The 54,250-nt window shown below is 67.4% G+C and carries 59 protein-coding genes (2 of these 59 only partly in view); 35 read left to right on the forward strand and 24 right to left on the reverse strand.

Annotated features, from left to right (window positions below; all coding sequences use genetic code 11):
* Window positions 1–399: the beginning of an MFS transporter gene (locus tag ACYVG2_RS06225; RefSeq protein ID WP_460780173.1), read on the reverse strand. 861 nt of this gene lie to the left of the window's left edge; 399 of the gene's 1,260 nt are visible here — the first part of the coding sequence; the start codon lies at window positions 397–399; the stop codon falls past the left edge of the window.
* Between the two features lie 162 nt (window positions 400–561).
* Between ACYVG2_RS06225 and ACYVG2_RS06230 the strand changes: the two genes are divergently transcribed.
* On the forward strand, window positions 562–1,485 hold the full coding sequence (locus tag ACYVG2_RS06230) for a LysR family transcriptional regulator (RefSeq protein ID WP_460780174.1): 924 nt from the start codon (window positions 562–564) through the stop codon (window positions 1,483–1,485).
* Here the strand turns inward: ACYVG2_RS06230 and ACYVG2_RS06235 are convergent.
* From ACYVG2_RS06235 to ACYVG2_RS06245, 3 genes are all read right to left on the reverse strand, one after another.
* Window positions 1,469–2,161, reverse strand: a complete 693-nt coding sequence (locus ACYVG2_RS06235; RefSeq protein WP_460780175.1) for a hypothetical protein — start codon at window positions 2,159–2,161, stop codon at window positions 1,469–1,471. The genes ACYVG2_RS06230 and ACYVG2_RS06235 overlap by 17 nt on opposite strands.
* A 31-nt stretch (window positions 2,162–2,192) precedes the next feature.
* Window positions 2,193–3,920, reverse strand: coding sequence for a dipeptide ABC transporter ATP-binding protein (locus tag ACYVG2_RS06240; protein ID WP_460780176.1), 1,728 nt, complete (start codon window positions 3,918–3,920; stop codon window positions 2,193–2,195).
* 103 nt (window positions 3,921–4,023) lie between these two features.
* Window positions 4,024–4,932: a LysR family transcriptional regulator gene (locus ACYVG2_RS06245; protein ID WP_460780177.1), complete on the reverse strand. Its 909-nt coding sequence runs from the start codon at window positions 4,930–4,932 to the stop codon at window positions 4,024–4,026.
* A 94-nt stretch (window positions 4,933–5,026) separates the two neighbouring features.
* On the opposite strand from ACYVG2_RS06245, the gene ACYVG2_RS06250 reads away from it, so the two are divergent.
* Both ACYVG2_RS06250 and ACYVG2_RS06255 read left to right on the forward strand, forming a co-directional pair.
* Window positions 5,027–6,340 carry a glucarate dehydratase family protein gene (locus ACYVG2_RS06250; RefSeq protein WP_460780178.1) on the forward strand — a complete coding sequence of 438 codons (1,314 nt, stop codon included), beginning with the start codon at window positions 5,027–5,029 and terminating at the stop codon, window positions 6,338–6,340.
* On the forward strand, window positions 6,337–7,317 hold the full coding sequence (locus ACYVG2_RS06255) for a 2-hydroxyacid dehydrogenase (protein WP_460780179.1): 981 nt from the start codon (window positions 6,337–6,339) through the stop codon (window positions 7,315–7,317). The genes ACYVG2_RS06250 and ACYVG2_RS06255 overlap by 4 nt, the downstream gene beginning before the upstream one ends.
* Window positions 7,318–7,336: 19 nt before the next feature.
* Here the strand turns inward: ACYVG2_RS06255 and ACYVG2_RS06260 are convergent, their stop codons facing one another.
* Genes ACYVG2_RS06260 through ACYVG2_RS06275 form a run of 4 tightly spaced genes read right to left on the reverse strand, consistent with a single transcriptional unit; the run spans window position 7,337 to window position 11,620 of the window.
* Window positions 7,337–8,062: a sulfite exporter TauE/SafE family protein gene (locus ACYVG2_RS06260; RefSeq protein ID WP_460780180.1), complete on the reverse strand. Its 726-nt coding sequence runs from the start codon at window positions 8,060–8,062 to the stop codon at window positions 7,337–7,339.
* Window positions 8,063–8,069: 7 nt separating this feature from the next.
* Window positions 8,070–9,038, reverse strand: coding sequence for an ABC transporter permease (locus tag ACYVG2_RS06265; RefSeq protein WP_460780181.1), 969 nt, complete (start codon window positions 9,036–9,038; stop codon window positions 8,070–8,072).
* Window positions 9,031–10,020 carry an ABC transporter permease gene (locus ACYVG2_RS06270; RefSeq protein WP_460780182.1) on the reverse strand — a complete coding sequence of 330 codons (990 nt, stop codon included), beginning with the start codon at window positions 10,018–10,020 and terminating at the stop codon, window positions 9,031–9,033. Before ACYVG2_RS06270 ends, ACYVG2_RS06265 begins: the two co-directional genes overlap by 8 nt.
* A gap of 31 nt (window positions 10,021–10,051) precedes the next feature.
* A complete protein-coding gene (locus tag ACYVG2_RS06275) occupies window positions 10,052–11,620 on the reverse strand; it encodes an ABC transporter substrate-binding protein (RefSeq protein ID WP_460780183.1) in 1,569 nt (522 codons plus the stop codon).
* Between the two features lie 259 nt (window positions 11,621–11,879).
* Between ACYVG2_RS06275 and ACYVG2_RS06280 the strand changes: the two genes are divergently transcribed.
* The 9 genes from ACYVG2_RS06280 (at window position 11,880) to ACYVG2_RS06320 (ending at window position 20,978) form a co-directional block, all read left to right on the forward strand.
* The gene (locus ACYVG2_RS06280; RefSeq protein WP_460780184.1) at window positions 11,880–12,857 is read left to right on the forward strand and encodes a 2-hydroxyacid dehydrogenase; all 978 of its coding nucleotides are present in this window, start codon (window positions 11,880–11,882) and stop codon (window positions 12,855–12,857) included.
* Between the two features lie 139 nt (window positions 12,858–12,996).
* Window positions 12,997–13,932, forward strand: coding sequence for a 5-dehydro-4-deoxyglucarate dehydratase (locus ACYVG2_RS06285; RefSeq protein WP_460780185.1), 936 nt, complete (start codon window positions 12,997–12,999; stop codon window positions 13,930–13,932).
* Between the two features lie 47 nt (window positions 13,933–13,979).
* Window positions 13,980–15,566, forward strand: a complete 1,587-nt coding sequence (locus ACYVG2_RS06290) for an aldehyde dehydrogenase (NADP(+)) (protein ID WP_460780186.1) — start codon at window positions 13,980–13,982, stop codon at window positions 15,564–15,566.
* A gap of 53 nt (window positions 15,567–15,619) precedes the next feature.
* Entirely contained in the window at window positions 15,620–16,888 is a 1,269-nt protein-coding gene (locus tag ACYVG2_RS06295) for an enolase C-terminal domain-like protein (RefSeq protein WP_460780750.1), read from the forward strand.
* 171 nt (window positions 16,889–17,059) lie between these two features.
* Entirely contained in the window at window positions 17,060–17,809 is a 750-nt protein-coding gene (locus ACYVG2_RS06300; protein WP_460780187.1) for a DUF2520 domain-containing protein, read from the forward strand.
* Complete coding sequence (gene panC / locus ACYVG2_RS06305; RefSeq protein ID WP_460780188.1) at window positions 17,806–18,657, forward strand: pantoate--beta-alanine ligase; 852 nt, start codon at window positions 17,806–17,808, stop codon at window positions 18,655–18,657. Before ACYVG2_RS06300 ends, panC begins: the two co-directional genes overlap by 4 nt.
* Window positions 18,657–19,067, forward strand: a complete 411-nt coding sequence (gene panD / locus ACYVG2_RS06310; protein WP_448966905.1) for an aspartate 1-decarboxylase — start codon at window positions 18,657–18,659, stop codon at window positions 19,065–19,067. Before panC ends, panD begins: the two co-directional genes overlap by 1 nt.
* On the forward strand, window positions 19,064–19,933 hold the full coding sequence (gene panB / locus ACYVG2_RS06315) for a 3-methyl-2-oxobutanoate hydroxymethyltransferase (protein WP_460780189.1): 870 nt from the start codon (window positions 19,064–19,066) through the stop codon (window positions 19,931–19,933). The genes panD and panB overlap by 4 nt, the downstream gene beginning before the upstream one ends.
* Window positions 19,934–19,970: 37 nt before the next feature.
* Window positions 19,971–20,978, forward strand: coding sequence for a PfkB family carbohydrate kinase (locus ACYVG2_RS06320; protein ID WP_460780190.1), 1,008 nt, complete (start codon window positions 19,971–19,973; stop codon window positions 20,976–20,978).
* 13 nt (window positions 20,979–20,991) lie between these two features.
* On the opposite strand, the gene ACYVG2_RS06325 is transcribed toward ACYVG2_RS06320, so the two are convergent.
* Entirely contained in the window at window positions 20,992–22,224 is a 1,233-nt protein-coding gene (locus ACYVG2_RS06325; protein WP_460780191.1) for an MFS transporter, read from the reverse strand.
* A 95-nt stretch (window positions 22,225–22,319) separates the two neighbouring features.
* On the opposite strand from ACYVG2_RS06325, the gene ACYVG2_RS06330 reads away from it, so the two are divergent.
* Window positions 22,320–22,625, forward strand: coding sequence for an ArsR/SmtB family transcription factor (locus tag ACYVG2_RS06330; RefSeq protein WP_448966901.1), 306 nt, complete (start codon window positions 22,320–22,322; stop codon window positions 22,623–22,625).
* A gap of 39 nt (window positions 22,626–22,664) precedes the next feature.
* Here ACYVG2_RS06330 and ACYVG2_RS06335 read toward each other — a convergent pair whose 3' ends face one another.
* Complete coding sequence (locus ACYVG2_RS06335; RefSeq protein WP_460780192.1) at window positions 22,665–23,423, reverse strand: SDR family NAD(P)-dependent oxidoreductase; 759 nt, start codon at window positions 23,421–23,423, stop codon at window positions 22,665–22,667.
* A gap of 140 nt (window positions 23,424–23,563) precedes the next feature.
* On the reverse strand, window positions 23,564–24,067 hold the full coding sequence (locus tag ACYVG2_RS06340; protein ID WP_460780193.1) for a MarR family winged helix-turn-helix transcriptional regulator: 504 nt from the start codon (window positions 24,065–24,067) through the stop codon (window positions 23,564–23,566).
* A gap of 94 nt (window positions 24,068–24,161) precedes the next feature.
* Here ACYVG2_RS06340 and ACYVG2_RS06345 point away from each other — a divergent pair, with 94 nt between their 5' ends.
* Window positions 24,162–25,091 (forward strand): NADP-dependent oxidoreductase, encoded by a 930-nt coding sequence (locus ACYVG2_RS06345; RefSeq protein ID WP_460780194.1) that lies wholly within the window; start codon window positions 24,162–24,164, stop codon window positions 25,089–25,091.
* Here ACYVG2_RS06345 and ACYVG2_RS06350 read toward each other — a convergent pair.
* The gene (locus ACYVG2_RS06350) at window positions 25,075–25,764 is read right to left on the reverse strand and encodes a hypothetical protein (RefSeq protein WP_460780195.1); all 690 of its coding nucleotides are present in this window, start codon (window positions 25,762–25,764) and stop codon (window positions 25,075–25,077) included. The two genes, ACYVG2_RS06345 and ACYVG2_RS06350, sit on opposite strands and share 17 nt — an antisense overlap.
* A gap of 195 nt (window positions 25,765–25,959) precedes the next feature.
* On the opposite strand from ACYVG2_RS06350, the gene ACYVG2_RS06355 reads away from it, so the two are divergent.
* Together ACYVG2_RS06355 and ACYVG2_RS06360 are read left to right on the forward strand one after the other, a co-directional pair.
* Window positions 25,960–26,568 (forward strand): hypothetical protein, encoded by a 609-nt coding sequence (locus ACYVG2_RS06355; RefSeq protein WP_460780196.1) that lies wholly within the window; start codon window positions 25,960–25,962, stop codon window positions 26,566–26,568.
* Window positions 26,568–27,158 (forward strand): RNA polymerase sigma factor, encoded by a 591-nt coding sequence (locus tag ACYVG2_RS06360; protein WP_460780197.1) that lies wholly within the window; start codon window positions 26,568–26,570, stop codon window positions 27,156–27,158. The genes ACYVG2_RS06355 and ACYVG2_RS06360 overlap by 1 nt, the downstream gene beginning before the upstream one ends.
* 36 nt (window positions 27,159–27,194) lie before the next feature.
* Here ACYVG2_RS06360 and ACYVG2_RS06365 read toward each other — a convergent pair whose 3' ends face one another.
* Window positions 27,195–27,776 (reverse strand): TetR/AcrR family transcriptional regulator, encoded by a 582-nt coding sequence (locus tag ACYVG2_RS06365; RefSeq protein ID WP_460780198.1) that lies wholly within the window; start codon window positions 27,774–27,776, stop codon window positions 27,195–27,197.
* A 37-nt stretch (window positions 27,777–27,813) separates the two neighbouring features.
* On the opposite strand from ACYVG2_RS06365, the gene ACYVG2_RS06370 reads away from it, so the two are divergent.
* On the forward strand, window positions 27,814–29,019 hold the full coding sequence (locus tag ACYVG2_RS06370) for an MFS transporter (protein ID WP_460780199.1): 1,206 nt from the start codon (window positions 27,814–27,816) through the stop codon (window positions 29,017–29,019).
* Window positions 29,020–29,151: 132 nt separating this feature from the next.
* Here ACYVG2_RS06370 and ACYVG2_RS06375 read toward each other — a convergent pair whose 3' ends face one another.
* The 3 genes from ACYVG2_RS06375 to ACYVG2_RS06385 all read right to left on the reverse strand — a co-directional run bounded on the left by ACYVG2_RS06375 (window position 29,152) and on the right by ACYVG2_RS06385 (window position 32,481).
* Window positions 29,152–30,483, reverse strand: a complete 1,332-nt coding sequence (locus ACYVG2_RS06375; protein WP_460780200.1) for an MFS transporter — start codon at window positions 30,481–30,483, stop codon at window positions 29,152–29,154.
* A complete protein-coding gene (locus ACYVG2_RS06380) occupies window positions 30,480–31,697 on the reverse strand; it encodes a M24 family metallopeptidase (protein WP_460780751.1) in 1,218 nt (405 codons plus the stop codon). Before ACYVG2_RS06380 ends, ACYVG2_RS06375 begins: the two co-directional genes overlap by 4 nt.
* 94 nt (window positions 31,698–31,791) lie before the next feature.
* A complete protein-coding gene (locus tag ACYVG2_RS06385) occupies window positions 31,792–32,481 on the reverse strand; it encodes a TetR/AcrR family transcriptional regulator (RefSeq protein WP_460780752.1) in 690 nt (229 codons plus the stop codon).
* Between the two features lie 158 nt (window positions 32,482–32,639).
* On the opposite strand from ACYVG2_RS06385, the gene ACYVG2_RS06390 reads away from it, so the two are divergent.
* From ACYVG2_RS06390 to ACYVG2_RS06415, 6 genes are all read left to right on the forward strand, one after another.
* Window positions 32,640–33,209, forward strand: a complete 570-nt coding sequence (locus ACYVG2_RS06390; RefSeq protein ID WP_460780201.1) for a DapH/DapD/GlmU-related protein — start codon at window positions 32,640–32,642, stop codon at window positions 33,207–33,209.
* Window positions 33,210–33,291: 82 nt separating this feature from the next.
* Window positions 33,292–34,323, forward strand: a complete 1,032-nt coding sequence (locus ACYVG2_RS06395; RefSeq protein WP_460780202.1) for an ABC transporter substrate-binding protein — start codon at window positions 33,292–33,294, stop codon at window positions 34,321–34,323.
* Window positions 34,323–35,108 (forward strand): class I SAM-dependent methyltransferase, encoded by a 786-nt coding sequence (locus ACYVG2_RS06400; protein ID WP_460780203.1) that lies wholly within the window; start codon window positions 34,323–34,325, stop codon window positions 35,106–35,108. The genes ACYVG2_RS06395 and ACYVG2_RS06400 overlap by 1 nt, the downstream gene beginning before the upstream one ends.
* Window positions 35,105–36,328 carry a FecCD family ABC transporter permease gene (locus ACYVG2_RS06405; RefSeq protein ID WP_460780204.1) on the forward strand — a complete coding sequence of 408 codons (1,224 nt, stop codon included), beginning with the start codon at window positions 35,105–35,107 and terminating at the stop codon, window positions 36,326–36,328. Before ACYVG2_RS06400 ends, ACYVG2_RS06405 begins: the two co-directional genes overlap by 4 nt.
* On the forward strand, window positions 36,325–37,131 hold the full coding sequence (locus ACYVG2_RS06410) for an ABC transporter ATP-binding protein (protein WP_460780205.1): 807 nt from the start codon (window positions 36,325–36,327) through the stop codon (window positions 37,129–37,131). Before ACYVG2_RS06405 ends, ACYVG2_RS06410 begins: the two co-directional genes overlap by 4 nt.
* A gap of 52 nt (window positions 37,132–37,183) precedes the next feature.
* A complete protein-coding gene (locus tag ACYVG2_RS06415; RefSeq protein WP_460780206.1) occupies window positions 37,184–38,554 on the forward strand; it encodes a DUF222 domain-containing protein in 1,371 nt (456 codons plus the stop codon).
* A gap of 15 nt (window positions 38,555–38,569) precedes the next feature.
* Here ACYVG2_RS06415 and ACYVG2_RS06420 read toward each other — a convergent pair whose 3' ends face one another.
* Both ACYVG2_RS06420 and ACYVG2_RS06425 read right to left on the reverse strand, forming a co-directional pair.
* Window positions 38,570–39,400 carry a helix-turn-helix domain-containing protein gene (locus ACYVG2_RS06420; protein ID WP_460780207.1) on the reverse strand — a complete coding sequence of 277 codons (831 nt, stop codon included), beginning with the start codon at window positions 39,398–39,400 and terminating at the stop codon, window positions 38,570–38,572.
* Window positions 39,401–39,419: 19 nt separating this feature from the next.
* Entirely contained in the window at window positions 39,420–39,773 is a 354-nt protein-coding gene (locus tag ACYVG2_RS06425; protein ID WP_460780208.1) for a nucleoside triphosphate pyrophosphohydrolase family protein, read from the reverse strand.
* A gap of 40 nt (window positions 39,774–39,813) precedes the next feature.
* Between ACYVG2_RS06425 and ACYVG2_RS06430 the strand changes: the two genes are divergently transcribed.
* Complete coding sequence (locus tag ACYVG2_RS06430; RefSeq protein ID WP_460780209.1) at window positions 39,814–40,290, forward strand: nuclear transport factor 2 family protein; 477 nt, start codon at window positions 39,814–39,816, stop codon at window positions 40,288–40,290.
* Window positions 40,291–40,323: 33 nt separating this feature from the next.
* On the opposite strand, the gene ACYVG2_RS06435 is transcribed toward ACYVG2_RS06430, so the two are convergent.
* On the reverse strand, window positions 40,324–40,617 hold the full coding sequence (locus ACYVG2_RS06435; RefSeq protein ID WP_460780753.1) for a helix-turn-helix domain-containing protein: 294 nt from the start codon (window positions 40,615–40,617) through the stop codon (window positions 40,324–40,326).
* Between the two features lie 49 nt (window positions 40,618–40,666).
* Between ACYVG2_RS06435 and map the strand changes: the two genes are divergently transcribed.
* The 5 genes from map to ACYVG2_RS06460 all read left to right on the forward strand — a co-directional run bounded on the left by map (window position 40,667) and on the right by ACYVG2_RS06460 (window position 44,486).
* Window positions 40,667–41,455, forward strand: coding sequence for a type I methionyl aminopeptidase (map, locus tag ACYVG2_RS06440; protein ID WP_460780210.1), 789 nt, complete (start codon window positions 40,667–40,669; stop codon window positions 41,453–41,455).
* 70 nt (window positions 41,456–41,525) lie between these two features.
* Entirely contained in the window at window positions 41,526–42,023 is a 498-nt protein-coding gene (locus tag ACYVG2_RS06445; RefSeq protein ID WP_460780211.1) for an SRPBCC domain-containing protein, read from the forward strand.
* The gene (locus ACYVG2_RS06450) at window positions 42,020–42,337 is read left to right on the forward strand and encodes an ArsR/SmtB family transcription factor (RefSeq protein ID WP_460780212.1); all 318 of its coding nucleotides are present in this window, start codon (window positions 42,020–42,022) and stop codon (window positions 42,335–42,337) included. Before ACYVG2_RS06445 ends, ACYVG2_RS06450 begins: the two co-directional genes overlap by 4 nt.
* 70 nt (window positions 42,338–42,407) lie before the next feature.
* Entirely contained in the window at window positions 42,408–42,974 is a 567-nt protein-coding gene (locus ACYVG2_RS06455; protein ID WP_460780213.1) for a TetR/AcrR family transcriptional regulator, read from the forward strand.
* A gap of 87 nt (window positions 42,975–43,061) precedes the next feature.
* Complete coding sequence (locus ACYVG2_RS06460; RefSeq protein ID WP_460780214.1) at window positions 43,062–44,486, forward strand: DHA2 family efflux MFS transporter permease subunit; 1,425 nt, start codon at window positions 43,062–43,064, stop codon at window positions 44,484–44,486.
* A 47-nt stretch (window positions 44,487–44,533) separates the two neighbouring features.
* Here the strand turns inward: ACYVG2_RS06460 and ACYVG2_RS06465 are convergent, their stop codons facing one another.
* Together ACYVG2_RS06465 and ACYVG2_RS06470 are read right to left on the reverse strand one after the other, a co-directional pair.
* Entirely contained in the window at window positions 44,534–44,830 is a 297-nt protein-coding gene (locus ACYVG2_RS06465; protein ID WP_460780215.1) for a DUF503 domain-containing protein, read from the reverse strand.
* Window positions 44,831–44,848: 18 nt separating this feature from the next.
* Window positions 44,849–45,601, reverse strand: a complete 753-nt coding sequence (locus tag ACYVG2_RS06470) for an SDR family NAD(P)-dependent oxidoreductase (protein ID WP_460780216.1) — start codon at window positions 45,599–45,601, stop codon at window positions 44,849–44,851.
* Window positions 45,602–45,863: 262 nt separating this feature from the next.
* On the opposite strand from ACYVG2_RS06470, the gene ACYVG2_RS06475 reads away from it, so the two are divergent.
* The 4 genes from ACYVG2_RS06475 to ACYVG2_RS06490 all read left to right on the forward strand — a co-directional run bounded on the left by ACYVG2_RS06475 (window position 45,864) and on the right by ACYVG2_RS06490 (window position 49,706).
* On the forward strand, window positions 45,864–47,171 hold the full coding sequence (locus ACYVG2_RS06475; protein ID WP_460780217.1) for an ABC transporter substrate-binding protein: 1,308 nt from the start codon (window positions 45,864–45,866) through the stop codon (window positions 47,169–47,171).
* Between the two features lie 72 nt (window positions 47,172–47,243).
* The gene (locus ACYVG2_RS06480) at window positions 47,244–48,116 is read left to right on the forward strand and encodes a carbohydrate ABC transporter permease (RefSeq protein WP_460780218.1); all 873 of its coding nucleotides are present in this window, start codon (window positions 47,244–47,246) and stop codon (window positions 48,114–48,116) included.
* Window positions 48,113–49,006 carry a carbohydrate ABC transporter permease gene (locus tag ACYVG2_RS06485; protein WP_460780219.1) on the forward strand — a complete coding sequence of 298 codons (894 nt, stop codon included), beginning with the start codon at window positions 48,113–48,115 and terminating at the stop codon, window positions 49,004–49,006. The genes ACYVG2_RS06480 and ACYVG2_RS06485 overlap by 4 nt, the downstream gene beginning before the upstream one ends.
* Before the next feature lies 1 nt (window position 49,007).
* Window positions 49,008–49,706, forward strand: a complete 699-nt coding sequence (locus tag ACYVG2_RS06490) for an alpha/beta fold hydrolase (RefSeq protein WP_460780220.1) — start codon at window positions 49,008–49,010, stop codon at window positions 49,704–49,706.
* A gap of 17 nt (window positions 49,707–49,723) precedes the next feature.
* Here the strand turns inward: ACYVG2_RS06490 and ACYVG2_RS06495 are convergent, their stop codons facing one another.
* From ACYVG2_RS06495 to hisD, 3 genes are read right to left on the reverse strand one after another with little or no spacing between them, the layout of a single operon-like run.
* Window positions 49,724–50,464: an HpcH/HpaI aldolase family protein gene (locus ACYVG2_RS06495; protein ID WP_460780754.1), complete on the reverse strand. Its 741-nt coding sequence runs from the start codon at window positions 50,462–50,464 to the stop codon at window positions 49,724–49,726.
* Window positions 50,464–51,222 carry an SDR family NAD(P)-dependent oxidoreductase gene (locus tag ACYVG2_RS06500; protein ID WP_460780221.1) on the reverse strand — a complete coding sequence of 253 codons (759 nt, stop codon included), beginning with the start codon at window positions 51,220–51,222 and terminating at the stop codon, window positions 50,464–50,466. The genes ACYVG2_RS06495 and ACYVG2_RS06500 overlap by 1 nt, the downstream gene beginning before the upstream one ends.
* Window positions 51,219–52,547 (reverse strand): histidinol dehydrogenase, encoded by a 1,329-nt coding sequence (hisD, locus tag ACYVG2_RS06505; protein ID WP_460780222.1) that lies wholly within the window; start codon window positions 52,545–52,547, stop codon window positions 51,219–51,221. Before hisD ends, ACYVG2_RS06500 begins: the two co-directional genes overlap by 4 nt.
* A 99-nt stretch (window positions 52,548–52,646) precedes the next feature.
* Here hisD and ACYVG2_RS06510 point away from each other — a divergent pair, with 99 nt between their 5' ends.
* Both ACYVG2_RS06510 and ACYVG2_RS06515 read left to right on the forward strand, forming a co-directional pair.
* A complete protein-coding gene (locus ACYVG2_RS06510) occupies window positions 52,647–53,648 on the forward strand; it encodes a LacI family DNA-binding transcriptional regulator (protein WP_460780223.1) in 1,002 nt (333 codons plus the stop codon).
* A 131-nt stretch (window positions 53,649–53,779) separates the two neighbouring features.
* Window positions 53,780–54,250, forward strand: the beginning of a protein-coding gene (locus tag ACYVG2_RS06515) for a nuclear transport factor 2 family protein (RefSeq protein WP_460780224.1). 510 nt of this gene lie beyond the right edge of the window; the window shows 471 of its 981 coding nt (coding positions 1–471); the start codon lies at window positions 53,780–53,782; its stop codon lies beyond the right edge, outside the window.

The raw sequence follows: 54,250 nt of genomic DNA on the forward strand, positions 1-54,250 counted from the left end.
CAGCCGGGCGTTCTCGGTGGAGAGCAGTACCGCGCCACCCCACTCGCCGCCGACGGCGAAGCCCTGCAGGCCGCGGAGCACGACGAGCAGGATCGGCGCCAGCATCCCGATCTGCGCGTACGTCGGCAGCAAGCCGATCAGGGTGGTCGCGGCGCCCATCATGATCAGCGTGATGACGAGCACGTTCTTGCGTCCGAGCTTGTCGCCGAAATGCCCGAAGACGAGCCCGCCGACGGGGCGCATGAGGAAGCCGACCCAGAAGGTCGCGAACGATGCCAGCAGCGCCGCGCCGGGGGCGACATCCGGGTAGAAGACGCGGCCGAACACGAGCGCGGCGGCCGTGCCGAAGATGTAGAAGTCGTACCACTCGATCGCGGTGCCGACGAAGGCGCCGACCATCGACCGTCGTTGACGAGCCGGGGAGATCTCAGTGTGCGAAGCGGCCATAAGCGGCCCTCTCTGTCGGGGAGGAAGTTGTCGGGAATCGGGTTCAGGCCATCTTGACGGCACTCCGTCATGCCCGTCCAATGAGAAAAACGGGTATGCCTATACGCTTTGTGCATGTACGGCGAACGAGAACTCGAAGCGTTCGTAGCGGTCATCGACAGTGGATCGGTGAGCCTGGCTGCCGAACGGCTCATCCGCACGCAGCCGACAGTGTCGCGGCAGATCGCCTCGCTCGAGCGGCAGGTGGGTGCCGCGCTGTTCCGCCGCATGCCGAACGGCATGATGACGACCTACGCCGGTGAGCGCCTCGAGCCCATGGCCCGCGACCTCGTGCGCCGTGGTCGTCGCGCGCGCGAGGTGATGACCGGCATCGTGCAGGAGCAGCGCTCGTTCGTCGTCGCCGCACCCGAGATGACCAGCGTGCTCGTGCTCGCGCCGTTCATCGCCGAGGGCGGTCCGATCTCCGACGTGATGATCGCGACACCCGCCGAGACCTACGACCGCTTGCGAACCGGAGCCGACCTCGCGGTGACGACCAGTCCGCCGGCCTCGAGGCTGCGCGGCACGCGGGTGACGACGCTGCCGCTGTTCTGCCAGCTGCCCGCGTCGCATCCGCTCGCCGACGGCGAGCAGATCGAGCTGAAAGACATGCTCGCAGGCCCTTTCCTCACGTCGGGGCGCGGATCGGCGGCCTGGGCGCAGATCCAGCAGGTCGCGGAGGGCGAGGGGTGGTCGCTGGAGATGGCGAGCCTCGGGGCGGATGCTCCGATCATCCAGGCGCGATCGGCCGCGGGGCACGGGCCGTGCGTGGTCGTCGAGCCGCCGCGGTTCGGCCTTGTGACCCGACGGCTGGTGCACCGAGGAGCGGCCATGCACGCTGCCCTTTATGCGGGGTGGGAGCGCACGCACTACGCGGGCGATGACATCCGTCGTCTGGTGAAGCAGCTCAGCGACTACGTGTCGACGCACGTTCCCGATCTGTACCCAGAGGGGGCGTACACGGCGGTCGAGGCGGCGCCGGTCAGCCGGCGCCGGTGACGTCGGGGTCGGCCTGACCTCGGCGATCCACCGCTGCCAGCCCCACACGCATGGCCTCACGCTCCGCCGCATCCCACGGGCCCGACACGGCCAGCGGGATCTCGGTCATGAAGCGGCGCTCGCTCTCCGGGATCCGCTCGGCCACCAGTTCAGGGTTCGCCGCCGCCGTCGCATACAGGTCGGGTCCGTCGGCGTAGAACAGGTCGCAGATCACGAGGCGGCCGTCGGATCCGTGCATCACGTTCGACGGGTTCTGATCGAGCGGTCCGCACCACGGCAGCTCGCGCAGCGCACGCTCGTGGACGCGACGGACGATGTCGACCAGCTCGGCGACCGACTCCTCGCGCTTCTCGATCGCCTGGTGGAACTGGACGGCGTCCTGCTCCTCCACGGCGTCGAGCCACTCCATCACCTGCAGATCGCCGCCGCCGACGAGGCGTCGATGGGCGAAGAGCTGCGGCACCTGCCGCGTGTGCGCCGCCTCGCGATAGAGCTCCGCGGTGTACGGACCGGTGGGGTCGAACGGGCTGATCCGCACGGCCATGGTCGTGTCGGGAGAGCGCAGCGCGATCGCCCAGTCGCCGGCGCCGCACGGCGTCCAGCCGGCCTCGGCGAACACGCGCTCGGCATCCGCGTGCGTGGCATCCGAGGGGAGAAGGTCGAGGATCTCGCTCATCTGTCCAGTCTGCGGCACCCGCCGCAGAGCGTCACGCGCTGAACGCCGGGACGGCCTCGATCAGCATCCGGGTGTACTCCTGCTGCGGATTCGTGAAGATCTGCGCGGCATCGCCGCACTCCACGAGTTCGCCGTGCTTGAGCACGGCGACGCGGTCGGCGGTCTCGGCGACGACGCCGAGGTCGTGGGTGATGAAGAGGTAGCTGAGCTCGCGTTCGCGCTGCAGCTCGTCCAGCAACTGCAGGATCTGCGCCTGCACCGACACGTCCAGCGCCGACACCGCCTCGTCGAGCACGATGAACTCGGGGTCGAGGGCGAGCGCGCGGGCGATCGCCACGCGCTGCCGCTGGCCGCCCGACAGCTCATCGGGGTAGCGGTCCAGCATCCCGTCGGGAAGCGCCACCTGCTCGGAGAGCTCGACGGCCCGCTTCGAGCGTGACGACCGATCCCCCTCGCCGAACGACAGCAGCGGCTCGGTGATGAGTTGCTCGATCGTCATCCGCGGGTTCAGCGAGTCGAACGGGCTCTGATAGACCATCTGGAACCGCCGCCGCAGCTGACGCAGCTTCTCGCCCTTGGTGTGCGTGATGTCCTCGCCGGCGAACGAGATGGCGCCCGAGGTCGGCTCGTCCAGGCGCAGCACGAGCCGCGCGAGCGTGCTCTTGCCCGACCCCGACTCGCCCACGACCGCGAGCGTCTCCCCGCGCCGCACGTCGAGCGACACGGCATCGACCGCGGTGAGCGAACGGCGTCCGCCCTCGCCCTTCGGCAGCGAGAAGACCTTGGTCAGCTCCGTCACGCGCACGATCGGCTCTCCGCCGAACTCGATGCGCGCCTGGGTGTCTGCCGTCCGACGCGCATGCGCGCTCAGCCGAGGAGCAGCGGCGATGAGCTTGCGGGTGTACTCGTGCGTCGGCGTGTTCATCACCTTCGCAGCTGGTCCGGCATCCACGATCTCGCCGTGCTTCATCACGACGACCCTGTCGGCGCGCTCGGCCGCCATTCCCAGGTCGTGCGTGATGAGCAGGATCGCCGTGCCGAGATCGCGGGTCAGGTGCCCGAGGTGGTCGAGGATCTGCTTCTGCACCGTCACGTCGAGAGCGCTCGTCGGCTCGTCGGCGATGATCAGGCTCGGCTGCGCCGCGAGTGCACCGGCGATCAGTGCGCGCTGCTTCATGCCGCCGGAGAACTGATGCGGGTACTGCTTCGCCCGCTCGGCCGGATAGGTCAGCCCCGCCATCTCGAGCAGCTCGACCGCGCGATCCGCGGCGTCGTGCTTCGACGCGAGCCCGTGCACGATCAGCGGCTCCGCGACCTGCACGCCGACACGGCGCACCGGGTTCAGCGAGAGCGCCGGATCCTGCGGGACCAGCCCCATCAGACGGCCGCGGATGCTGCGCCAGCGCCGTTCGCTCAGTGGAAGCAGGTCTTCGCCGTCGAACTCGATGCGCCCGCCGGTGACCTCGGCGTTCGGTGCGAGGAGGTTCATGATCGCCTGCGCGATCGTGCTCTTGCCCGATCCGGACTCGCCCACGATCGCGACGACCTCGCCGCGCTTCACGCTCAGGCTCACCCCGCGTACGGCGTCGACCTCGCGGTCGCCGATCCGGTACGCCACGCGCAGGTCGTCGACGCGCAGGATGTCGGCCTGCACAGGCGACGGATGCTGCGCGGCAGGCTCATCACGCTCGAGGGGGTCGCCCGACTCGGTGTGCCGAGCGGGCTCATCGACAGTCGCGGCGACGTCGTCCTGCAGCATGCGTCCTCCTCGTCGAGCACGGTCGTTTTCCTTCACGCTATGCGGGTCGATTCATCCGGATCAAGCACTACATGAGCATTGCGCAATGCACTCGCTGCATGGATCACTCCTCGTCGTCGACGTCCTCGACCAGGGCCAGCAACCGCTCGACCAGAGGATTGTGCGACTCGGAGTTCCACGCGATGTCGAGCTCGACGCTGTTCACGCGCGACGAGGGGTCGGCGTCGCTGATCGGCAGCAGCGTCACGGTGTCGGGAGCGATCCGTTCGGCGGACTCCGGCACCAGGCTGAACCCGAGGCCCGCGCTCACCATGGCGAGCAGCGCGGGCACCTGTCCCGCGTATTGCACGATGTGCGGATGCACCCCGCTCGCCACGAACATCGAGAGCAGCAGATCGTGGAAGTACCGCGCGACGCTCGGCGAGTACATGAGCAGCCGCTCGTCCTTGAGGTCGATGAGCTTCAACGGCTCCTCGCGCTGCGCCAGCTCCGAGTCGCTCGACACCGCCACGGCGAGCCGTTCGCGATACACCGGGCGGCTGCTGATCTGCGGCCGCGCGAGCAGCGGACGCATCAGCCCGATATCGACCGTGCCCTTCTCGAGCTCTTCCATCTGATCCAGCGAGACGAGCTCGCGCAGCAGCAGCGTGACCCCCGGCAGCTCGGCGGAGGCTCGGCGCAGCAGATCGGGCACGACGGCCTGTCCCGCCATCGCCGTGTAGGCGATCGTGATGGTGCCCGCCGCGCCCTGTCCGACGGAGCGCACATCGGACACCGCCTTCGCCGCGAGGTCGATCAGCCGTCGTGCGTTCGGGAGCAGAGCGCGCCCCGCCTGCGTCAGGGCGACCCGGCGGCTGGTCCGGTCGAACAGCCGCGTCGACAGCTCGCGCTCGAGCTGCTGGATCTGCCGGCTCAGCGGCGGCTGCGTCATCTTGAGTCGCGTCGCGGCGGCACCGAAATGCAGCTCCTCGGCGACCGCGATGAAGCACTCGAGTTGCACCAGTGAGATCATCGATCCACTCCTGACATCAGTCAGTGCGCAATTTGGTTTGTCTGCGCATCCGTCACCACCTTAGTGTCGGAGCAGTCCCACCAACGGAGGCGCGATGCCCGAAGAGATCCTGCTGTCTGTCCCCGCGTCCACCCGGCTGGCGGAGAACGCCGTGCGGTCGATCCGCATCACGCCGGTCGCCTTCCAGGATCCTCCGCTGCTCAACACCGTCGGCGTGCACGAGCCCCTCGCGCTCCGCGCGATCGTGCAGGTCACCACCGAATCCGGCGTGCGCGGACTCGGCGAGACCTACGGCGACAGCGCGCACCTGCAGCGTCTGCGTGCCGCCGCCGACGCCGTGCTCGGCTGCGACGTGTTCGCGACCAACGAGCTGCGGGCGCGGGTCGAGCGCGGCGTCGCCGGCGACGGCGTGCAGGGCGGGCACGGCATGTCGGGCATGGTCACGGGAACGAGCACCGGCGACCGGGTCCTGTCGCCGTTCGACGTGGCGGCGCTCGACATCCGCGGCAAGATTCTGGGCGTGCCGGTCAGCGAACTGCTGGGCGGGCGGGTGCGGGATGCCGTGCCCTTCAGCGGCTACCTCTTCTACAAGTGGGCTGGCCACCCCGACGCGGCATCAGACGAATGGGGAGAGGCGCTCACTCCTGACGGCATCGTCGCGCAGGCGCGGAACATCGTCGACGGATACGGCTTCACGGCGCTCAAGCTCAAGGGCGGCGTGCTCCCGCCCGACCAGGAGATCGCCGCCGTGCTCGCTCTGCGCGAGGCGTTCCCCGGTCACCCGCTGCGCATCGACCCGAACGGCGCATGGACCGTCGAGACCTCGCTGCGCGTCGCGGACGCCCTGAAGGACGTGCTCGAGTACCTCGAAGACCCCACCCCCGGGCTCGAGGGCATGGCCGAGGTGCGCAGCGGCACCGACCTGCCGCTGGCCACCAACATGTGCGTCGTCGCGTTCTCGCACATCGCGGATGCCGTGCGCCTGGGTTCGATCGATATCGTGCTGTCCGACCACCACTTCTGGGGAGGGCTCGAGCGTTCGCGCCTTCTCGCCGGCTTCGCCGAGACCCTCGGCTGGGGCCTGTCGATGCACTCCAACTCGCACCTCGGCATCAGCCTCGCGGCCATGACCCATCTCGCCGCCGCGACTCCCGGCCTCGACTACGCATGCGACACGCACTGGCCGTGGAAGCGCGAGGACGAGGACGTCATCGTGCCAGGCGCGCTGTCGTTCACCGACGGTGCGCTCTCGGTGCCGACCGTGCCAGGGCTCGGGGTCGAGATCGACACCGAGGCGCTCGAGCGCCTGCATCGTCAGTACATCGACGGCGGCATCCGCGAACGCGACGACACCGGCTACATGCAACGCGTCGATGCGGGGTTCGTCCTGGAAAGCCCGCGCTGGTGAGTGCCCCGCTGCGGATCGCCGTCACGGATCCGATCATCTCGGCGTTCGCCGACGAGCTGCGCCGCACGGAGCGTCCCCACGACTGGACCTTCGCGGATCCCGCTGTCGCCGGTTCTGCCCGAGCCGCCATCGACGGCGCCGACGTGATCGTGTGTTCGCAGCTCACGGGCGATGACGTGGCCGGAGGCGACCGCGTGCGGCTCGTGCATGCGACGGGCGCCGGCGTCGACCGGATCGATCTCGATCAGGTGCCGACGGCGGCCGTCTGCAACACCGGTCACCACGGCCCTGCGATCGCCGAGCATGTGCTGATGACCGCGCTCATGATGCGCCGCCGCGTGCTCGAGGTCGACGCGCAGATGCGGAGCGGGCAGTGGCGCACGGTCGCCACGGCACCGGGCACGCCGTATCACCGCGCGCTCGCCGGCAGCACCCTCGGGCTCATCGGCTACGGCGAGATCGGGCGATCCGTCGCCCACCTCGCGAAGGCCTTCGGGATGCGCGTGATCGCCATGCGACGGCATCCGGACGCCTCGGGCACCGGCACCGAACTGCTCGACCGCGTGTACGGCGAGGACCAGTTGCATCCGCTCCTCGCCGAGAGCGAAGTCGTGGTCGTCACCGCGCCGCTGACCGAGGCCACCAGGGGCCTGATCGATGCCGAAGCGCTCGACCAGCTGCATCCCGACGCCCTGATCATCAACGTCGCCCGGGGCGCGCTGATCGACGAGGACGCGCTTCACAACGCGCTCGCCGCCGGCCGCATCGGGGGCGCGGCGATCGACGTGTGGTGGGATGCACCGCAGGGCACCGAGGCTCCATCCGTCGTGCACCGTTTCGCATCGCTCGACCGTGTCGTGCTGACGCCGCACTTCTCCGGCCACGCACGTGAGGTGTTCACGGCGCGCGCCGCCGACATCGTGCGGAACATCGATCTGCTCGACGCGGGTCTTCCCCTGGAGCGGCAGGTGCGCTGAGCGGACAGCGGCGTCGGCGTCACCCCATGCCGAACAGGCGGGTGGCGATCAACGTCAGCGCGCCGAGCGCAGAGGCCCCGAGCGCGATCGCCCTGGTGCGGCGGCGGTTGAGGAAGCGGTTGACGAAGCGCGACAGCGCCACGCCGGCGATGGCGAACGGCATCATGCATGCCGCGGTGAGGACGGCGTGCGGCGGCACCGCACCCCAGAGGAACAGGGCGACCAGCGACAGCGACGATCCGACGAGGAAGAACGCCGACATCGTGCCGCGCAGCTTCGGCCCGTCCGAGCCCTGCCACACGATCGCCATCGGCGCGCCTCCCACCGAGGTGGTGGTGCCCATGACGCCCGACAGCGCGCCGGCCAGGGCCTGCGTCGACCGCGTCACCCTGGGATGCCAGCCGCGCAGCGACACGAGCACGCCCAGCAGCACCACCGCGGCAACCGCCCACGACAGCACGGCCGTCGACATGATCGTCAGCAGGCCCGCACCCACCACGCTGCCCGGCACGCGACCCGCGAGCGCCCAACCGGCACCGCGCAGGTCGAGTGAGGCGCGATCGAGCACGACGACGATCAGAGTCACGACCATGGCGAGCACGATCACGAGCACCGGCAGCAGCGTCGCGTCGATGAGCGCGATGAACGGCGCCGCCAGCATCCCCATGCCGAACCCGATCGAGCCCTGCAGACAGGCGGCGGCGAGGATGACCAGCGCCAGCAGTGCGAACTCGAGGGGCGTCACCGGATGCTCAGCGCTGGGGGACGACGGAACCGATCAGTCGGCGCCGCTTCTTCGTCTGCAGGCGCCAGCGCTGACCGGGATCGGTCGCGAGACGCAGCCAGGCGGCGAGGACGTTCGCTGCGACCGTGGTGATCACGATCGCGAGGCCGGGAAGAACCGATTGCCACCACGCCTCGGCGAGATACTGACGGCCCTGGGCGACCATCAGACCCCAGCTGACATCCGGCGGCTGGATGCCGATGCCGAGGAAGCTCAGCGACGATTCGGCCAGCATCACGTAGCAGAACTCGAGAGTCGCGAGCGTGACGAGCGTCGGCAGCACGTTCGGGACGATGTGCCGGAAGACGATCGCGCCCTGCTTGGCGCCGAAGTTCGTCGCGGCGTCAACGAACATGCGCGAACGCAGCTCGGCGGCCTCCGCGCGAGCGGTGCGCAGGTAGAGCGGGATGCGGGTGATCGCCAGCACGAGCACGATGTTCGCCGCGCTCGGGTTGAACACGTAGAGGATCACGACGGCCAGCAGCAGCGACGGGAAGCTCATGATGACATCGGCGATGCGCATCGAGACCGCTTCGCGCCATCCGCGGTGGAATCCGGCCCACATGCCCCAGATCGATCCGACGACGGCCGAGACGAGCACGGCCGCGCCGGCCACGCCGAGCGTCGTGCCGCCAGCGGCGATGATGCGGGCGAGCAGGCTGCGACCCAGCGAGTCGCTGCCGAGGATGTACTCCCAACCCAGATGCATGCTGAACGGCGGCATGTTGCGGGCGCCGAGATCCTGACGCTGCGCGAGATCGCCGAACAGCATCGGGCCGATGATCGCCGTGAGGATGATGAAGGCCAGCACGATCGCGGCGGCCGTGGCGACCTTGTCCTTCAGCAGCAGCTGCCAGAGATTCGCACGGCCCGTCCCGCGGGTCTTGCGCGCCTTCTGCGTGAGGACGGTGACGGTGGATGCGTTGTCGTCAGACATTCGTCAGTGCCTCTGCCTTCGTGTCGGAGATCGCCCCTGGCCCTCGACGGCGGGCACGGGTGCCGGCCGTCGGGCGCACGCGAGGATCGAGCAGTGCGTAGCCGAGGTCGATGATGATGTTCAGGGCGAAGATCGCCAGTGCGGTGATCAGCACGGCGGCCTGCAGGACGGCGAAGTCGCGCTGCAGGATCGAGTCGATCATGAGCTTGCCGATGCCGGGCCAACCGAAGATCGACTCGACGACGACCGCGCCGTTGACGAGGCCGACGGCGAGGTCACCGGCGACGGTGAGGGCGGGGGCCGCGGCATTGCGCAGCGCGTGCTTGGTGACGATGTGCATCTCGCCGGCACCACGACTGCGGGCGACCTTGATGTAGGGCTGTCCGAGCACCGTCACCATCGACCCGCGCACGACCTGGGCGAGCACGCCCACCGGTCGCAGCATGAGCGTCGCGATCGGCAGGATCCACACGAGCGGGCCGGAGGTGCCCGAGGTGGGGAGCCAGCCCAGCGTGATCGCGAAGATCCAGATGCCGAGGATCGCGATCCAGAAGTCCGGCACGCTAGCCGCCGTCATCGAGAAGAAGCTCACGATCCGGTCGGCGATGCCGTTGGGCTTCAGCGATGCCCAGCTGCCCAGCACCACGGCGACGATGATCGCCAGCACCATGGTCACCGCGGCGAGCTGGAGCGTGGCGGGGAAGGCACGCAGGGCCATCTCGGCGGCGGGCTCTCCGGTGCGCAGCGACTCACCGAAGTCGAGCCGCAGCACCCCGAGGAAGTAGTCGCCCATCTGCTCCCAGATCGGCTTGTCGAATCCGTTCCTGGCCGCGAAGTCTTCGCGCATCTGATCGGTCGCGTTCAGCGGCAGATACAGCTTCGACGGATCTCCGGTGAGGCGGGCGAGCACGAAGACACCCAGTACGACTGCGATCAGCGGCAATGCGCTCTGCAGGATCCGTCTTCTCAGGTAGGTCCACATGGTCGCCCGCCTTCCTCACTCTCGCTCGCGGTCAGCCCGCGAGCGAGACCTCCTTGATGCGCAGCTCGTCACCCGTGGACGAGTTGGGCTCGTACGTCACCCGGTCGGCGAGTCCGAGCATGACGGTCTGGTGGGCGATCGGTGCGAGGGCGACGACGTTCTCGCGCTCGAAGGCGAACGCCTCCTCGTACGCGGCCTGGCGCTCTTCGCCGGTCAGGGTGCGAGCCGTGTTGATGAGCTCGTCCAGACCCGGGTCTCCGAACTCGGCCTGCGCACCGCCCGTGAGCATGTACTGCTCGACCGTGAACTGCGCGTCACCCGCCTGGTTGCCGTGCTGCACGAGCATCGCGATCGGACCCTCGTTCGTCACGAACGGGCTCAGCTGGTACTGCAGGTGCTGCGTGGTGTCGACCATGCGCAGTTCGACGTTCAGGCCGATCGCGGCGAGCTGCTCGCGCAGCACTTCACCGAGTTCGCTGACCTTGGGGAACTGCGCGGTGCGCACCGGCATGATGATCTGCGTGTCGACGGGAACGCCGTCGGCCTTCGCCTCCTCGACGAGCGACTTCGCCTTCTCGACGTCGAACGGCCACGGCTCGAGGTCGGCGTTGAACCCGACGATGCCCTCGGGGATCAGCTGCGCCGCGACCTTGTCGCCGTCGGGATACAGCGACGACACGATGCCCTCGCGGTCGATGGCGTAGTTGATCGCCTGGCGGATGCGGATGTCGTCGAGCGGCGCGGTCTGGCCGGAGAAGCGCAGCGCGATCGTCTCGTTGTTCGGGTAGCTCACGCCGAGATCGCCGATGCCGTCCTCGGCGCTGAGGCCGAGGGCGATGTCGGCCTCGCCGCTGGTGATCATCGCCGCGCGGACAGTGCCCTCGGAGCGCCACTGGTACTCGACCGACGAGAACTCGGGAGCGTCGCCCCAGTAGTCGTCGTTGCGGTCGAGAGTCAGCTTGGTGCCGGCCTGCCACTCGCCGATCGCGTAGGGCCCGGTGCCGATCGGCTCGCGCACGAACTCGGTGTTGGAGGTCTCAGGCGAGACGATCTCGATGAACGAGAGCTTCAGCGGAAGGATCGGGTCGGGGTTCGGGGTGGTCACGGTGAGCGTGGTGGCGTCGGTGGCCTCGACCTCGAGGTCATCGTCACCGAAGATGTAGCCCTCGACGTTGCAGCCGAGGTCGCCGTTCACGGCGCGATCGATCGAGTAGGCGGCCGCCTCGGCGTCGAACGGCGTGCCGTCCTGGAAGGTCACGCCCTCGCGGATCGCGAAGGTCCATTCGTTGTCGCCCGTCTGCTCCCATTCGGTGGCGAGCAGCGGCTCGAGGTCACCGGTGGACGGGTTGCGCTCGACGAGCGGCTCGGTGACCGTGCTGCGCACGACCACACCCGTCGAGGTGAGGTTCGCGTCGCACGCCTCGAGCGTCGGCGGCTCCTGCGTGAGCACGACGCGGAGGGTCTCATCCGTGCCGCCCTCGCCGCCGCCTTGCGACTCCGAGTTCGCGACCGAGCAGGATGCGAGCAGTGCGATCGACGCGATTCCGGCGGCGACGGCCGACGCTCGGGAGGCTGTGCGTCGGGGGGAAGAAAGCTTCATCGGTTCCTCCAGGTAGGGGACGGCCGCGGCCCCGAATGGCTGACGGCTCGTTGTGAATGTCGCAGAGCGCTTCACGGGCGTCAACCGATGCGTCGGGTGCATCGGCCGGTGTCATCGGACCTCGGTGCCCGGCTGTCTGCGCCGAGCGCGACGCGACCCGCGTGATTCCGCCGTTCTTCCCCCATGAATACAGCACGCGCATCAATCCATGCAAGTTCGCTTTTGGACGCGCATCGTTCGCGAGTCGTAGTCTCACGCCATGACGAACCTTCCCTCACATGCTCCGTCGGTCGCACCCGGCACTGTCGCCCAGGCCGGTCCTCTGCTCGGATCCCTCGAGCAGACCATCCGCGACGAGTACGACGCGGTGCGTCTTCCCGACGACGTCGCGAGCCTCGATCCGGCGGATGCCGCGAGGGTGCGGGCCGTCGTCACCAGCGGCCGCTTCGGTGTTCCGGCCGAGCTCATGGCGGCGCTTCCCCACCTCGAGATCGTGACGAACTTCGGAGTGGGATACGACACCACCGATGTCGCGCAGGCGGCTGCCAGAGGCATCAGGGTGACCAACACACCGGACGTGCTCACCGATTGCGTCGCCGACACTGCGCTCGGCCTCATGCTCGACGTGTTCCGCAGGTTCGGGGCGTCCGAGAGGTTCCTCCGTGACGGCAGATGGGAGTCGGGCGGGTTCCCGCTGACCCGCCGCTTCTCGGGCAGCACGGTCGGCGTGCTCGGGCTCGGTCGCATCGGGCAGGCGATTGCCCGGCGTGCCGCCGCCTTCGACACGACGATCCTGTACACGACCCGCCGCCCCGTCGAGGGCGTGCCGTGGGAGCACGTGGCATCCGTCGTCGATCTCGCGCGGCGATCCGACGTCCTCGTGGTCGCCGTTCCCGGAGGGCCGTCGACCGTGAACCTCGTGGATGCCGAGGTGCTGCGCGCCCTCGGATCGGACGGGTTCCTCGTGAACATCGCACGGGGCTCGGTCGTCGACGAGGATGCGCTGATCGCCGCACTGGAGGCCGGAGAGATCGCGGGAGCGGGTCTCGACGTGTTCGCGAACGAGCCGCATGTGCCGGAGCAGTTGATCCGCGACGACGTCACGCTGCTGCCGCACGTGGGCAGCGGTACGCACGAGACCCGCCAGGACATGCGGGATCTGACGCTCGCGAACCTGCGGGCGTACCTCGCCGGCGAGCCCCTGCTCACGCCCGTGCCGGAGGCTTCCGCACATTGATGCAGGCGGTGCATTGATCCATCCACCATTTGGTTTGTAAGCGCATCGTTTCACGCCTAGCGTGACCATTGTTCAGATCCCCGCCGGTCACCGGCAGCAACCCCAGCCGGACCCCGGCGAGAAACCCCAGGAGTGCACCGTGGCACGATTCACGCCCACCGAGCTGGCCGACCACCTTCGCGATGGTCTCCTCTCCTTCCCTGCGACGGCGTTCACGCCCGAGCTCGAGTTCGACGAGAAGCGCTACCGCGAGCACGTGGAATGGCAGGCCGGCTTCGGCGTCGCCGGGCTCTTCGCGGCGGGCGGCACGGGCGAGGGCTTCAGTCTCGACCCGGCCGAGTCGGCCCTCGTCGTCCGCGCGGCGGTGGAGTCGACGCGGCCAGAGGTGCCGGTGCTCGCATCGGCCGGCGGATGGACCCGCAATGCGATCGCGAACGCCCGTGCCGCCGAGGAGGCCGGAGCAGAGGGCCTCCTCGTGCTGCCGCCCTACCTGACCGAGTGCGACCAGGCGGGCCTCGTCGAGCACGTCTCGGCGATCGCCGCCGCGACGCGCCTCGCGATCATCGTCTACAACCGCGGCAACGCGATCTACTCGGCCGAGACCATGGCGATCCTCGCCGACCGCCACGAGAACGTGATCGGCTTCAAGGATGCGACAGCCGACATCGAGCACCTCGCGTCGGTCTACGTGCGCAACGGCGAGCGGTTGTTCTACCTGGGCGGCCTTCCGACCGCCGAGACCTATGCGCTGCCCCTGCTGCAGATGGGCATGAGCACGTACTCCTCGGCGATGTTCAACTTCGTCCCAGAGTTCGCGCTCGAGTTCTACCGTGACGTGCGGGCGCAGGACCGCGCCGCCGTCACCGAGAAGCTCGGCCGTTTCGTTTTGCCGTACCTTGCGATCCGCGACCGCGGGCGCGGATTCGGCGTATCCATCGTCAAGGCGGGGCTGCGGGTGACCGGACGCGGTGTCGGGCCGGTGCGTCCGCCTCTGCACGACCTCTCGGAGCAGGACGACGCCGACCTGCTGGCGCTGATCGAGCGCGCCGGAGTGCGCGCGTCGGTTCCGGCCTGATCCCTGCTATCCCTTCATATACGCATCGCTGACTCAAGGAGTGTGACATGACCGCCGTCGTCCTCACCGGCCATTCTTCGATCGCCGGACGTTCCGTGCCGGGCACAGGCACGGCGCTGCACGCCATCGCGCCGGACACGAACGAGCAGCTCGAGCCGCCGTACTCGCAGATCGACGTCGAGCAGCTGCGTGAGGCGACGGCCGCCGCGGCCGAGGCGTTCGAGTCGTTCTCGCGTCTGGACCCGGAGGCGCACGCCGCGTTCCTCGAGTCTGTCGCCGACGAGATCGAGGCGATCGGCGACCCGCTGATCGAGCGGGCGATGCGGGAGACCGGGCTGCCGCAGGCGCGTCTGGTCGGAGAGCGGGCGCGGACGACCGGACAGCTGCGCCTGTTCGCCGACGTCGTGCGCGCAGGGCGGTATCGCGGAGTGCGGATCGACCCCGCGCAGCCCGATCGCACGCCGATGCCGCGACTCGACATCCGCCAGCGCAAGATCCCGCTCGGGCCGGTGGCGGTGTTCGGGGCGTCGAACTTCCCGTTCGCGTTCTCGACCGCGGGCGGAGACACGGCATCCGCGCTCGCCGCAGGCTGCCCTGTCGTCTTCAAGGCGCACAGCTCGCACCCCGGCACGAGCGAGCTCGTCGCGTCCGCGATCGCACGGGCGATCGAGGCGAACGGACTGCATCCTGGAGTGTTCTCGCACATCTTCGGACCTGGACGCAGCGTCGGCCAGGCGCTCGTCGCCGATTCCGGCATCCATGCCGTCGGGTTCACCGGTTCCAGGGAAGGCGGCCTCGCGCTCGTGCGCACGGCGCAGGAGCGGCCGGTGCCGATTCCGGTGTACGCCGAGATGAGCTCGGTCAACCCGGTGTTCATCCTGCCAGGGGCGCTCGACGGCGACATCGCGGCGCTCGCCTCCGGATACGTGCAGAGCGCGACCGGGTCGAGCGGGCAGCTGTGCACGCAGCCCGGGATCGTGTTCGTGCCGCGCGGCGAGAAGGGCGACGAGTTCGTGCGCGCCGTCTCGGGTGCGGTGCTCGACTCGACAGGGCAGACCATGCTCTCGCCGAGCATCGCCGCCGCGTGGCGTGACGGCGTCGCCACGCGCGACGCCAATGCCGAGGTGCTCGCACGAGGGGCGGACGGCGACGGCCCGCACGCTCCGGCGCCGGTGATCCACACCGCCGACATCTCCTCGTTCGAGGAGAACCACGTACTGCACGACGAGATCTTCGGCGCGGCGTCGCTGGTGGTGCGCTACGGAGATGCCGCGGAGCTGGTCGAGGCCGCATCGCAGTTGGAGGGCCAGCTGACCGCGACGCTGCAGCTGTCCCCGGCCGATCACGAGCTCGCCGCCGCGCTGCTGCCCGTGCTCGAGCGCAGGGTCGGGCGCATCCTCGCGGGCGGCTGGCCGACAGGTGTGGAGGTCGGGCACGCGATGGTGCACGGCGGTCCGTTCCCTGCGACGAGCGACTCGCGTTCGACGAGTGTGGGAACCCTGGCGATCGAGCGCTTCCTGCGCCCGGTGGCGTATCAGAACATCCCCGACGAGCTGTTGCCGGAGCCGCTGCGCGATGCGAACCCGTGGAACATCCCTCGGCTGGTCGACGGGCGCGGCGAGGCGTCGGCGTGACCGTTCCCACCGTCGAGCGGATCGAGGTCGTCCCGGTCGCCGGGCACGACTCGATGCTGCTGAACCTCTCCGGTGCTCACGGGCCGTTCTTCACGCGGAACATCGTGATCGCGACGGATTCGGACGGGCGAGAGGGCCTGGGTGAGGTTCCCGGTGGCGAGTCGATCCGTTCGACGATCGCGGAGGCGGGGGAGATGCTCGCGGGGCAGCCCGTCGGCCGGTACCGCTCGCTGCTGCGGGCGGTCGCGACGCGGTTCGCCGACCGCGATGCCGGAGGGCGCGGGCTGCAGACGTTCGATCTGCGCACGACGGTGCACGCCGTCACCGGGATCGAGTCGGCGCTGCTCGACCTGCACGCCCAGCACCTCGGGGTTCCGGTCGCTGAGCTGCTCGGCGACGGGCAGCAGCGCGAGAGTGTGCCGATGCTCGGCTATCTGTTCTTCGTAGGCGATCCGGATCGCACCGATCTGCCGTATCTGCGGGAGGGCGGCGACGCCGGATCATGGGAGAGCGTGCGGCGCGAAGAGGCGATGACCGCGGACGGCGTCGTGCGTCTGGCCGAGGCGGCGCAGCGGCGCTACGGCTTCGCCGACTTCAAGCTGAAGGGCGGAGTGCTCGACGCCGAGGTCGAGGCGGACGTCGTCACCGCTCTCGCGCAGCGGTTCCCCGAGGCGCGCGTCACGCTCGACCCGAACGGGGCGTGGCTGCTGGAGGATGCCGTGCGCATCGGGCATCGCCTGCGGGATGTGCTCGCGTACGCCGAGGACCCGTGCGGTGCGGAGGGGCGGTTCTCGGGGCGTGAGGTGATGGCGGAGTTCCGTCGGCGCACCGGACTGCGCACGGCGACGAACATGATCGCGACCGATTGGCGCGAGATGGCGCATGCGATCCGATCGGATGCCGTCGACATCCCCCTCGCGGACCCGCACTTCTGGACCATGGCCGGTTCGGTCAGGGTGGCGCAGCTCTGCGACGATTTCGATCTCACGTGGGGTTCGCACTCGAACAACCACTTCGACATCTCTCTGGCGATGTTCACTCAGGTGGGCGCGGCGGCGCCGGGCGAGATCACGGCGCTGGACACGCATTGGATCTGGCAGGACGGTCAGCAGCTGACCGTCGACGCTCCGCAGATCCGCGACGGAGCGGTGCGCGTGCCCGAACAGCCAGGGCTCGGGGTGACGCTCGATCGTGCAAGTCTGGCCGAGGCGCACGAGCTGTACGTCGAGCACGGACTCGGTGCGCGCGACGACGCCATCGGGATGCAGTACCTCGTGAAGGACTGGACGTTCGACAGCAAACGGCCCTGTCTGGTGCGCTGAGCTCGCTCTTCGCGCCCGGATCAATACGTAATGCCGATTGCGTTGTTCATGCGCATATAGCCCACCAGAAGTGTCGCGATGGTGTGCGTTTTGCATCTGGATTTGGTGCGACACGCCGAGCGGGCGGATACTCGTGGCATCTGAGCCGTCCGATCCCGGCCCCGAATCACCATGACATCCTCCGTCACTCTCGCGCCCGAGACGACCATCGCCATCATCGGCGCCGGCCGCCTCGGTGGCGTGCTCGCGCGGGCGCTCCGCGCGCAGGGCATCGTCGTCCACGGTCCGCTCGGACGCGGTGGTGGCGTTCCCGACGTGGACATCGCGATCCTCTGCGTCCCCGACTCGGCCATCCCCGAAGCCGCAGCCTCGGCTCGACGGACGGCGACCCGCATCGGTCACGTCTCGGGCGCCACCCCGCTCGATGATGTCGACTTCAGCGTGCATCCGCTGCAGACGTTCACCGGTGCCGAGTCCCCTGACGTGTTCCACGGCATCGGCGCCGCGATCTCCGGTCGCACCCTAGACGATCAGCGTCTGGCCGCGCAGCTCGCACGCACCCTCGGTGCCAGCCCCTTCGAGATCGACGACGCCCACCGTGCCGGTTATCACGCGGCCGCATCGTTCGCCTCGAACTTCGTTCTGACCGTGCTCGACGCGGCGGAGCAGCTCGCGGCATCCGCCGGCATCGCGGCCGACGAGGCGCGCGACCTCCTCGCTCCGCTCCTCCGGCGCACGGTCGACAACTGGCAGGGCGGGGGCGCGGCAGCATCCCTCACCGGACCGATCGCCCGCGGCGACGAGGTCACGATCGCTCGCCAGCGCGCGGCCGTCGACGAAGCCGACCCCGCGCTGACGAGTCTCTTCGACGAGCTCGCCGCCGCCACGCGTGCGATCGCCCGCGAGAAGGCCACGGCATGAGAATTCTCCGCACGATTCCTGAAGTGCGTGCCGTCGTCGAGAACGCGAGGCGCGCCGGTCACAGAGTGGGTCTCGTCCCGACCATGGGCGCCTTCCACGACGGCCACGTCTCGCTGATGCGCGAGGCGCGGAAGAACGCCGACCTCGTCGTCGTCTCGCTGTTCGTCAACCCGACCCAGTTCGGTGCGAACGAAGACCTCGGCAGCTATCCCCGCGACGAGCAGGCGGATGCCGCGCGCGCCGAGCAGGAAGGCGTCGACATCCTCTTCGCCCCCGATGCAGCCGAGATCTATCCCGACGGTTTCGCGACCAGCATCCACGTCGCGGCCGTCACCGAGATGCTCGACGGCGCGGCCCGCGGACCGCACCACTTCGACGGCGTCGCCACCATCGTCGCCAAGCTGTTCGGCATCGTCCGCCCCGACGTCGCGTACTTCGGGCAGAAGGATGCGCAGCAGATCGCCGTCGTCCGCCGTCTCGTGCGCGACCTCGACCTCGACGTGCGCATCGAAGCGTGCCCGATCGTGCGTGAAGCCGACGGACTCGCCATGAGCTCCCGCAACGTCTACCTCGACGCCGATGCCCGCGTGCAGGCCACGGCACTCAACCGTGCACTCGACGCTGCCGCGGCTCTGCATGAGTCGGGCGAGCGCGACGGCGACAGCATCCTCTCCGCCGCGAGCCGGGTGCTCGACGAGGCCGGCATCACGCCCGAGTACCTCGAGCTCCGCGACGCCGAGAGCCTGCAGACCGTCACGAGCGTCGAAGGCGACGCCCTCCTCGCCGTCGCCGCCCGCGTGGGCGCTGCCCGACTGATCGACAACCACATCCTGAAACGGAGCGCCTGATGCGTCGCACCATGCTGAAGTCGAAGATCCACCGCGCCACCATCACCGGCAGCGACCTCAACTACGTCGGCTCGATCACGATCGACCCCGATCTGCTCGAGGCCGCCGACATCCTCGCGCACGAGCAGGTGCACGTGGTCGACGTCGACAACGGCGCGCGTTTCGAGACGTACACGATCGCCGGGGAGCGCGGATCCGGTGTCATCCAGGTCAACGGCGCCGCTGCCCGCCTCGTGCACTCCGGCGACACCATCATCGTCATCTCCTACGCCGACTACTCGCGCGAAGACCTCGAGACGTACGAACCCGTCGTGGTGCACGTCGACCGGGCGAACCGGATCATCCAGGTCGACGACGTCGTGGACCGGCTGCTGACCGAGGCCTCTTCTTCGGTCGGAGCAGGCGCATGAGCGTGCACGCGACGACGCGCACGCGGGTCACTCTTGCGGGTCTCGCCGAGAAGAAACGCGTCGGTGAGCCGATCGTCATGGTCACCGCCTACGACCATCCCGGTGCGCAGATCGTCGAGGCCGCCGGCGTTGACGTCGTGCTGGTCGGCGACTCGGGTGCGATGACGGTGCTCGGCTACGACAGCACCGTGCCTGTCACGGTCGACGAGATGCTCATGCTCACTCGCGCGGTGCGGCGCGGTCTGACGATTCCGCTGCTCGTCGGCGATCTGCCGTTCGGATCGTACGAGGCATCCGACGCGCTCGCCATCGCCACGGCGCAGCGTTTCATCAAGGAGGCCGGCTGCGACCTCGTGAAGATCGAGCGCGGCGGCACCTCGGTCGACCGCGCACGCGCTCTCGTCTCCGCCGGCATCCCGGTCGTGGGGCATGTCGGGCTCACCCCGCAGACCGCCACTGCTCTCGGCGGGTACCGCGCGCAGGGTCGCAGTGCCGAAGCTGCGCGTGCCGTGATCGATGACGCGCTGGCCCTGCAGGATGCCGGTTGCTCGCTGCTCGTCATCGAAGCCGTGCCGTCGGAGGTGACTGCCGCACTCAAGCCGCTCATGCGAATCCCCGTGATCGGGATCGGCGCGGGAGCGGATGCCGACGGCCAGGTACTCGTATTCCACGACCTGCTCGGGCTGTACGACGGCGGTGCGGCGAAGTTCGTCAAGCGCTACGCAGACTTGCGGACGGATGCTGTCGCCGGGGTCGCGGCGTACGCCGAAGACGTGCGTTCGGGAGCGTATCCGGCGACGGAGCACTCGTACTCGATGCCGGATGATGAGGCGGCGGAGTTGCGGGGGATGCTCGTCGGGCGGTAGCCGACCGTCCGCAGATCCTGATGGATATGCTGTCCGCATGCGCAGCCCTGCCGAGACCGATGACCTCCTCGCGCAGGATGTGCGCCGACCACGGGTGATCCACACCGGACAAGCCCTGGTCGACCTGGTCATCGAAGTGGCAGACCTTCCCGCGCGCGGACAGAACCTGATGGCCGACTCCGTGGCCGAGTACGCGGGCGGCTCCGTCACCGTGCTGCTCGCGGCGGCGCGGCTCGGCGCCGATTGCCTGCATGCCGGGGCGATCGGCACCGGTCCATACGGCGATCTGATCCGTGAAGCGCTGGATGCTGACGGCATCGCCGCATCCGCCCCGCCGGTGACCACGCAGGACACCGGGGTGTGCGTCGTGCTGATCGAGCCCTCCGCGGAGCGCACGTTCGTCACGACGCTGGGCGCGGAGCGCGAGATCACTGTCGACTCGCTCGCCACCGCCGACGTGCAGCCCGGCGATCTCGTCTGCGTCACCGGATACTCGCTGGCCGTCGCGCAGACCCGCGATCCGCTGCTGACGTGGTTGAAGACGCTTCCCGAGGATGCTGTCGTCGTCCTCGACCCCGGTGCGGCCTTCGCCGAGCTGCCTGCCGACGTGCGCGACGCGATGCTCGCCCGCACCGACGTGTGGACGGGCAATGCCGAGGAGGCGACCGATCTGCTGGCTGCGCTGGCTGTGCCCGTCGAGGACTCGACCCACGCATCCGAACGCGAGATCGTGGCGCATGCACGCGCACTGGTCCCGCTCATGCGCGCCGGCGCCGTCACCATCGTGCGCGACGGAGCTGAAGGATGCGCGGTGCACGCGCACGGCGAGAGCACCTACGTACCGGGCTTTCCGCAGACTCCCGTCGACACCAACGGCGCCGGCGACACCCACACCGGTGCGCTGCTGGCGGGCGTCGCCGAAGGTGCGACCTGGGTGGACGCGTGCCGACGTGCGAACGCCGCGGCGGCGATCAAGGTCACGCGTCGCGGGCCGACGACCGCTCCGACCGCGGACGAGGTCGAGGAGTTCCTGCGCGTGCGGTGAGGTCGCGGCATCCTCAGATCCTGCTGCGCACCCGGAACACCAGCGCCAGCACCGAGAGCGCGATGACGACCACGCCGTAGCCGACGCACACCGCACCGAGCCCGACGACGCCGACCAGCATCCCCGCGATCACGGCCGGCACGCCGAACGCGAGATACGCGAGAAGGAAGATGACCGCGAACGTGTCGGCGCGCTCGGTCGCGGGGATGCGCGGTGCGAGCGACGCGATCACGCCCGAGAACGCGGTGCCGAAGCCCATCCCGGTCACGCCGGCGGCGATGAGGTAGGCCGGGAGCGAGCCGAGGGCGAGGGCTCCGAGAGACATCGCCGTCCCGGCGGCGAGGGCGGCGGTGCCGAAGATCGTGATAGTTCGCGGTGAGCGGCGGCGGAGGACGAACGCCGTGATCGCCCCGACGCCGGTGAGGATCGCGACGCCGAGACCCTGCCAGATGTGCGCGACGCCGCCGAGCTCGTTGTGCACGATGTTCGCGCCGAGGGAGAGGAACAGTCCGCCGGTCGCCCAGCCCGCGACGACAGCGGGCGCTGCGCGCCAGAAGTCCGCACGGATCGCCGGCGGGATCGAGAGGCGGAACTGCAGCGAGGCCCAGACTCCCGGCTTCTTCGGGGCGGTCTCGGGGGCGAAGAAGAAGAGCACCGCGAGGACGAAGTAGGCACCCGTGAGCGGTACGAACACATCGACCAGCGGTTCGCCCAAGATGTCGAGCGCGGCGCCGGACAGGAGCGCACCGGTCGCGAGGCCGATGCCCGGGGCGAGCGCGTTCCACAGCGCCGCGGTCGCGGGGCGGGCCGGGTGCGCGAGGTCGAGCACTGAGGCGGAGAGCGCAGAGAGCAGGAGCCCGCTCGCGATGCCCTGGATGATGCGTGCCATGAAGAGCAGCGCGACCGAGTCCGCGTGCGAGAACAGCAGCATGCTGCCCGCGAGCAGGACGAATCCGACGATCGCGACCGGACGCCGGCCGACGTGATCGGACAGCGACCCGGCGGTGAGCAGCGTGAGCAGCAGCGCGATCGCGTAGACCGCGAACACGGCGGTGATCACGATCGGGGCGAAGCCGATCTGCTCGGCGAGGACCGGATAGAAGGGCGAGGGTGCGCTCGCGCCGGCCATCATCAGGATCTGCGCCACGACCGCCAGCGCGAATCCGAAGCGCGTGCGGGCGGAGCGTGAGTACGACGGGATGCCGGGGCTGGTCTGCCGGATGGCGATCGGTTCGGTCGTGGTCATGCGTGCTCCTCGAGTTCGAGACTCTGTCGGTTCGAGAATCATCGAACTATCGGAGCGTACTCGCCCTTCTTCAATTGTTCAACTATTATCGAACCATGCCCGGTGATCTCCCGCATCCGGAGCGCTCCGACATCCAGCTGACGGACGTTCTCTTCGCGCTCAGCGACCCTGAGCGCCTCGCGATCGCGCGCCAGCTCGCCGACGGCCCCCTCGACATGGCCGCCTGTCACGCCACCGATCCCAACCTGCCGAAGTCGACCAAGTCGCACTTCATGAAGGTGCTGCGCGAGGCCGGCGTCATCCGCAACGAGCCCAACGGGCGCCGACGGATGCTGACGCTGCGGCGCGACGATCTCGACGCCCTGTTCCCTGGGCTGCTGGATTCCGTGCTGCAGGCATAGGGCGCTGCAGCGAGCGACCGCCAGCATCCTTCAGGTCGCTCATCGAAGGTGAGAGGCCCCGTTGAAGTCAAGGATCGTGCCCGATGCCCATGTTGCCGAACCCGATGTGAGGTAGGCGACGGCTTCGGCGACCTCGTCCGGCGTTCCCACTCGACCGAATGGACTCTGTTCCTTGATGCGGTCGCCCGATGCGCCGGAGAGGATCTCGGCCTGACGCTCGGTCGCGATCATGCCGGGCGCCACCGAGGCGACCGCGATGTCGTGCGGGGCCAATGCGAGCGCCATCGACTGCCCGAGCGCCTGCAAGCCGGCCTTCGTCGCTGCGTAGGCCGGGTGATCGGGCTCGCCGCGGAAGGCGCCGCGCGAGCCGATGTTCACGATCGCGCCGCCGGATCCGCGGGCGATCAGGTGCTGGGCGAACAACAGGGTCACGTTCGCGGCCCCGAGCAGGTTGACCTGCACCATCGGGATCCAAGCCTGTTGCCACTGCTCGAATGTGGTCGAGTCGGGCCGGTGCGCGTTGCCTGCGTTCGGCGCGACCGCGGCGTTGTTGACCAGGATGTCGAGCGATCCGAGTGCGGCGACCGCATCGTCGACGACTTGCTGGCTGCCTGCGGGTGTACCGATATCGCCGCCGACGATCGCGTGCCCGGTGCCGTGGAGGGATGCGAGCGTCTGCTCCGCGGCTGCCCGATCGCTGGAGTAGTGCACGGCGACCCGATCACCGCGGCGAGCGAAGTTCTGCGCTATCGCGCGACCGATGCCGCGGGAACTGCCGGTGACGAGGGCGTTGGGCATGGTGAGCTCCTTCGAGGATGCCGGGGTGCATCAGCAGTCCACCGCGTTGACGGCGAGGTCGGCGAGCGGCGTCTCCTTGTGCTTCGCGAGTATGTCACGTCCCGTGCGTCGCACCGTGAACGTCTCCCCGCCGCAAGCCGCTACGCCGTCTTGCTGCTCCGCCGCCTCGTCGCAGACCGCGGAGGGTTCGCGCGCAGGTGACCGCTGACCTGCGTCATCACTCGGGCGAGCACCTCGACATCGTCGCCGGCGAGTGACTCGAACAGCAGGCTCTTGACGACTTCGATGTGCCCGGGGAACACCTTCGCAAGCACCTCGCGTCCCTCAGCCGTGATGGCGGCGATCGTGCTGCGTTCGTCTTCGGGGGAGGGCGTGCGGGTGAGCAGGCCGCGCTCCTCGAGCAACTGGGCCTGGTACGTCAGACCGCTGCGGCTGTAGACGAGGTCGTCGGCGAGGTCCGTCATCCGCTGGCTGCCGTTCGGTGCGTCTCTCAGCCGCGCGAGCACCTGGAACTGCACGTAGCTGAGCTTTCCGACGTCGCGCAACTGCTTCTCCACCGCATGCCGCAGAAGGCTGCTCACCTCGGTGAAGGCGAAGTAGGCCGCGAGCTCGGTGGAGGAGAGCTGGGGAGGGCGAGTGCTCATGCTTCAAGTATACGTGTTGCTTCGAATTCAAAGCAGTGCTACTGTCGCCATGTGCTTCGAATTCGAAGCACATTCGAAATGAGAGGACAGGATCATGAAGGCAGTACGGTTCCACGAAGTGGGCGGACCAGAGGTACTCCAGTACGGCGAGATCGATCGACCAGAGCCGGGTGCGGGGCAGGTGCGGCTGCGGGTCGCGGCATCCGCGTTCAGCGCTGCCGACAACGGCATGCGCGCAGGATTCCTGCCGATCCCACTCACGCTCCCGCACGTCCCGGGGTACGACGTGTCGGGCACGATCGATGCGATCGGCGAGGGAGTCGACGGGTTCGCCATCGGGGACGAGGTGATCGGATTCCTACCGATGGGTGAGGACGGCGGGGCGGCGGAGTACGTCGTCGCACCCGCGGATGTGCTCGTCGCGGCACCGACCAGCGTGCCGCTCGCGGATGCTGCGGCTCTGCCATCAGTCGCGCTCACCGCGTGGCAGGCGCTGTTCGACGACGGAGGGCTCGAGGCCGGTCAGCGGGTGCTGATCGTCGGCGCCGGCGGGGTGGTCGGAAAGTACGCCATCGCCCTGGCGAAGCGAGCCGGGGCGCACGTGATCGCGACCGCGAGCCCGCGGAGTATCGACGCGGTGCGAGCTGCGGGTGCGGACGAGATCATCGACCGCACCGAGGCCGAGGTGCTCGATGCGGTCTCCGAGCCGGTCGACCTTCTGCTCAACCTCGCTCCCATCGAGCCGGCGGAGTTCACCGCCCTGGTGAGCCTCGTCCGATCGGGTGGAGTCGTCGTGAGCACCACCGCCTGGATGCCGGCGCCGGACGACGCTGAACGGAACGTGCGCTCGGCCGTCGTGTTCGTCCGCAGCGACACCGAGCGGCTCACCGAGTTGGTCTCACTCGTCGACAGCGGCGCCCTGCATCTCGAGGTCACCCGCCGGATCCCGCTGGCCGAGCTGCAGGCTCTGCACACGGAGGCGGCCGAGGGCCGGATCGCGGGGAAGGTCATCGTGATCCCGTGAGGCCGGGCGCAGGGCGGGCCGCGATCCGATCCTGGAACGCGATCGTTGCGACGATACCGATGAGCAGGATCAGCTCGAATGCGTTGACGATCGCGGCGCTGGGGACCGGCAGCGCGACGGCGCTGCCGGCCACCATCAGCACGGTGACCACGGTGAGCCATGGCCAACGCTCGCGAACCCAGACGACGATGCCGGCCACCAGCAGGGCGAGGGCGACGAGGAGGACCATGACCGGCGGTCCGCCTGGAGCGTTCTCGTTGCCGTAGCTGAGCGTGCCGTACTCCCGTTGCGCCACGAGTCGCATCGGCAGCGCACCCACGATCACCTCGTAGACCATGAGTGCCGCAGTCGCGGTGAGCGCCGCCACCGCCGCCCAGGTGGTGCGCGCCCAGCGCATTCCGGTGCGGATCAGCACATGCCAGGCGACGAGAACGAGCAGCGGTGTCAGGAAGGCGTGCAGCCAGTAGCGCGCGGCATTCATTGCTTCGAGTGCGTCGCCTTCGCCGATGATCGCACCGAGCCCGATGACGGTGTTGTCGTAGACCAGACCGAGCACCACTAGGAGGGAGAGATCGGAAGCGATCGCTCGGCGTCGCGCGAACAGCAGCCACACGCCCCAGACGAGGAGCGCGAGATATGCGACGGCGAACCCGAGGTGTATGAAACTGTCCATGTCGCTTCACGGTAGGTGCGCGGCGTCATAGAGCCCGGGCCCTTGACGAGAGGCGGTCGCGCATGGCATCTCGACGAGTCCGGCCGGCGGGTTCGCCTATCCGGCATGCGGCGCGTCACTCGTCTGATGCGATTCTGAGACGGTTCGCCTGCGCCCGTCATGTCCTTTGTACGGGACGATGATCAGGAGAGCGCGATGAACGAAATGTTGAAGTCGGATCTCGCATCCGCCGATCCGGTTGCCGGGGGTGAGGATGCGACACTCCATGGGCTCGTGCAGCGTATGGCCCGCGATGCTCAGGCCGCGGCCGCGACGGGAACCGCGGGCCGGAGCTCGTGGTGGAAGCGTCCACGCGCAATGGTCCCCATGGGCCTCGTCGCTCTCGTGGCTGTGACCGGTGCGGCCGTGCTGATTCCTCTCCAGCTGGGCATCAACGGGACGCACGTCGAGCTCGACGCAGAGATCCCCATCGTGTACACGACCGACACGGGTGTCGAGGTCAGTTGTCGGTTCGGGATCTATTTCGGCGATCCTGCCGATCGGAGCCCGGCCGACGAACGGCTCGCCGCGTTCATGAACGAGCACGATTGGACAGGTATCGGGCAGCGCATCTACGACAAAGCGATCGCCGACCCGTTCGTTCCCGGTCCCAACGACGAGTGGGAAGTCGATACTCCGGAACTGCGGGACCAGTCATCGTTCTTCCGCGCCACAGAAGTGATCTGGGAGGAGATACCCGACGACCTGATGCACGACGGATGGTCCTCCGGCAGCACCATGGATTGCAAAGGCCAACTCCATTGATGCGTCGACGGTCACTCCCTCCGGAGATTCACGACTGGGTCGAGCTCGTCATCCAAGACAATGCCGACGATCTTCTCCGCTATCTGACGCGACGAGTGAACCAGCGAGAGGATGCAGCGGACCTGCTCGGCAATGTGTTCCTCGTTCTGTGGGAGAAGGGTGCACGGGTGCCGACCACGGACGAGGGTGCCAGAATGTGGTGCTTCGGAATCGCCCGCAACGTGCTCCGCGAGCATCGCCGGAAAGCAGTGAAGTCGATCGACCTCGCGAACGCGCTACGAACTCGTCTCCGCGACGTGCCCGAGCCTGACAACGCCGCGGATGCCATAGCCGAGACAGCGCTACGAGCCAGCGACGTGCGAAGCGTGCTGATGCGCCTCGACGAGCGAGCGAGGGAGCTTCTGATGCTCATCTACTGGGACGACTTCAGCATCGCGGACGCTGCTCGTCTGCTGTCCATCAACGAATCAACCGCAAGGACGCGTCATGTGCGCGCACTTCGCCGCCTCGAGGCGATGCTCGAATCGAGTCATCACCGAGCCGTCACCAGTGGGGATCGCAGTGACGCCGCAGTGACGCGAGGAGCTTGATCACAGACTGTCCGGCCGGACAATGCACGCGTGCTCTCACCCCCGCGCGGTGCCCACGATCCGTTCGACGGCCAGTCGTGCGACTGATCGGTCATGCGGCACGACGTCGAGCGCGCGATGGATCGTCAGCCCCTCGATCAAGGCATCCAGCATCCTCGCCGTGATCGGATCGAAGTGCCGCTCGAGCGCGGCGCGGCTGCGGGCCATCCATCCGCTGGTGAGTTCGCGGTACGGCGCTTCGCGGGCGGCGAGGGTGTACAGCTCGTGGGTGAGCACGAGATCGCGTTCGGTGCCGAAGACGTCTTCGGCGATCAGCATGACAACCGCTTCACGGGCCTCGTCGACCGTGGCCGCTGCCGAGAGCCTGCGCTCGAACTGCTCGGCGATATCCCGACTGAAACGTCCGAAGGCCTCGCGCAGCAGCTCATCCATGCCCGAGAAGTGGTACGTCATCGAGCCGAGCGGCACCCCGGCCGCGCCGGCCACGCGCCGGTGCGATGTGCCGGCGACTCCGTGCTCTGCGATCACATCGAGGCAGCTCGCGATGATCCGCTCTCGCCGATCCGGGTCATAGCGCCGGTTCGTTCGCGGCGCCTTCGCGCCGGCATCCGTCGTCATGCGTACGAGTGTACGCGTCACGTGTACGATCGTCCATATGTCTTCTTCGATCGTCGTCGCGCCGGCCGTGCGCCGTGCACGCATCGGCGTCGCACTCCTGTTCCTCACGAACGGCGCGTTGTTCGCGAACATCCTGCCGCGCTATCCCGAGATCAAGGTGCAGCTCGGCCTCGACGCCGCCACCTACGGAATCGCGATCGCGGCGTTCCCGGCCGGCGCGATGGTGGCAGGGCTCGGAGCAGCCGTGCTCATCCGGCGCTTCGGGTCGGCGAAGGTGGCGGTGGTCGGCACCATCCTCACCAGCCTCGGCATCCTCGCCGCCGGCCTGGCGCCGTCGGCCGTGTTCTTCGCACTCGGCCTCTTCCTCGGCGGCGCGGCGGATGCGATCACCGACGTCGGCCAGAACGCGCACAGTCTCCGCGTGCAGCGCGGATACGGGCGCTCGATCATCAGCTCCTTCCATGCGATCTGGTCGATCGGTGCGGTGCTCGGCGGCTCGATGTCCGCTGCGGCGATCGCGCTGGCGCTGCCCCTCGGCATCCATCTGGGCATCTCAGCCATCGTGTTCTGCGTCGTCTCGCTGGTCGCGCTGCGGATGTGCCTGCCGGGGCGCGACGAAGTGACGGAGGAAGAGGCGATCGCCGGCGGAACGGAGATCAGCGGTGCACTGCGCCGCGGTATCTCAGGAAAGACCGTGGCCGTCATTTTCGCGCTCGTACTTCTGTCGATCGCCGGCGCGATCGTCGAGGATGCCGGAATGTCGTGGGCGACCCTCTACCTCGGTGCGGATCTCGCCGCACCGGCCGCGATCGCCACCACCGGCTACATCGCCCTCGTCGGCGCGCAATTCATCGGGCGGATGATCGGCGACGGCATGGTCGATCGCTTCGGGCAGCGTGCCGTCGCACAGGTCGGCGGACTCCTCATCGCGGTCGGGATGGGGTTGGCGCTGACTTTCCCCACGATCCCTGGAACGATCCTCGGCTTCGCGGTCGCCGGATTCGGCAGCGCGACCCTCATCCCCGCCGCGTTGCAGGCCGCCGATGCGCTGCCGGGTCTTCGACACGGCGCCGGGCTCACGATCGTGTCGTGGCTTCTGCGACTGGGCTTCCTGCTCTCGCCGCCGTTCGTCGGTTTCATCGCTGACAACGCGGGGCTGCGCGCGGGATTGCTCGTCGTGCCGATCGCCGGTGTCGTGGCGATCGTGTGCGCCGGAGTGCTGGAGAGGCGCCGCAGCGTGTGACGTAACGAAGCCGCGCGTCGGAGTAATCCAACATGGCGCACTTCCTGTCTCGAGGAGCTCAACTCACAGCGAGAGGGTGGGGTAGGGCTGATATCAGCCCTACCCCACCCTCTCGCTCGTTGAGTGTCATGATCACGCCGGTGTTGAGGTCTCCTCGTTCAAGCTCTCAGGCGCGACCGACAGGATGTGTCGCCCGAGCGTCAGCAACGCGATCACGCCGCTGAGAACGAGACTTACTGCCATGACCGCAAGGGGAAGGCTGTACTCCCCGGTGGCGTCGCGGAGCCAACCGGTGAAGTATCCCGCGACGAAGCCGCCAAGACTCCCGACAGTGTTGATCAGCGCGAGTCCTGCGGCGGAGCTTGAGCCGGACAACGAGCCCGTGGCGAAGCTCCAGAAGATCGGCGCGGCCGAATAGATTCCCACAGCAGCGATCGTCACGCCTCCAAGAAGCACGGGAAAGGATCCGCTGCGGCTCAGTGCACACGCCAGGACAGCGATGCCGGCGACGATGATCGGGACCCCATAGTGCCATGGACGCAGTCCTCGACGATGAGAGTAACGGCTCCAGGCGAACGAACCGATCGCGCCCAGTGTGAAGGGAATGAACGTTACGAGGCTCACCGCGCCAGGGCCAGCCTCGGCGATCGCGGAAGTGACCAGCGGGAGAAAGAAACTGATCGCGAACATCGGGAAAGTCATGAGGAAGAAGATCCCCGCCAACCGGAGTGTCACTGGGCTACGAAGTGCGCCGAGGAAGCCCTTCTGATGGTGTCCGGCCTCTGCGGCTTCAGAAGCCGCGGCCATCGCGTCCTTCTCGTCGGGTGTCAGCCAGCGCGCATCGCGAGGCAGGGATGGAAGCGCGAAGAACACCACGATCCCGAGTGCGACAGCGGCGATTCCTTCGAAGGCGAACATGAATCGCCAACCCTCGATCCCGAACGTCGTGTCCCCGAGATCGATGAGCCAGATTGATAGTGGCCCGCCCAGGGCAGTCGACAGCGGCAAGGCGACGTAATAGATACCGAGCACAAGGATTCGCTGTGGTCCGCTGAACCAGAGCGAGATGTACAGCAAGATACCGGGAAGCAGGCCAGCTTCTGCGATGCCGAGCAACGCACGAGCCAGCGCGAAGGTTGGGAAATCCACTACCAAGGCGTGCAGCGCTGCGACGATTCCCCAGGAGACCGCAATACGCGAGAGCCACTTGCGCGCACCGACGCGGAACATCACGTAGTTGCTGGGAATCTCCAGGAGGACGTACCCGATGAAGAACACGGCGACGCCGATCCCGTACGTTGTGGCTGTCAGATCTATGGCAGGGTTCATTGTCGGAGCTGCGAACCCGACGTTCACGCGGTCGAGATAATTGACGAACAACAGTAGCGCCAGTATCGGAAGTAGCCGTTTCATCGCCTTACTATTGGCTCGCTGCAGCACTGTCGGGCGGCTTACGGCGCTCATAGTCCGGCCTCGATGATCTGGCGCGACCCGACAGGAGTGGTCAGGTTGGTCGTTTCCTGAGCACCTACGTAAACCAGGTCTTCAATGTGATATCCCTGCACGGGATCGACCCACCCGAGCTCGACCTGCATCGTCATCCCTTCCACGATCGGGTCCTCATAGTCGACTGTGAGCTGTGGTTCCTCGTGAACGACGAGACCGATGCCGTGCCCGACGATGCCCCAGCGAAATTCTTCGCCTAGTCGCGCGTACTCGCGCCGTGCCAAATCGGCGACCTCGCGCGCGACAACGCCCGGCCTCAGGAAATCAACGACGGTATCGTGCACGGCGCTGATGTGATCGAAGCGTGTTCGTTGTTCGCGCGAAGCCCTACCGACCACAGCTGTCCGTGCGATGTCTGACCAGTAGCCGTCAATACGCACGCCCCAATCGGATCGGATCAGCATGCCTTCCTCGAGTTCTGTGCGGCGGGGGTATGGATGCCACTGACCGCCGCGGCATCCTCCGCCGAGAATCGTATGGGTCAGCTCGTGGGCACCGTCATGAATCAGTCCATCGTTGATTCGGGCAGCAACCTCGATCTCGGTTTCGCCCGCGCGAGCAGAGCGCAGACCCTTCTCGAGATGGTGGGCTGTGAGTCGATTTGTCGCCGTGATCCGCTCTCGCTCTGTAGGCGTCTTCACCATTCGCATCGCGTTCAGCAAAGGCCACGCGTCTCCGAACCGAATCCGGTTGTTTCGACGGACAAGCCCGTTCGTGAGCTTGAATGGAACAGTACGGCCCTCGATGCCCAAGTAGGCTCCCTCGAGTCCGAGTTCGCTCAACACAGCTGATGTGACGGTGACCATGTCATCGTGTTCGCCGGCGTAACCGCGGATGTCCTCGATGAATGGGCGGCTTTCCTCGGGGGCCCATGAGCCGGAATCCCTGCCACTCCAATTGTCCGCGCGCGGAGCCGGCACGATATAGACGGGGTCGCCACCTTTTGGCCAGACGACGATGTGCATTCTTTCCCATAGCAGCCGCATATCTGGGTGGTAAAAGCCAGAGAGGTAGGCGGTGTTCTCGGGCCAAGCCGCCACGATGCCGTCGAACTCGCTCTCCGCGAGGAGCCGTCGAATGCGGGAAACATCTGAGTACTGCGCGGATGCAGCCAGGGCGTCCTGTGGCGGGTGCGAGCCGGGCGACGGAACGATAGGTAGGTCAAGAGTCATGGTCACGGTCTCCTCATTGAATACGGTGTATCGCCCATATATACACCGTATTTATCTGGACACGCTAGCCCCGATAGTCCTTTGCCCGCCCAAGTTACGGGTTTGCGGGAGCGTCCAGCCCGCGGAGCAGCGTCCGCAACGTTGCGGTGAAAGGTGGTCGAAGGCTGACGCTCGCCAGTGCGTCAGCGGATTCGAGAGTTCGTGACAGGCCCCGTTCTCGCGCTATGTTGGCCAGTTCTTCGCCGTGAGCGCGCACGCTCTCATCGGTCAGGTCCCGACGGGGCAGTTCGAACATCACGTGGCCTACAGTGACGGTGAAGATCTGCCAGAACGCTTGAGCTGCGGCCGTTCCCACGATGTTCGCCTGTTCGAGACTTGCCAGTATGGACTCCTGCATCCGGGCCAGTCCGTCGGAACCACGCGGGATCGGTCGTTCCATGAGCAGCGGCACGGCATCGGGATGAGCGAGGAGTAGCTGTCGCCATGCTGACATCGTCGTGATGACTCGTTCCATCCAGTCGGTCTCGAATGCGGGGGGAATCTCCATCAGTGAGATGATGCGCAGAAGAACAAGATCCAGGAGCTCAGTCTTGGAGCCGACGTACTTGTAAACAGACATCGGCGACAGTGACAGGTCCGCGGCTATCGTTCGAATCGACAACGACTGCAGGCCTCGAGTATCAATGATTCGCAGTGCGGTGTCGACGACGTCGCTGACTGTAATCGCGGTTGGCCGAGTTGTATCTGCTGCGGGTACTGTCGCTTCTCGTTTCGCACGTGACATCACGCCGTCAGCCTACTGAGAACCGATCCAGTCTCGTGGCTGAGCCTCGAGGGGCGTGTTCGTCTCGGCTCCGACCTTACGAACGTGCGGGCCGCGAGGTCGCAATCTCTACTCTCGCACCCCAGACTGATCACGAGACCCGCAATAGGAGGCGCACTATGGACCTGGAAGATCTTCTGGCCGAACTGAATTCCGGACGCACCATCACGGGAGACTCGCCGCTCCACGAGATCATGCATCGAACGAGTCAGGATGCGATGCGCATCACGGGTGAACTCAACGGCGGGTACCGCGAGCCGGCCGAGGTGCGTGCGCTGCTCTCGCGGCTCATCGGCAAGCCCGTCGACGAGACGGTGACCGTGTTCCCGCCCTTCTCCTCCGACTTCGGGCGGAACATCACCCTCGGCAAGCGGATCTTCATCAATGCCGGATGCAAGTTCCAGGACCAGGGCGGCATCTCCATCGGCGACGATTGCCTCATCGGCCACAACGTCGTGATCGCGACCCTCAACCACGATCTCGCCCCGAGCCGTCGCGCAGACATGCACCCCGCCCCGGTCTCGATCGGCCGCAACGTCTGGATCGGTGCCAACGCCACGATCCTCGCGGGAGTCACGATCGGTGATGACGCCGTCGTCGCCGCAGCATCCGTCGTCACCAAGGACGTACCCGCAGGGTCGATCGTCGTCGGCTCGCCGGCACGCGTCGTGCGGTCGGTCCCCGTCTGAGTCTCGCTCGCGACACCTGCGCCGGACGCACGAGCACCGGTCCGATTTCGCGCGGGCGTGGGCGGAGCTATACGCTCAGTTCATGCGACTGAGAATCATTATCATTAGTGCGATCGCCGCGGCGACGCTCGGCCTCGCCGGCTGTGGTGCAGCATCCGCGCCCGCCGTGAACGACGCGGCGGCTGCCGGCGGCGGGGGCGAGAGCTTTCCTCTCACCATCGAGAACTGCGACACCGAGGTCACGATCGAGCGCGCCCCGCAGCGCGCGGTCTCGCTCAACCAGTCCGCCACCGAGATCATGATCGCGCTCGGACTCGAAGATCGCATGGCCGGCACCTCATACGAGACCGACCCGATCGGGGACGACATCGCCGACGCGTACGCCGCGATCCCGCTGCTGACCGACGGGCTCCTCAAGCACGAGACGCTGCTCGAAGCCGAACCCGACTTCGTATACTCCTCCTTCGCATCCTTCCTCACCGCCGAGAATGCGGGCGAGCGCGCCGAGCTGCATGACCTCGGCGTTCCGACCTATCTCAGCGAGTTCGACTGCACCTACCATGTGGCCGTCGAAGGCGGAGCGACCTTCGACATGCTCTTCGACGAGATCGAGACGATCGCCCAGATCTTCGACGTGCCGGATGCCGGCGAAGAGGTTGTCGCAGCTCAGCAGGCCGTCGTCGACGAAGGGCTCGAAATCGCAGAACAGATCGAGGGCACGCCGAAGCTGGTCTGGTTCTACTCGACGGCGGCCTCGGCATCCACTCCGTCCGTCGCGGGCCCTGGCGGCCTGCCGCAGACCGTCACCGAGATGCTCGGTGCCGAGAACGTTTTCAGCGACGCCGCCACCAAGTGGCCGGAGGTCAGTTGGGACGAGATCGCCCTGCGCGATCCCGACGTGATCGTGCTCGCCGACCTCACCCGTGGATACCCGGGAGACACCGCCGAGGAGAAGATCGACTTCCTCAAGAGCGATCCGCTGACCTCGACGATGGATGCCGTCATCAACGAGCGATTCATCATCGTCCCCGGTCAGTACATGGACCCGTCGATCCACAGCGTCCAGGCGCTTCCGACCGTCGCTCAGGGCCTCGTCGACCTGGAGGCCAAGTGATGACGCACGCGATCGAGGACCTGATCCGCCGTTGGGACGACCAGCAGGCGGCGTACATCACAAACCGCGAAGAGCGCTTCGAGATCATGCTCGACGTCATCGCCTATCTGTGCGCGACCACGCCGGGTCTGGAATCCGACGGCTCAGGGCTCGTCGCACTCGATCTCGCCTGCGGTCCGGGCAGCCTGTCGCAGCGGATACTCGAGCGCTTCCCCCGCGCCCGAGTGGTCGGCGTCGACTACGACCCCGTGCTGCTCACACTCGCCGGCGCCTGGCTCGGTGCACGGTACGGCGAACGATTCACGACTCTCGACGCCGATCTCGCGGCACCGGGATGGGAGAAGGGACTGCCCGAAGGGGCGCCGCACGTCGCCGTCTCATCCACGGCGCTGCACTGGCTGGAGCCCGCACAGCTCGTCGCACTGTACGCCACGCTCGCAGCGGTGCTGCCGCCCGACGGCGTCTTCATGGATGCCGATCATCTTCGATACGACCCCGCCACCCAGCCCCTCCTCAGCGCGATGTCGGCCGCTGATGACGAGCGCACCCAGCACGCCGCGCACTCGCAGGGCGTGCAGACCTGGGATGAATGGTGGGCGGATGCCGTCGCGCTCGCCGAACTCGGTCAGCACAAGGCCGAGCGTGAACGGCGATTCGCGGATCGACCGGCCACGCCGCACGCGCCACTCGACCTGCACCTGAGTGCGCTGCGCACGGCCGGATTCTCCGAGGCGGGCGTGATCTGGCGTCACTACGACGACGTCGTCGTTCTGGGACGGCGATGACGAGGGTCACCGAGACGGATGCCGGGGTCGCAATGCCGACCCCGCATCCGTCAGCCGCTGCTCGCTCCGACACCGGCAGCGTCGCCCCCGACGCTGTGATCCCCTCGACCGTCGGCATGCCGGCCTCGACCGTCGACTCGCAGCCCTCGACCGTCGGCGCGCCGACCGGCCGGGCCGCCGGCGATCGCACGCGTCGTCGGCTGCAGTCATCGGGCGTCCTCATGCTCTTCGCGGCGGCACTCGCCGCGTCCATCGTCGCGGCGACCTTCGTCGGCACGGCGAGCATCGGCCCGCTCGACGTCATCGCAATCGTCCTGCGCCATCTCGGGCTCGATGTGCTCGCTCCGGTTCCCGCCGTCTCTCCGCTCATCGACGCACTGATCTGGGAATCACGGCTGCCGCGGGTGCTGCTCGCCGCGACTGTGGGGCTGGGACTCGCGGTCTCCGGCGCCGTGCTGCAGTCGATCACGCGCAACCCTCTCGCCGAGCCGTACCTGCTGGGCGTCTCGTCCGGTGCTTCCACCGGAGCGGTCGCGGTCATGATCCTCGGCTTCGGCTCGGGCGCCGTGAGCCTCTCGATGGGGGCATTCGGGGGAGCGCTCGTCGCCTTCACGATCGTGCTGCTGCTGATCGGTGGGGGCCGGGTGTCGAACCCGTCCCGCGTCGTGCTCACCGGAGTACTCGTGTCGCAGTTATTCTCCGCCGTCACCTCGCTCGTGCTCATGCTCAACGGCGACGCCGATTCGACCAGGGGGTTCACCTACTGGCTGCTCGGCTCGCTCGGCGGCGCGCGGTGGGAGCCGCTCATCGTCGCGTCGCTCGTCATCGTGATCTGCGCCGTCGCCTGTCTGCTGTTCGCGCCGGCGCTCGACGCCTTCACCTTCGGATGGGACACGGCCGCCTCGCTCGGCATCCGCGTCACGCACACGAGGGTGGCGCTGATGATCCTCACCGCACTCATGACGGCCGCCGCGGTCGCGGCATCCGGGGCGATCGGATTCATCGGGCTCCTCGTCCCGCACGTCGTCCGCTTGCTCGCCGGTCATACGCACCGGATGCTGCTGCCTCTGTCGGCGCTCGGAGGAGCGATCTTCCTCATCTGGGTCGACACCTTCGCGCGCTCGGCGTTCGCACCGCACGAGGTGCCGGTCGGCGTCATCACCGCGCTGCTCGGCGCGCCGGTGTTCGCTCTCGTCCTACGGAAGGCGGCGCGACGATGACCGTGCTGACTGCCCAGGGCATCGCGTGGTCGGCGGGCGGAACCGCGATCCTCGACGCCGTCTCGCTCGAGGCCCGCTCGGGGGAGATGCTCGGCATCCTCGGGCCGAACGGTGCAGGCAAGACCTCGCTGCTGCGCATCCTCGCCGGCCTGCGCCGCCCGGATGCCGGCGAGGTCCTTCTCGACGGGCAGAACCTTCGATCCCTGAGGCGCCGGTCCGTGGCCCGCAGGCTCGCGATCGTCGAGCAGTCGCCGGAAGTGCACGACGACATCACGGTGCAGGAGACCGCGGCGCTGGGACGGACACCGCACCGCGGCACGTTCGCCGCCCTGGACAGCGAGGATCATGCCGCGATCGAACGCGCTCTCGCGCTGACAGGGATGGGGCTTTATCGCTCACGTACGTGGCGCAGTCTGTCGGGAGGTGAGCAGCAGCGCGCCCAGCTCGCTCGAGCTCTCGCTCAGGATCCCGACGTGATCGTGCTCGACGAGCCGACGAACCACCTCGACATCCGCTACCAACTCGACGTGCTCGCTCTGCTCTCCTCGCTGGAGATGACGGTCATCACCGCACTGCACGACCTCAATCTCGCGGCACGGTTCTGCGACCGGGTCGTGGTGCTCCACGATGGCGGTGTTCGGGCGGCGGGGCCCCCGGCCGACGTGCTCACCTCAGAGCTGCTCCGCGGGGTGTACGAGGTGGATGCCGTGGTCGAGACCTCACCCCACACGGGAACTCAGGTGGCGACCTACCTCGGCGGCACGGCGGCCGGTGCGATGCGGACCGCCGATTCGCGGACCTGAGAACCTCGCCGCTCGGGATTTCATCTCCCAGATTCGAATTAATGTTCGACAAATGAGTGACACTCGGGTAAGCTCGAGGTATGTCGACGTTGACCGGTCTTCACGGGGCGATATCTGCCTGGATGAGGTGTGGGCGGATGCCGGCGAGTCGAACGAACTTTCGAGAGATCAGTTGATCGCGGTCACGAATGCGATCGGCCTGTTGCAGCGCCGGCTCGACGCTGTTCATGCAGGGGTCGCGGCGGGTGTCGCGAGCGAGTCGCGTAGCGAGTTGGGCGCGGATTCTTTGGCGAAGCAGCACGGATTCCGGACGCCGGCCAAGTTGATCGCGGCGGCCACAGGCGTCTCCACTGGCGATGCCATCCGTCTGATCAAGGTGGGCGAGGCGACGGCGACGCGCACGGATCTGCTCGGTGCGCGGCTGCCGGCGAAGTATCCGCTGGTGAAAGCGGCATTGGAAGCCGGATCCGTCAGTGCGCAGGCGGCCGCATTGATCATCGCGGTGCTGGAGCGATGCCGCATCGCCGCCGGTCCGGAACGGACGGGTGACGGTGAAAAGCTTCTGGTCGATGCTGCTCCCGGACTCGCGCTCGATGAGATCCGTCGACTCGTCGTTCGGGTCGAGGCATGGCTTGACCCCGATGGCGTCGAGCCGAGGGCTGATGAGCAGCGGGGCAAGCGTTCGCTGACGTTCTTCGAGCGCGGCGGACGGTTGCATCTCAACGGGAGCTTCGACGTCGAGACCGGTGCCCCCATCGTCGCCGCGCTTCGCGGCTATGTCACCGCCGCATTCGCGGCGCGGAAAGACGCCACAGACCCCGACTCTCCGGATGCCGACCGTCGCACCGTGCCGATGCTGCACGCCGACGCGCTCGCCCTGTTCTGCTCGCACGTGCTCGGCTGCAAGAGCGAGAAGCTTCCCCTCGCGGGGGCCACCGTCATCCTCCGGATGCACGTCGATGACCTGGAAGCGGCCACGGGGGCCGCCACGATCGATGGCATCGATCAGCCGATCAGTGCAGCCGCCGCCCGGCGGATGGCCGCGGACGGTGGTGTGATCCCCTGTGTTCTCGGCGGAGACAGCGAGATCCTCGATTGGGGTCGGAAGAAGCGCTTCTTCAGCAAAGCCCAACGCCTCGCTCTCGTCGAGCGCGACGGCGGATGCGCCATGTGCAATCTCCCACCCGCGATGGTCAAGGCTCACCACATGCAGTGGTGGAAACGACATCACGGCCGAACCGACCTCTCCAACGGCATCCTGCTGTGCGAGAGCTGCCACCACCGCATCCACGACAACGGATGGGACATCCGCATCGACGGCACGGGTGTGAATGCACGGGTCTGGTTCATTCCGCCCGCTCACGTCGATCCGGCTCGAACTCCGCGACTGGGCGGACGTGCGCGCTTCGACATCGCCGCGTGAGCGATGTCCGACAGGTCAGTCTCGCGAACTCCTCGTCGCCTCGAGCGTTCCGAGAAGCGCCAATGCATCTGCGCTCGGACTCCCCGGCGCGGCAGTGGCCACCGTGAGCTGCTGCCCTGGAGCGTCCCGCACATCGAGCGTCTGATACGTGAGGGTGAGACGACCGACGTCGGGGTGGTTGATCGTCTTCTCGGTCATGCTCAACCCGGCGACCGTGTGGTCCGCCCAATAGCGGGCGAACTCGGAAGATCCCCCGCGCAGCCGCGCGATCAGCGGCAGTACGGCCGGATGCGGCGAGCTGAAGCCCGCCGCAAGTCGAAGTGCGCTGACCGCCGCGCGTGCGACGAGATCCCAGTTCTGAAAGTAGGCATGCGCGGACGAATCGAGGAACACGAAGTCCATCGCTCCGTGCGCGAGCTGCGACTCGCCCAGCAGGGCCCGTGCCGTCGCGTTGGCCGCGATGATCTGGAAGCCGGGATCGATGACGTACGCCGCCGCCTGTGGGAAAGCATCCATCAACTGCATGAGCTCATCGCTCACCGGACCGGGGACCGCCTGCACTCCCGGTGCGAGCCGAGCGAGTCGGAAGACATGGCTGCGCGCATCCGGACTCAGACGCAGCGCTGTCGCCAGCGCCTCGACGACCGGCGTGGAGGGTGTGCGCTCTCTGCCCTGCTCGAGCCGGGCGTAGTAGTCGGTACTGACGCCGGCGAGGACCGCCACCTCTTCCCGCCGCAGGCCGTTCACTCGCCTGCCGCCGACATCCGGCAGGCCGACATCCGCTGGTTTGATGCGCGAGCGCTGTGCGCGCAGGAACTCTCCGAGCGGGCCCGCGGGATCTGCCATGTTGCTCACGCTAGTCGCGTCAGACCTCGGTGCGGGCGACGGTGGCCTCGAGGTTCGCGCGGATGCTCGACATCGTGTCGCCATACGCCTCGTCCATATCGATGCCGAGCCTGTCGGCGAGAACGAACGTCCACCACATCGACTCCGCGAGCTTGTGCTTCAGCTCGGCCCGCGGGTCGCCGTCGATGCCCCACGTGCCCTCGTCGGCGAGCAGAAGGCGACCGATGTATCCGACGTCGTTCGAGAAGCCGATCATCAGCTCGTGCAGCGACCAGGTCGTGCCGTTGAATCTCTCCTCCAGGATCTCGTATAGCGCGCGGACCTCGAGCGCCTGCGTGCGGGCGGTCGAAAGGGAAGAGGAATCGGAAGGCATGTGATGCTCCATCAGAGTCGTGTGCGCAATTGTGCGGTCTATGAACAGCATCCCTCGTGCGCGGAACACCAACCAGGGTGGATCGCACCCTGGCCGCGGCTCCCGATCCGGTTCAGAGTCGAAGACGGACGTGATCGTCCCGATCATCCGCACGATCTCAGAGGAGAACACCATGTCGACCACCACCGACCACGACGCGACCATCGCCGAGTGGATCACCGCAGCCGATGCTCACGACTCGACGGCGTTCCTGTCGTTGTTCACAGCGGATGCCGTTCTCGACGACCCGTCGGTCGGGGAGGTCTTCGAGGGGCACGAGGGGGTCGGTCGCTACTTCGACTCCTACTTCATCGGGTACAACACCCGAACCCGTCTCGTACGCACGGAGCCACGCGACGGTGTTCTCCATGTCGAGGTCGACTTCACGGGAGACTTCCCCGGAGGGCAGACCGGCGGCATCTTCGACATCACATTCGCCGGCGACAAGATCGAGCATGTGCGGGCCGATCTGATCTAGACGCGAGCCGATCTCGCGCGAGCACGACGGCGGCTACGACGCCAGCGGTTCGCGGGCCTTGCGGCCGGCTGCAGGCTCCCGGTCGGCGCCGCCCATCTCCGCCCACACGGTGTCGAGCGACAGGTCGAGCACGTCGGCGATCGCCGCGATCGTCGGGAAGGCGGGTGTGGCCACGCGTCCGGTCTCGATCTTGCGCAGCGTCTCCGGTGAGACACCGGCGTCGAGTGCGACGTCGAGCATCGAGCGTGAGCCCCTGGCGCGACGCAGCAGCGCGCCGAGGCGCTCTCCTCGAGCGACCTCTGCGGGGGTGAGCGGCATCCTGACCATCATGATCCCGATTCTAATACCGGGATGATATGACCGGTATAGTTATTGGATGATCGAGATCCTGAACGCTGCCCAACTCGCCCGCGCACGAGACGCTGGGGCGCTCGTCGCCGACATCCTGCAGGCGATGAAGAGCCGCAGCGCGGTCGGTGTGAACCTGCTCGACATCGACCGGTGGGTGAAGGAGATGATCGAGGATGCCGGGGCGGTGTCCTGCTATGTCGACTATGCCCCCGCCTTCGGGCGTGGACCCTTCGGCCACTACATCTGCACAGCAGTGAACGACGCCGTGCTGCACGGCATGCCGCACGACTATCGATTGGCTGACGGCGACCTGCTGACCCTCGACCTCGCTGTCACGCTCCGCGGAATCTCGGCCGATGCCGCCATCAGCTTCGTCGTGGGGAAGGCGCGACCCGCGGAGAGCCTCGCGATGATCGAGGTGACCGAGCGCGCGCTCGCCGCGGGTATCGCCGCTGCTCGACCCGGCGCACGCATCGGCGATCTCTCGCATGCGATCGGCACCGTTCTCAGCGACGCCGGATACGCGATCAACATGGAGTTCGGCGGCCACGGCATCGGCTCGACCATGCATCAGGACCCGCACGTGGCCAACGACGGCCGACTCGGCCGCGGGTACGCGCTGCGCCCTGGTCTGCTGCTCGCTCTCGAGCCGTGGGTGATGGCCGACACTGCAGAGCTCATCACGGATGCCGATGGGTGGACCCTCCGCAGCGCGACGGGCGGTCGCACCGCGCACAGCGAGCACACGATCGCGATCACGGATGACGGTGCGGAGATACTCACGCTACCGACTGCAACTCTAGGGTTGCAGTAGCTCGGATTAAGTGCAACCATGAGATTGCAGTTGGCCGATCGGCCAGCGAAAGATCCCGAAAGGAACCATCATGGTGAGCATGACCGAAAACCCGGCATCCGTCGTCGACGAAGAGTCGTTCACGGTGCGCCGCAGCATCCGCATCAACGCACCCGTCGAGAAGGTGTGGCGCGCCGTCACTCAGCCCGAGCACATCTCCCGCTGGTTCGGCCGTACAGTGCTCGACGGGGTGGGGGTCGGTGCCGCGGGCACTATGACCTTCCCTGATTACGGCTCCATCCCGCTGCGCGTGGAGGAGTGGGATGAGCCGCGCCGTGTCGCGTATCGCTGGAACAACGACGATGCCCTCGAATCTCTTCCGGAGCAGGTGCAGGACAAGGGCTCGACCGTGTTCGCGTTCACGCTCGCCGAGGTCGACGGTGGTACGCGGCTCGATGTCGTGGAGACCGGATTCGACAACACCTCTGCCCCGCTCGCGAACCTCGAGAGCCACCGCACGGGATGGGATGAGGAGCTCGACAAGCTCGTCGTCCTGGTCGAGAACGACACGGCCGACGGTGACGCGTGAGCGCAGGCACCCTGGCCCCCATGTTCGCGGCGCTCGCGGACGAGACGCGGTGGAGCATCCTGCAGGCTCTCGGTGAGGGGGATGCTTCGGCATCCGCCCTCTCCGGGCGCCTCCCGGTCAGCCGCCAGGCGATCGCGAAGCACCTCGCGGTGCTGCAGGAGGTCGGCCTCGTCGAGCCTGTGCGAGCGGGCCGTGAGCTGCGATTCCGAGTGATCGGTGCTGAGCTCAGCGCCACTGCGCAGCGTCTTGACGCCATCGGTCGCGACTGGGATCGCCGCCTCGCCGCGATCAAGGAGATCGCCGAGGGGCTGTGAGCGAGTGCGGGCTCGCGCCGCGTGAGGTTCTTGCTTGCTCTCGGAGGAGAGTGAGTGTACAGTCACTCATATGTCAGCGACGCGCAGTTCGATCCTCTCCACCGCCGACGCGCGACGACCTCTCGTCGCCGCCGCGGCGCTGACGGAGTTCGCGCGCGGCGGCTACTACGCCACGACCGTCGCCGACGTCGCTCGCGAGGCGAAGATCTCTCCGGCCTACGTCTTCAAGCTTTACTCCGGCAAGGAGGCGCTCTTCGTCGCCGCGCTCGAGGCGTGTTTCGAGGCGATCCTCTCGGCGCTCGAAGAGGGGGCGGATGCTGCCGTCGATCAGTCGCCCGAGAGCATCCTCGATGCGATGGGAGACGCCTACGCGCAGCTGATCAGCGATCGCACGCTGCTGATGCTGCAGGTGCACGCGCAGTCGGTCGCTGATGTCCCGGTCGTGGGCGAGGCGCTTCGCTCGGGACTCGCGCGCGTCACGACGTTCGCGAAGAGCCGCTCGGGCGGCGCGGATGACGACGTGCAGCGCTTCATCGCCTACGGGCAGCTGTGCCATCTGATCGTCACGACCCAGCTCGAGGGGCGCCCGGAGGATTGGGCGAAACTCCTGACCAAGGGGATGAGCCACCCGGCCTGACCGGACCAGGGGTCTTTACCGTTTTTCTTTGCCCAAAAGAGTGAGTGATGAATCACTCATCCATTCTCCACTGAAAGGAACGACACAATGGACACGCTCTCGAATCCCGTTCGAACCCTCGGCGCTGCACCGCGCAGCACTCGTCGCTGGCTGGCCCTCAGCATCCTGGCTCTCGCACAGTTCCTCGTCGTGCTGGACGCCTCGATCGTCAACATCGCCCTCCCCGTGCTCGGGCGGCAGCTCGCCATGGACACCGCCGCGCTCACCTGGGTGATCACCGCGTACGTGCTCGCCTTCGGAGGACTGCTCCTGCTCGGTGGCCGTCTCGCCGATCGATACGGCCACCGCCGCATCTTCCTGATCGGCACCGCCGGCTTCGTCGTGGGCTCCGCCCTCGCGGGCGCTTCTGTCTCGAGCGAGATGCTGCTCGCGGCACGAGCAGCACAGGGAGCATCCGCTGCGCTCCTCGCGCCGGCGGCGCTCGCGCTGCTCACGCAACTGTTTCCCGACGCCAGGGAGCGCGCCAAAGCGCTCGGCGTCTGGGGCGCGGTCGCGGGTATCGGCTCAGCTGCCGGTGTGCTGCTCGGCGGTATCCTCACCGCGACGCTCGGATGGCAGTCGGTGTTCTTCGTGAACGTTCCTATCGGCGCCATCGTGCTGATCGCGATACCCGTGCTCGTCACCCGCGACGGCGCTCGCGAGCCCGGACGGCTCGATGCAGCAGGTGCGATCACCGTGACCGCGGCGCTCGTCTCGCTCGTCGGCGCCCTCAGCGCGGTGGAGCGCCTCGGCTTCACGCATCCGCTGCCTCTCGTGCTCTTCGCTGTCGCGGTCGTCCTCGGAGTGGCCTTCGTCATGATCGAACGACGAAGCGCCGCACCGCTCGTGCCGTTGGCGGTGTTCCGCAACCGTGATCTCGCGCTCGGCAACGTCGTCATGCTGCTGGGTGGCGCCGCGATGGTGGCGCTGTTCTTCGCGCTGTCGGTGTACATGCAGGCCGTGCTCGGCTATGACGCGCTCACCGCGGGCCTGACCCAGCTGCCGCTCGCCGGTGCGCTCGTGATCATCGCGGGTGCGGTGCCTTCTCTGATCGGACGACTCGGCACCAGGCCGGTGCTCGCCACTTCGCTGCTCGTCCTGGCCGGCGGCCTGGTGTGGCTCGCGACCGCGCCGTCGGATGCCGTCTTCCTGACGCATCTGCTCGGGCCGACGCTGCTCATCGGAGTCGGTCTCGGTGGTGCGTTCGTCGCCACGACGCAGTTGGCCGTCGAAGGTGTCGAGGGTGGTGAAGCGGGCCTCGCCGGCGGACTCATCAACACCAGCCAGCAGATCGGCGGCGCGGTCGGTCTCGCCGTGCTCGGCACGATCGCCGGTCTCAGGACGGCGTCGCTCGAGGCGAGCGGAGCGTCGGCAGCGGATGCGCTCACCGGCGGCTTCGCGTGGCTCTTCCTGGGAGCGGCGGGGCTGTCGGTCCTCGGCGCCGTGATCGTGTTGGTGTCGCGGCGGCGCTGAGACCCCCCCCACGCCCGCCCTCCTCGAATCGGGAAGGCGGGCGTGGCTCAGTCCTCGCTGGAATGCAGCCCTCTGCGGGACGTCAGCAGGGTGACCTCAGGGTGCTCTTCCGCCAGCATCCGCTCTGCGCGATCCAGCACCTCGCGCACATGCGTGATCTCGGATCCGACCACCGACAGTCCGATCGCCGTGCGTCGGTGCAGGTCGTGCGCGCCGACCTCGGCGGCCGCGGCCTCCGTGCGGCGCGACAGGTCGGCGATCAGCGGCCGGATGACGCTGCGCTTCTCCTTCAGGGAGCGCACGTCACCGAGCAGCACGTCGAACTCGATCCAGCCGATCCACATGCCTTCACCCGCCGCGGATCATGGCGCGGTGTACCCGCCGTCGACGAGGTGGTAGCTGCCGGTGATGAAGCTGGCGGCGTCGCTCGCGAGGAAGGCGATGAGGTGCGCCACCTCGTCGGCCTGCCCGAGTCGGCCGATCGGATGCTTCGACACGAGGAACTCCTTCGCATCGGCATCCATCTGCGCGAGCAGGGGAGTGTCGATGAAGCCCGGTCCGACCGAATTCACGCGCACGCCCTGAGCGGAGTACTCCAGCGCCGCGGTCTTGGTCATGCCGACGACGCCGTGCTTCGCCGCGACGTAGGCGGGGGACGAGGCGAAGCCGACGCTGCCGAGGATCGACGCGATGTTCACGACCGAGCCGCCGCCGTTGCCGAGGATCGACGGGATCTGCGCCTTCATGTTGCGGAAGACCGCGTTGAGGTTGATCGCGATGACCTTGTCCCAGTCGTCGTCGCCGTACTCGGCTGTCGGCGCCGCGGCGCCACCGATGCCGGCGTTGTTCACGCCGATCCGCAGCGGTGCGAGGCTGTTCGCGAGTTCGATCGACGACGCGATCCACTGCGAGTCGGTCGCGTCGCCGGCGGACGCCTCGGCGACGCCGCCCGCGGCGCGGATCTCTTCGACCACGGATTGCGCGGCCTCTGCGTTCAGATCGTTCACGACCACCGATGCGCCGTTCTGCGCGAGGAGTATCGCGGCGGACCTTCCGATCCCACTGCCCGCTCCGGTGACGATCGCCGAGCGGTCCGAAACGTCGTACTGAGCCATGACGGCTCCCTCCCGGACGGGCACGTCGCCGAGAGAGCTTCTCGGTCGGTCCGCCCTCTTCGAGCCTACGTCGCGTGGATGATTCGGGGGCGGGGTTGACTTCGCGGCGGCTGTGACGCGTGATGCCGGGCTGCATCACCCGGCAGAATGGAGGGGTTGGCAGCCGCATCCGGCGCATCGCACCCGTATACGTATGTCAATCACTCAGATAATCGACAACATAGGCTTCCCTAAGCCCGGTGCATACGTATACCATCAGGGCATGGCACACATGAAGCATCGGGCATTGCCGGTACTCGCACTCGCAGCAGTGGGCATGGTCGCCCTCAGTAGCTGTGGTGCAGGCACCCGCACCGAAAACGAGAACGCGACAACGGTGTCGTGCGACTACACCGCTCCCGAAGGCAGCACGACGGTCAATGTCCTGGCGTACAACTCGTCGGCGATCGATCCCTTCACCGACACGATGGTCTCGAGCTGCTCGACCGACGACGTGACGCTGAAGCACGATCCGATCGACTTCGGCGGCCAGGTCACGAAGACCACCGCTACCCTTGCCGGCGAGACGGGTACGTACGACATCATCGAGACCTACGGGTTCGTGATCCCCGGCTTCGCCGAGGAGGAGAAGCTGGTCCCGCTGGGCGACCTCTATGACAAGTACGCGGCCGACTACGGTCTGGACGAGATCAGCGAGTCGATGCGCGCCGGCATGTCGTACGACGGTGAGCTCTACGCCTTGCCCATGCAGGCGCAGATGTACGTCATGGCGTACCGCACCGACGTCTTCGACGACCTCGGTCTCGAGGCGCCGACGACGTTCGACGAGATGATCTCCGCCGCCGAGGCCATCAAGCAGGCTGGCGTCATGGACTACCCCATCGCTCTGCCATGGCTCGCGACCAGCGACGTCACGACCAGCTACCAGGCGGCCATGAACTCCCTCGGTGCCGACTTCGTCACCGCTGAGGGCGAGATCACACTCGACACCCCCGAAGCCAAGCAGGCACTGGAATCACTGCTGGCGCTGAAGCCGTACATGGACCCGCAGGTGACGACCTTCGATCAGCCGAAGGTGCAGCAGCAGATGTTCAACGGCACCGCGGCGATGTCGGTCATGTTCTCCGGCCGCATGGTCGATCTGACCATGGAGTCCAACTCGAAGCTGTTCGATTCGATCGGCTTCGCCCCGGCTCCGAAGGTCACCGCCGACGCCGAGTACTCCTACAACCGTCTCTCCATCGACGGCTGGTCGATCCCCTTCAACACGAAGCTCGACCACGACATGCTCTTCGTCATGATGGCATCCGCCGTCAGTGAGGACGCATCCGAGGCATCCGTTCCCGCGGCGTACCCCGCCCGAGAGGGAATGGTCACCGAGGAGAACTCCCCCTACGGTGCCGCCGCGAACGAATCGATGGCGACGGCGATGCCGCCGGTCGTGTCGCCGATCCAGGCGACGGTGACCAACGACATCCGTCCGATCCTGGTCCAGGCACTCAACGGCAACATCTCCGTCGACGACGCTCTCGCTCAGATGCAGGCCGCCGGCGAGAAGGTCGCCGGCTGACCAGCGAACATCAGATGATGACTGTGGCCTGAGCGCGCTGTTCAGGCCACAGTCCGTCCAGGAGGGACGCACATGAAGGCACGTGAGTTCTGGATCCTCTTCTTCCCGAGTCTGCTGGTGATGGGCGCGCTTCTCGTGCTCCCGCTCGTGCGCACGGTGCAGTGGAGTCTCGAGCAGGTCCGATACGGCACACCAGGCACATTCGTCGGACTCGACAACTTCACCGCGGCGCTCACCGATGTGCGCTTCGGCAAGGCGGTGCTGTTCACCGTCGCAGTCACCGTCGTCACGACGGTGATACTGCTCGTGTTCGGCTACATCGTCGCGACGGGCATCAATCGGATCACGACGTCGCGACCGCTGGTCCTCGGGATCATGCTGGTCTCGTACGTCCTGCCGAATCTCGTCGGGGCCGTCGCGTACTCGTGGCTGTTCGACGACAACTTCGGCGGAGTGGTCAACCGCATCATCGGGTTCTTCGGCGGGACGCAGGTGCTCTGGTTCACCGACCAGGTGCCCAACGCGATCCTCGTCACGGCGAACACGGTCTGGCACATGCTCCCGTTCGCGATGCTCATCATCCTCGCCGGGCTCCAAGGTGTTCCGCAGGAGCTCAAGGAGGCCGCACGCATCGACGGCGCGAACGCGCTCCAGACCCATCTGCACGTGATCATCCCGACGATCCGCGGCGTGCTCGGCTTCGTCACGCTGATCACGATCATGGATGTCCTGCGGATGTTCGACAACCTCATCCCGCTGTCGCCACAGGCGCAGGCGATAGGCAACGAGTCGATCATGATGTACGTCTACTCGGTCGCGTTCGCCGACGGGGCGCAGCAGCTCGGCCTCGGCAGTGCGATCAACGTGCTCACGATCATCCTCATCCTCATCATGCTGATCCCGTTCATCCGGGGCATCTTCAAGGAAGCGAAGGCCGAACGATGAGTCTCACCTCAACCGAGCTCTCGACGAGGGCGATCGTCACCGGAGGATCCTCCAAGCGCCGCACCAGGTCGCAGCGTCGGCCTCCCGTCATCACCGGCATCCTTCTCGCGATCCTCTGCTTCGTGGCGCTGAGCCCGTTCATCTGGATGACGCTGTCGGTGACCAAGCCGACCGACGTCGCGTTTTCCAACCCGCCGGTCCTCTGGGGGTACGAGCCCACATTCCAGGCGTTCGTCGACCTGTGGGAGACCACCTACTTCGCGGACTATCTCGTCAACACCCTGGTGGTGGCCGTCGTGTCCACCGTCGTGGCGCTGATCATCGGCATCCCCGCCGCCTACGCGCTGTCCAGATTCCCGAGCTACGTGTCAGCGCTCCTTCTGATCCTCGCCCTCATCTTCCGCGCGCTTCCCCGCTTCGCGGTCGTGCTGCCGATGTACGACATCAGCAGGGCGCTGGGCATCTACGACACGACGTTCGCGCTCGCCATAGCCCTCGTCGCCATCAATCAGCCCTTCACCATCTGGCTGCTGCGCAACTTCTTCGCCGAGATCCCCAAGGAGCTCGATGAGGCAGCCATGATCGACGGATGCACGAGGATCGGGATGCTGAGGAAGGTCATGATCCCGCTCATGGGTCCCGGCATCCTCACCGCCGGCATCTTCGTCTTCCTGTTCGCGTTCCAGGAGTACCTCACCGCCCTCGTGCTCACCGACACCTCGTCCAAGACCGTGCCGGTGTTCATCGCCACTCAGCTCGGGCAGACGCTGCCGATGCTGCAACAGGCGGGAGCGGCTTCGATGCTTCTCACCATCCCGGTGTTCGTGATCGCGTTCGTCGCGCAGAAGTATCTCGTCGCAGGACTCAGCGACGGTGCTGTGAAGGGCTGACGTGCATCCGCTCGTGCTGCTGGCCGGCATGAACTGCACGGACGATCTGTGGGCCGGCACCGGTCTGGACCATGACGGGAACGGGGCGATCCGCCCCGCCCTCACGCACGAGAGCATGGATGCTCAGGTAGAGGCGCTGCTCGAGGAGCTTCCGGAGCGGTTCACGATCGCTGGGCTCTCACTCGGAGCGATCGTCGCGATGGCCCTCGCCCTTGCGGCACCGGAGCGTGTCGCGGGGATGTGCCTGGTATCGACGAATGCGAAGGCACCCACGCCCGCGCAGCGCGACGGATGGGGCGACTGGATTTCGCGGCTGGATGCCGGTGAGGATCCGCAAGCCCTTCAGGAAGGCATCCTTTCCTCGTTGCTGTCGCCCGGCGGCGTACGAGAGCGACCAGACCTCGAGGACCGAGTGCGGGCGATGGGGCGGATGACGGATGCTGCCGTACTGCGCGCTCAACTGCGGATGCAGGGCACGCGCGTCGACCTGCTGAGCAGGCTGTCCGAGCTCGCGACTCCGACGCTGGTCGTCTCGGGCCGGGATGACGTGATCTGCCCGCCGCACTTCCACACCGAGATCGCCTCTGAGATGCCCCGCGCACGTCTCGTGTCGTACGACGCGGGGCATCTGCTTCCGATGGAGAGGCCGAGAGAGTTCGGCCAGCTGCTGGTCTCCTGGCGGAGGAAGCACCGCGTGTGACGCGATGCCTGGCAGCCTCACTCCAGCGGTGCGGCGAGCCCCCGGAGATGCGCCATCAGAGATGACGCGAGGTTGTAGACGACGAGATCCGCTCCGGCGGAGAAAGCCGCCTCGGCGGCCGCGCGGGTTCCCACGATGTCCATCCGCAGCGAACCTGCGCGTGCGAGTTCCGCGTTGACGGCGGCGATGGCATCCGGAACCGGCAGGTCGTCTGCACCGCTGGCTGCCGCGAGGTCGGCTGGACCGATCATGATGCCGTCCAGGCGCGCACTCGCGACGATGTCGGCGACGTTCGCGACGCCCAGCGGTGACTCGATCATCCCCAGCACCAGCGTGTTCTCCAGGTACCAGTCGCGGTGGGCGCGGGGATCCACTTCGCCGAAGCGCCCGGCTCGACTGTACGTCGCGAAGCCCCGTCGACCCACCGGCGGATACATGGCGTCGGCGACGAGGGCATCCGCCTGTGCGCCCGTGTCGAGGTGCGGTGCGAGGATGCCTTCGGCGCCCTGATCCAACACCCGCAGTATCTGCCCTGGATCGTTCTCGCCGACGCGGACGATCACCGGCACGTCGTGAACGGCTGCCACCGCGATGTGCTGACGCAGCGAGATGATGTCGGCAGGACCGTGCTCGCAGTCGATGAGCACGAAGTCCATCCCCGCGATCGCGATCATCTCGACGAGTTCTTCCGACGGCATCCTCAGCAGGGCACCGATCAACTTCTCCCCCGACCGGGCGCGTGCGCGCAGCGAGTCCATCACGCCACCATCCCTGCGGAGAGATCGACGTCGGCTCCGCACATCCCCGGCATGGCGAGCATCGCCACGACAGCCGCGCCGACCTCGTCCTCAGTGACCATACGACCGAGGGCCGCGCGTGAGACGAACGCCTGTTCGGCGTCGTCGACGCTCGATCCCGACCGCGCGGCCTCGAGACGGAAGTTGCGCTCCATGCGGGGCCCGGAGACCGGTCCTGGCGACAGCGAGTTCACCCGCACGCCGGACGGGCCCACCTCGAACGCGAGCGTCGATGTGAGCCCGATCACGGCCATCTTCGATGCGCAGTACGGCGTGCGATGTGCGAGCGGACGTTTGCCCGACACCGATGCCACGTTGATGACATCGCCGTCACCGCGCTCGATCATGCCGGGGAGGAACGCGCGGCACAGCAGATACGTGCCCCGCACGTTGACGGCGAACACCTCGTCCCAATCCTCCACCTCGATGTCGGTGAGGGCGGCGACGGGTCCCGGGACGCCGGCATTGTTGACCAGGATCGACACTTCGGTGTCGCCGAGCGCTTCGCGCAGTTCGTCGACGGATGCCGCGTCCGACACATCCGCACTGACCCAGCGCGCGCGCTCGCCGAGGCCGGCGGTGACCTTCGTGAGTTTCTGCTCGTCGCGTCCGACGAGGATGACCTCTGCACCCTGGGTGTGCAGAGCGCGGGCGATGGCAGAACCCAGCCCGCTGCCGCCGCCGGTGATGAGCGCACTGCGTCCGGTGAGATCCGTCACTGGGAGCTCGCCTGCAGTGCGTGACTCTCGTCGATCCACTCGAAGGACTGACCGGAATGGCGCCATGCGCGGGCGTCGCCCGAACGCGCGTGGCCCTCGAAGAACTCCACCCGCGCCGCGCGTCCGCAGACCTCGCCGAGCTCGGCGGAGGAGGTGTCGTTCACGACCTCCTGGTAGGTGACGGTTCGCAGGTACTTGCCGACCCACAACCCGCCCGTGTAGCGTGCGGCGCCGAGCGTGGGCAGCACGTGATTCGTACCGATCACCTTGTCGCCGTACGACACGCAGGTGTTCTCGCCGAGGAAGAGCGCGCCGTAATCGTGCATCTTCGTGAGTGCTTCACGGGGGTTCTGCGTGAAGATCTGCACGTGCTCGGAGGCGAAGTCGTCGGCGATGCGGTACGCCTCGTCCAGGTCGTCGGCGACGATGACCTGTCCCCAGTCGCGCCATGCAGGCTCTGCGTAGTCACGGGTGGGCATGTTCGGAAGGAGCCGTTCGATCCAGTCGATGACCTCCTCTCCGAGAGTCTTCGAGGTCGTGATGAGCACCGCGGGTGACTCGGGGCCGTGCTCGGCCTGAGACAGCAGATCGACGGCGGTGAAGAACGGGTCGGCGTGCTCGTCGGCCACGATGAGGATCTCTGTCGGGCCTGCGAAGAGATCGATTCCCACCTCGCCGAACAGCTGCCGCTTCGCCTCGGCCACGTACGCGTTGCCTGGTCCGGCGATGAGGTTCACCGGCCGGATGGTGTCGGTTCCGATCGCCATGGCGGCGACGGCCTGGACGCCGCCGAGCACGTAGATCTCGTCCGCGCCGGCGAGCTTCATGGCGGCGATCGTCGCGGCGGGGATCTCGCCTCTGATCGGAGGAGTGCAGGCGATGACACGAGGCACGCCGGCGACCTTGGCTGTGATGATCGTCATGTGGGCGGATGCCGTGAGCGGGTATTTGCCGCCGGGGATGTATGCGCCGGCGGCTTGGACGGGAACGTGCTTCTGCCCGAGAAGGACACCGGGGAGGGTCTCGATCTCGAGGTCGACGAGCGAGTCGCGCTGGGCCTGCGCGAATCGTCGCACCTGCGCCTGCACGAACTCGATGTCGGTGATCATCTGCGGATCGAGCGTGCTCATGATCTGCTCGACCTGCTCGTCGGAGAGCCGGTACGACTCGGGGCTCCAGCTGTCGAACTTCTCGGCGTAGCGACGGACGGCGGCATCGCCGTCTTCGCGGATGTCGTCGATGATCGCCCCGACCCGCTCCGCGACATCCTTCTGCGCGGTGTCGGCGAAGGTCTTTCTCGGTGCACTCTTCAGATGCATGGGCATATCCGGTCCTCTCGTTGCATACGTATGTTTTGATTATGGGGTCGTATGCATACGGAGGTCAAGGCCGCTAGAATCCCATGAATCGAGGGGGAGTGATCGATGGTGGTGACAAGCCGGGATGTGGCGCGACTGGCCGGGGTCTCCCAGCCGACGGTGTCGCGTGCTCTGCGCGACGACGCGCGAGTATCGGAGGCGACCAAGAATCGGGTTCGCGATGCGGCCCGCCTGCTCGGCTACGTACCCAGTGAGGCGGGCCGCGCGCTCTCGTCCGGTCGAACCAGGCGGATCGGCCTGCTGCTGACCGACGTCGACAACCAGTTCTACTCCCACATCATCGCCCCGGTGCACCGCGAGCTGGAGAAGCTCGGATATCAGCTGATGCTGCACACCGAGTCGGCTGACAACGACACCATCGCCGAACGTCTGATGGCCAACGGGCTCGACGGCGTCATCCTTGCGACGACGTTGATGGAATCCGTGGCTCCTGTGCGGTTGAAGGACCGTGGACTGCCGTTCGTCTACTTCAACCGCACAGGATCCTTCGTCGATGCGGATGCGGCCATCGTGGATCCGATCCCCGGCTACGCGGAGGCGGTCAAGCGCGCCGCAGAACTCGGTCACCGGCACGTCGGCGCCATTCTCGGCCCGAGCAACACCAGCACGGCGCAGAGTCGTGAGAGCGCGCTGCGCGCGGCGTTGTCCGCCAGCGGGATCTCGATGGCGGAGGCGGATGTGCGGCGGTGTCGATACAGCGCCACCGCGGGGGAGGCCGCCGCCGCTGAGCTGCTGCAGCAGAGCGAGCCGCCCACGCTGCTGTTCTGCGGCAACGACGTCGTCGCCTACGGCGCCTTGAACGCGGCGCACCGTGCCGGGCTCAGCGTCCCGAACGACGTCTCGATCGTCGGGTTCGATGACCTGCCCGAGGCTGAGTGGCCGATCATCGACCTCGCGACGATCGGATTCGACATCGCCGGTATGGCGCGCGCCGCCGCCGATCTCATCGTGCGGCGGATCCAGCAGCCGGACGCCCCGGTGGAGCACAAGCGGTTCGACTCGAGGTTCGAAGCGCGACGCACTCTCGCGCAGGCGAAGCCGCACTGACGCTCGGCCCCTTGGCACTCGTGTGTCTCGAACTCGACTGTTGCATCCTGTTGTGCATACGCATACACTGCCTACATCGACACGTGATCATCGAAGAATCGCGGGCGATGATGTCAAAGGAGTGAAACAGCGTGCCTCTCGACCCGGTCGCATACCAGCCATACAAAGATCCCGACGATTTCATCCGTGAAGTCACAGACCTCATCTGGGTCGACCGGTCGATCAGCTACATCCGTGAGAACTACGAGCCCGATTCGATCGTGCACGGCGCATACGGAACCTCCACGACGCGCGACGAGGTCATCGAGGGAACGCTCATGCGCATCTCCGCGACCCCCGATCGCACAGGCCAGGCGGAGGACGTCATCTGGGAGGCCCGCGGCGACGATGCCTTCCTCAGCTCGCACCTCGTTCTCTCGGGACACCTGCTCACCTCTCAGCACAGCCGCACGATCGCCAACTGCCTGTATCGCCGAGGACGGATGGTCGAGGAATGGGTCGTTCGCGACTCACTCGCCGGCGCGCTGGAGAACGGTGACGACCTGGAAGAGCTCGCGCGAGCGCAGGCGTTCCGCGGATACACCGGGTCGTGGACCGAACCA

The sequence above is a fragment of the Microbacterium shaanxiense genome, from assembly GCF_054779995.1.

Bases quoted from the DNA above. Each gene is read 5' to 3' on its own strand.
- ACYVG2_RS06270 (WP_460780182.1), bottom strand. From the start codon at position 10,020: ATGTGGACCTACCTGAGAAGACGGATCCTGCAGAGCGCATTGCCGCTG.
- ACYVG2_RS06480 (WP_460780218.1), top strand. From the start codon at position 47,244: ATGAAGGCACGTGAGTTCTGGATCCTCTTCTTCCCGAGTCTGCTGGTG.
- ACYVG2_RS06265 (WP_460780181.1), bottom strand. From the start codon at position 9,038: ATGTCTGACGACAACGCATCCACCGTCACCGTCCTCACGCAGAAGGCG.
- panC (WP_460780188.1), top strand. From the start codon at position 17,806: ATGAGAATTCTCCGCACGATTCCTGAAGTGCGTGCCGTCGTCGAGAAC.
- ACYVG2_RS06335 (WP_460780192.1), bottom strand. From the start codon at position 23,423: ATGCCCAACGCCCTCGTCACCGGCAGTTCCCGCGGCATCGGTCGCGCG.
- ACYVG2_RS06385 (WP_460780752.1), bottom strand. From the start codon at position 32,481: ATGTCACGTGCGAAACGAGAAGCGACAGTACCCGCAGCAGATACAACT.
- ACYVG2_RS06330 (WP_448966901.1), top strand. From the start codon at position 22,320: ATGCCCGGTGATCTCCCGCATCCGGAGCGCTCCGACATCCAGCTGACG.
- ACYVG2_RS06510 (WP_460780223.1), top strand. From the start codon at position 52,647: ATGGTGGTGACAAGCCGGGATGTGGCGCGACTGGCCGGGGTCTCCCAG.
- ACYVG2_RS06235 (WP_460780175.1), bottom strand. From the start codon at position 2,161: ATGAGCGAGATCCTCGACCTTCTCCCCTCGGATGCCACGCACGCGGAT.
- ACYVG2_RS06245 (WP_460780177.1), bottom strand. From the start codon at position 4,932: ATGATCTCACTGGTGCAACTCGAGTGCTTCATCGCGGTCGCCGAGGAG.
- ACYVG2_RS06375 (WP_460780200.1), bottom strand. From the start codon at position 30,483: ATGAGCGCCGTAAGCCGCCCGACAGTGCTGCAGCGAGCCAATAGTAAG.
- ACYVG2_RS06280 (WP_460780184.1), top strand. From the start codon at position 11,880: ATGACGAACCTTCCCTCACATGCTCCGTCGGTCGCACCCGGCACTGTC.
- ACYVG2_RS06395 (WP_460780202.1), top strand. From the start codon at position 33,292: ATGCGACTGAGAATCATTATCATTAGTGCGATCGCCGCGGCGACGCTC.
- ACYVG2_RS06420 (WP_460780207.1), bottom strand. From the start codon at position 39,400: ATGGCAGATCCCGCGGGCCCGCTCGGAGAGTTCCTGCGCGCACAGCGC.
- ACYVG2_RS06380 (WP_460780751.1), bottom strand. From the start codon at position 31,697: ATGACTCTTGACCTACCTATCGTTCCGTCGCCCGGCTCGCACCCGCCA.
- ACYVG2_RS06445 (WP_460780211.1), top strand. From the start codon at position 41,526: ATGGTGAGCATGACCGAAAACCCGGCATCCGTCGTCGACGAAGAGTCG.
- ACYVG2_RS06405 (WP_460780204.1), top strand. From the start codon at position 35,105: ATGACGAGGGTCACCGAGACGGATGCCGGGGTCGCAATGCCGACCCCG.
- ACYVG2_RS06240 (WP_460780176.1), bottom strand. From the start codon at position 3,920: ATGCTGCAGGACGACGTCGCCGCGACTGTCGATGAGCCCGCTCGGCAC.
- ACYVG2_RS06250 (WP_460780178.1), top strand. From the start codon at position 5,027: ATGCCCGAAGAGATCCTGCTGTCTGTCCCCGCGTCCACCCGGCTGGCG.
- ACYVG2_RS06340 (WP_460780193.1), bottom strand. From the start codon at position 24,067: ATGAGCACTCGCCCTCCCCAGCTCTCCTCCACCGAGCTCGCGGCCTAC.
- ACYVG2_RS06460 (WP_460780214.1), top strand. From the start codon at position 43,062: ATGGACACGCTCTCGAATCCCGTTCGAACCCTCGGCGCTGCACCGCGC.
- ACYVG2_RS06495 (WP_460780754.1), bottom strand. From the start codon at position 50,464: ATGGACTCGCTGCGCGCACGCGCCCGGTCGGGGGAGAAGTTGATCGGT.
- ACYVG2_RS06350 (WP_460780195.1), bottom strand. From the start codon at position 25,764: ATGGACAGTTTCATACACCTCGGGTTCGCCGTCGCATATCTCGCGCTC.
- ACYVG2_RS06300 (WP_460780187.1), top strand. From the start codon at position 17,060: ATGACATCCTCCGTCACTCTCGCGCCCGAGACGACCATCGCCATCATC.
- ACYVG2_RS06430 (WP_460780209.1), top strand. From the start codon at position 39,814: ATGAACAGCATCCCTCGTGCGCGGAACACCAACCAGGGTGGATCGCAC.
- ACYVG2_RS06390 (WP_460780201.1), top strand. From the start codon at position 32,640: ATGGACCTGGAAGATCTTCTGGCCGAACTGAATTCCGGACGCACCATC.
- ACYVG2_RS06360 (WP_460780197.1), top strand. From the start codon at position 26,568: ATGCGTCGACGGTCACTCCCTCCGGAGATTCACGACTGGGTCGAGCTC.
- ACYVG2_RS06325 (WP_460780191.1), bottom strand. From the start codon at position 22,224: ATGACCACGACCGAACCGATCGCCATCCGGCAGACCAGCCCCGGCATC.
- panB (WP_460780189.1), top strand. From the start codon at position 19,064: ATGAGCGTGCACGCGACGACGCGCACGCGGGTCACTCTTGCGGGTCTC.
- ACYVG2_RS06320 (WP_460780190.1), top strand. From the start codon at position 19,971: ATGCGCAGCCCTGCCGAGACCGATGACCTCCTCGCGCAGGATGTGCGC.
- ACYVG2_RS06465 (WP_460780215.1), bottom strand. From the start codon at position 44,830: ATGTGGATCGGCTGGATCGAGTTCGACGTGCTGCTCGGTGACGTGCGC.
- map (WP_460780210.1), top strand. From the start codon at position 40,667: ATGATCGAGATCCTGAACGCTGCCCAACTCGCCCGCGCACGAGACGCT.
- hisD (WP_460780222.1), bottom strand. From the start codon at position 52,547: ATGCCCATGCATCTGAAGAGTGCACCGAGAAAGACCTTCGCCGACACC.
- ACYVG2_RS06345 (WP_460780194.1), top strand. From the start codon at position 24,162: ATGAAGGCAGTACGGTTCCACGAAGTGGGCGGACCAGAGGTACTCCAG.
- ACYVG2_RS06275 (WP_460780183.1), bottom strand. From the start codon at position 11,620: ATGAAGCTTTCTTCCCCCCGACGCACAGCCTCCCGAGCGTCGGCCGTC.
- ACYVG2_RS06485 (WP_460780219.1), top strand. From the start codon at position 48,113: ATGAGTCTCACCTCAACCGAGCTCTCGACGAGGGCGATCGTCACCGGA.
- ACYVG2_RS06410 (WP_460780205.1), top strand. From the start codon at position 36,325: ATGACCGTGCTGACTGCCCAGGGCATCGCGTGGTCGGCGGGCGGAACC.
- ACYVG2_RS06415 (WP_460780206.1), top strand. From the start codon at position 37,184: ATGAGTGACACTCGGGTAAGCTCGAGGTATGTCGACGTTGACCGGTCT.
- ACYVG2_RS06370 (WP_460780199.1), top strand. From the start codon at position 27,814: ATGTCTTCTTCGATCGTCGTCGCGCCGGCCGTGCGCCGTGCACGCATC.
- ACYVG2_RS06475 (WP_460780217.1), top strand. From the start codon at position 45,864: ATGGCACACATGAAGCATCGGGCATTGCCGGTACTCGCACTCGCAGCA.
- ACYVG2_RS06230 (WP_460780174.1), top strand. From the start codon at position 562: ATGTACGGCGAACGAGAACTCGAAGCGTTCGTAGCGGTCATCGACAGT.
- ACYVG2_RS06400 (WP_460780203.1), top strand. From the start codon at position 34,323: ATGACGCACGCGATCGAGGACCTGATCCGCCGTTGGGACGACCAGCAG.
- ACYVG2_RS06455 (WP_460780213.1), top strand. From the start codon at position 42,408: ATGTCAGCGACGCGCAGTTCGATCCTCTCCACCGCCGACGCGCGACGA.
- ACYVG2_RS06290 (WP_460780186.1), top strand. From the start codon at position 13,980: ATGACCGCCGTCGTCCTCACCGGCCATTCTTCGATCGCCGGACGTTCC.
- ACYVG2_RS06470 (WP_460780216.1), bottom strand. From the start codon at position 45,601: ATGGCTCAGTACGACGTTTCGGACCGCTCGGCGATCGTCACCGGAGCG.
- ACYVG2_RS06435 (WP_460780753.1), bottom strand. From the start codon at position 40,617: ATGGTCAGGATGCCGCTCACCCCCGCAGAGGTCGCTCGAGGAGAGCGC.
- ACYVG2_RS06295 (WP_460780750.1), top strand. From the start codon at position 15,620: ATGCTGCTGAACCTCTCCGGTGCTCACGGGCCGTTCTTCACGCGGAAC.
- panD (WP_448966905.1), top strand. From the start codon at position 18,657: ATGCGTCGCACCATGCTGAAGTCGAAGATCCACCGCGCCACCATCACC.
- ACYVG2_RS06355 (WP_460780196.1), top strand. From the start codon at position 25,960: ATGAACGAAATGTTGAAGTCGGATCTCGCATCCGCCGATCCGGTTGCC.
- ACYVG2_RS06365 (WP_460780198.1), bottom strand. From the start codon at position 27,776: ATGACGACGGATGCCGGCGCGAAGGCGCCGCGAACGAACCGGCGCTAT.
- ACYVG2_RS06425 (WP_460780208.1), bottom strand. From the start codon at position 39,773: ATGCCTTCCGATTCCTCTTCCCTTTCGACCGCCCGCACGCAGGCGCTC.